Source organism: Acinetobacter sp. UBA801, from assembly GCA_002296655.1.
In the GTDB taxonomy this organism is placed as follows: domain Bacteria; phylum Pseudomonadota; class Gammaproteobacteria; order Pseudomonadales; family Moraxellaceae; genus Acinetobacter.
The window spans coordinates 106,328-148,369 of the sequence record DBIN01000019.1 but is presented as its reverse complement, the minus strand read 5'-3'; the positions used below and the strand labels follow the sequence as shown (position 1 = coordinate 148,369).

Annotated in this window: 32 protein-coding genes, 1 tRNA gene and 2 pseudogenes; 22 read left to right on the top strand and 13 right to left on the bottom strand. The window is 42.7% G+C overall.

Annotation, left to right across the window (positions count from 1 at the left end; genetic code table 11):
- Window positions 1-335 (bottom strand): transposase family protein (locus B2W49_RS03610; RefSeq protein WP_291334385.1); only part of this gene is annotated, 335 nt, incomplete at its 3' end.
- A 292-nt stretch (window positions 336-627) separates the two neighbouring features.
- Between B2W49_RS03610 and B2W49_RS03605 the strand changes: the two genes are divergently transcribed.
- The 4 genes from B2W49_RS03605 to holA all read left to right on the top strand — a co-directional run bounded on the left by B2W49_RS03605 (window position 628) and on the right by holA (window position 5,528).
- Window positions 628-999, top strand: a complete 372-nt coding sequence (locus tag B2W49_RS03605; protein ID WP_414630577.1) for a DUF4124 domain-containing protein — start codon at window positions 628-630, stop codon at window positions 997-999.
- Between the two features lie 130 nt (window positions 1,000-1,129).
- Entirely contained in the window at window positions 1,130-3,751 is a 2,622-nt protein-coding gene (gene leuS / locus B2W49_RS03600) for a leucine--tRNA ligase (RefSeq protein WP_291334383.1), read from the top strand.
- A gap of 202 nt (window positions 3,752-3,953) precedes the next feature.
- Window positions 3,954-4,484, top strand: a complete 531-nt coding sequence (gene lptE, locus B2W49_RS03595) for an LPS assembly lipoprotein LptE (protein ID WP_291334382.1) — start codon at window positions 3,954-3,956, stop codon at window positions 4,482-4,484.
- Window positions 4,485-4,502: 18 nt separating this feature from the next.
- Window positions 4,503-5,528, top strand: coding sequence for a DNA polymerase III subunit delta (holA, locus tag B2W49_RS03590; RefSeq protein WP_291334381.1), 1,026 nt, complete (start codon window positions 4,503-4,505; stop codon window positions 5,526-5,528).
- A 21-nt stretch (window positions 5,529-5,549) separates the two neighbouring features.
- Here the strand turns inward: holA and B2W49_RS03585 are convergent, their stop codons facing one another.
- A complete protein-coding gene (locus tag B2W49_RS03585) occupies window positions 5,550-5,999 on the bottom strand; it encodes a bacteriohemerythrin (RefSeq protein WP_291334380.1) in 450 nt (149 codons plus the stop codon).
- Window positions 6,000-6,413: 414 nt separating this feature from the next.
- Here B2W49_RS03585 and B2W49_RS03580 point away from each other — a divergent pair, with 414 nt between their 5' ends.
- Genes B2W49_RS03580 through B2W49_RS03570 form a run of 3 tightly spaced genes read left to right on the top strand, consistent with a single transcriptional unit; the run spans window position 6,414 to window position 11,182 of the window.
- A complete protein-coding gene (locus B2W49_RS03580) occupies window positions 6,414-7,748 on the top strand; it encodes an efflux RND transporter periplasmic adaptor subunit (RefSeq protein WP_291334379.1) in 1,335 nt (444 codons plus the stop codon).
- 1 nt (window position 7,749) lies between these two features.
- Window positions 7,750-9,723: a MacB family efflux pump subunit gene (locus tag B2W49_RS03575; protein ID WP_291334378.1), complete on the top strand. Its 1,974-nt coding sequence runs from the start codon at window positions 7,750-7,752 to the stop codon at window positions 9,721-9,723.
- 22 nt (window positions 9,724-9,745) lie between these two features.
- Window positions 9,746-11,182, top strand: coding sequence for an efflux transporter outer membrane subunit (locus B2W49_RS03570; protein ID WP_291334377.1), 1,437 nt, complete (start codon window positions 9,746-9,748; stop codon window positions 11,180-11,182).
- A 108-nt stretch (window positions 11,183-11,290) separates the two neighbouring features.
- Here the strand turns inward: B2W49_RS03570 and B2W49_RS03565 are convergent, their stop codons facing one another.
- A complete protein-coding gene (locus B2W49_RS03565) occupies window positions 11,291-12,559 on the bottom strand; it encodes a sensor histidine kinase (protein WP_291334376.1) in 1,269 nt (422 codons plus the stop codon).
- 816 nt (window positions 12,560-13,375) lie between these two features.
- Between B2W49_RS03565 and B2W49_RS03560 the strand changes: the two genes are divergently transcribed.
- Complete coding sequence (locus tag B2W49_RS03560) at window positions 13,376-15,607, top strand: NADP-dependent isocitrate dehydrogenase (protein ID WP_291334375.1); 2,232 nt, start codon at window positions 13,376-13,378, stop codon at window positions 15,605-15,607.
- 293 nt (window positions 15,608-15,900) lie between these two features.
- On the opposite strand, the gene B2W49_RS03555 is transcribed toward B2W49_RS03560, so the two are convergent.
- Window positions 15,901-15,987 (bottom strand) — tRNA-Leu (locus tag B2W49_RS03555).
- A 177-nt stretch (window positions 15,988-16,164) separates the two neighbouring features.
- On the opposite strand from B2W49_RS03555, the gene queA reads away from it, so the two are divergent.
- Genes queA through B2W49_RS03540 form a run of 3 tightly spaced genes read left to right on the top strand, consistent with a single transcriptional unit; the run spans window position 16,165 to window position 18,845 of the window.
- On the top strand, window positions 16,165-17,202 hold the full coding sequence (gene queA, locus B2W49_RS03550) for a tRNA preQ1(34) S-adenosylmethionine ribosyltransferase-isomerase QueA (RefSeq protein ID WP_291334374.1): 1,038 nt from the start codon (window positions 16,165-16,167) through the stop codon (window positions 17,200-17,202).
- 25 nt (window positions 17,203-17,227) lie between these two features.
- A complete protein-coding gene (locus tag B2W49_RS03545) occupies window positions 17,228-18,256 on the top strand; it encodes a hypothetical protein (RefSeq protein WP_291334373.1) in 1,029 nt (342 codons plus the stop codon).
- Between the two features lie 22 nt (window positions 18,257-18,278).
- Complete coding sequence (locus B2W49_RS03540) at window positions 18,279-18,845, top strand: LemA family protein (protein ID WP_163170398.1); 567 nt, start codon at window positions 18,279-18,281, stop codon at window positions 18,843-18,845.
- A gap of 61 nt (window positions 18,846-18,906) precedes the next feature.
- Here B2W49_RS03540 and B2W49_RS03535 read toward each other — a convergent pair whose 3' ends face one another.
- Window positions 18,907-19,857, bottom strand: a complete 951-nt coding sequence (locus B2W49_RS03535; protein ID WP_291334372.1) for a sensor domain-containing diguanylate cyclase — start codon at window positions 19,855-19,857, stop codon at window positions 18,907-18,909.
- Between the two features lie 367 nt (window positions 19,858-20,224).
- Between B2W49_RS03535 and tgt the strand changes: the two genes are divergently transcribed.
- The 4 genes from tgt (at window position 20,225) to secF (ending at window position 24,720) form a co-directional block, all read left to right on the top strand.
- Window positions 20,225-21,355, top strand: coding sequence for a tRNA guanosine(34) transglycosylase Tgt (tgt, locus tag B2W49_RS03530; RefSeq protein WP_291334371.1), 1,131 nt, complete (start codon window positions 20,225-20,227; stop codon window positions 21,353-21,355).
- A gap of 102 nt (window positions 21,356-21,457) precedes the next feature.
- On the top strand, window positions 21,458-21,787 hold the full coding sequence (gene yajC / locus B2W49_RS03525) for a preprotein translocase subunit YajC (RefSeq protein WP_004974939.1): 330 nt from the start codon (window positions 21,458-21,460) through the stop codon (window positions 21,785-21,787).
- 51 nt (window positions 21,788-21,838) lie between these two features.
- Complete coding sequence (secD, locus tag B2W49_RS03520) at window positions 21,839-23,734, top strand: protein translocase subunit SecD (RefSeq protein ID WP_291334370.1); 1,896 nt, start codon at window positions 21,839-21,841, stop codon at window positions 23,732-23,734.
- A gap of 8 nt (window positions 23,735-23,742) precedes the next feature.
- Entirely contained in the window at window positions 23,743-24,720 is a 978-nt protein-coding gene (gene secF / locus B2W49_RS03515; protein WP_291334369.1) for a protein translocase subunit SecF, read from the top strand.
- 90 nt (window positions 24,721-24,810) lie between these two features.
- On the opposite strand, the gene B2W49_RS03510 is transcribed toward secF, so the two are convergent.
- The 5 genes from B2W49_RS03510 to cysM all read right to left on the bottom strand — a co-directional run bounded on the left by B2W49_RS03510 (window position 24,811) and on the right by cysM (window position 31,153).
- Window positions 24,811-25,464, bottom strand: coding sequence for a 4'-phosphopantetheinyl transferase family protein (locus tag B2W49_RS03510; protein ID WP_291334368.1), 654 nt, complete (start codon window positions 25,462-25,464; stop codon window positions 24,811-24,813).
- Window positions 25,465-25,575: 111 nt separating this feature from the next.
- Window positions 25,576-27,882: a RelA/SpoT family protein gene (locus B2W49_RS03505; RefSeq protein WP_291334367.1), complete on the bottom strand. Its 2,307-nt coding sequence runs from the start codon at window positions 27,880-27,882 to the stop codon at window positions 25,576-25,578.
- Window positions 27,883-27,911: 29 nt separating this feature from the next.
- Window positions 27,912-29,303 (bottom strand): 23S rRNA (uracil(1939)-C(5))-methyltransferase RlmD, encoded by a 1,392-nt coding sequence (gene rlmD, locus B2W49_RS03500; protein WP_291334366.1) that lies wholly within the window; start codon window positions 29,301-29,303, stop codon window positions 27,912-27,914.
- A gap of 6 nt (window positions 29,304-29,309) precedes the next feature.
- Window positions 29,310-30,185: a 3'-5' exonuclease gene (locus B2W49_RS03495; protein ID WP_291334365.1), complete on the bottom strand. Its 876-nt coding sequence runs from the start codon at window positions 30,183-30,185 to the stop codon at window positions 29,310-29,312.
- 35 nt (window positions 30,186-30,220) lie between these two features.
- Window positions 30,221-31,153 (bottom strand): cysteine synthase CysM, encoded by a 933-nt coding sequence (gene cysM, locus B2W49_RS03490; protein ID WP_291334364.1) that lies wholly within the window; start codon window positions 31,151-31,153, stop codon window positions 30,221-30,223.
- A 302-nt stretch (window positions 31,154-31,455) separates the two neighbouring features.
- On the opposite strand from cysM, the gene B2W49_RS03485 reads away from it, so the two are divergent.
- The 5 genes from B2W49_RS03485 to rsfS all read left to right on the top strand — a co-directional run bounded on the left by B2W49_RS03485 (window position 31,456) and on the right by rsfS (window position 37,527).
- Complete coding sequence (locus tag B2W49_RS03485; RefSeq protein WP_291334363.1) at window positions 31,456-34,275, top strand: GacS-like sensor histidine kinase; 2,820 nt, start codon at window positions 31,456-31,458, stop codon at window positions 34,273-34,275.
- A gap of 192 nt (window positions 34,276-34,467) precedes the next feature.
- Window positions 34,468-35,253 carry a crotonase/enoyl-CoA hydratase family protein gene (locus B2W49_RS03480; RefSeq protein ID WP_291334362.1) on the top strand — a complete coding sequence of 262 codons (786 nt, stop codon included), beginning with the start codon at window positions 34,468-34,470 and terminating at the stop codon, window positions 35,251-35,253.
- A gap of 90 nt (window positions 35,254-35,343) precedes the next feature.
- The gene (locus B2W49_RS03475) at window positions 35,344-36,210 is read left to right on the top strand and encodes an NAD(P)-dependent oxidoreductase (protein ID WP_291334361.1); all 867 of its coding nucleotides are present in this window, start codon (window positions 35,344-35,346) and stop codon (window positions 36,208-36,210) included.
- 45 nt (window positions 36,211-36,255) lie between these two features.
- On the top strand, window positions 36,256-37,041 hold the full coding sequence (locus B2W49_RS03470; protein ID WP_291334360.1) for a hydroxypyruvate isomerase family protein: 786 nt from the start codon (window positions 36,256-36,258) through the stop codon (window positions 37,039-37,041).
- A gap of 84 nt (window positions 37,042-37,125) precedes the next feature.
- Window positions 37,126-37,527: a ribosome silencing factor gene (gene rsfS, locus B2W49_RS03465; protein ID WP_291334359.1), complete on the top strand. Its 402-nt coding sequence runs from the start codon at window positions 37,126-37,128 to the stop codon at window positions 37,525-37,527.
- A 210-nt stretch (window positions 37,528-37,737) separates the two neighbouring features.
- Here the strand turns inward: rsfS and B2W49_RS03460 are convergent, their stop codons facing one another.
- Genes B2W49_RS03460 through B2W49_RS03450 form a run of 3 tightly spaced genes read right to left on the bottom strand, consistent with a single transcriptional unit; the run spans window position 37,738 to window position 40,649 of the window.
- Window positions 37,738-39,183: an NAD(P)(+) transhydrogenase (Re/Si-specific) subunit beta gene (locus B2W49_RS03460; RefSeq protein ID WP_291334358.1), complete on the bottom strand. Its 1,446-nt coding sequence runs from the start codon at window positions 39,181-39,183 to the stop codon at window positions 37,738-37,740.
- Window positions 39,184-39,186: 3 nt separating this feature from the next.
- Window positions 39,187-39,510: a proton-translocating transhydrogenase family protein gene (locus tag B2W49_RS03455; RefSeq protein ID WP_004974924.1), complete on the bottom strand. Its 324-nt coding sequence runs from the start codon at window positions 39,508-39,510 to the stop codon at window positions 39,187-39,189.
- Window positions 39,511-39,521: 11 nt separating this feature from the next.
- Window positions 39,522-40,649, bottom strand: coding sequence for a Re/Si-specific NAD(P)(+) transhydrogenase subunit alpha (locus tag B2W49_RS03450; RefSeq protein WP_004974923.1), 1,128 nt, complete (start codon window positions 40,647-40,649; stop codon window positions 39,522-39,524).
- 879 nt (window positions 40,650-41,528) lie between these two features.
- Here B2W49_RS03450 and B2W49_RS03445 point away from each other — a divergent pair.
- Together B2W49_RS03445 and B2W49_RS03440 are read left to right on the top strand one after the other, a co-directional pair.
- Window positions 41,529-41,876, top strand: a pseudogene (locus tag B2W49_RS03445) (EamA family transporter); the annotation flags it as partial.
- A pseudogene (locus B2W49_RS03440) lies at window positions 41,876-41,956 on the top strand (IS1 family transposase); the annotation flags it as partial. The pseudogenes B2W49_RS03445 and B2W49_RS03440, both read left to right, overlap by 1 nt.
- Between the last annotated feature and the right edge of the window lie 86 nt (window positions 41,957-42,042).

Genomic DNA, 42,042 nt, shown 5'->3' with positions numbered 1-42,042 from the left:
AATTGTTCGTCTGCTGTGGTAATACTTCGTTTTGGCAGGGTAAAACGTCTTGATTTCATTAATGCATCTTCAACCTTTTTAATAGTTCGATTCACATTGCTTTCAGCGATATGGTAATTTGCAGCCAATTCCAATTGAGTGCTGTAATTCCGTAAGTAATTGAGTGTTAATAACAATTGATCCTCTATAGCTAAAGTATGAGGACGCCCAGATTTCTTTTTAAGTGATTCTGCTTCTTTTAAAACTTCGACCATTTCACTAAAAACTGGTCGAGGTACGCCAACCAAGCGCTGGAATTCAGAATCTGAAAAACGGTTTAATTTCTGATATTTCATGAAATCTATATTGAGGTAGTTTTTACTTTCGCAAGAGGTCTAATGAATCAAAAAATATATAAAGCGCTTGGTTATGATTAACCAACGTATTTCAGCTCATTTTAGCCAGCAAATAGGTAAACCAATGCCCCAGTTTTAAATGGGCGCTATTCCAGATAAAAATCATCAAAAAAATATCAACAAACCCTAGCTTCATAGGGAATTATTGCTAAAATTTAGCCAACATGATTTTTGTAATTGGTTTTCTGCCATTTACCCTTTTTGCTCAGGACTTCCAAACATGAAAACGCCAATGATCCGCTTGAGTTGTCTTTCTGCATGCTTGATTTTAATTTTTGCAACCAGTTCTGTTTCTGCAAAACAATATTACAAGTGGGTCGATGCAAATGGTTCAACCCATTACACCACGACACCGCCACCAAAAACAGCCAAGAAAAAAGGTAAAGTCGACACTTATGGCTGGAGAAATTCAGCACCAACCGTTGCCACTCCGGCAAATTCTACTGCGAACCCTACATCTACTGCTGCAAATGCAACAAACCAACAAGCGACACCAACCACCAATCATCCTGCAGGAAATCCAGCCATGGATCAGCAGCAACGCGAAGCCAATGATGCTTTGAATAAAGCACAACCAGAGCGTGACAATCCAGCCGTTTTCTAATTTTTAGCCTGCAAAATATTGGCTGCTTAAATTTTCCTGCACAATCCAGCGCGCAAAATTCACTTTTTACTGCATTTTGCGCTATGCTGTGTGACACACTTTTTTAACCGTTTATTCCTGATTTAACCTTATGACTACTCACATTGACCCTGAATATCAAGCCAGTGCGATTGAACCTCAAGTCCAAAGCGACTGGGAATCTCGCAAAGCCTTTAAAGTTGCCGACACTGTCGAAGGTCCACATCGTTATATCCTCTCGATGTTCCCTTACCCAAGCGGCAAACTGCACATGGGTCACGTGCGTAACTACACCATTGGGGATGTAATTAGTCGTTTTCACCGTTTGAAGGGTGAAACCGTTTTACAACCTATGGGTTGGGATGCTTTTGGTTTACCTGCAGAAAATGCAGCGATTGCGCATCAGGTTGCCCCTGCTAAATGGACTTTTGAAAATATCGCCTACATGCGCGATCAATTGAAAAAATTGGGCTTGGCGGTAGATTGGGATCGTGAATTTGCCACCTGCACCCCAGAGTATTATCACTGGGAACAATGGTTATTCGTGCAATTGTATAAAAAAGGGTTAATTTATCGCAAACTCTCGACAGTCAACTGGGATCCTGTCGATCAAACAGTTTTGGCCAATGAACAGGTCGAAAATGGCCGTGGTTGGCGCTCAGGTGCATTGGTAGAAAAACGTGATATTCCAATGTACTACTTCCGCATTACCGATTATGCCCAAGAATTATTAGATGATTTAGAAACCTTAAAAGATGGCTGGCCGCAGCAAGTTTTGACCATGCAGCGTAACTGGATTGGTCGTTCGCAAGGGATGGAAATTACATTCCCATCGGCAAATCCTGAAGTTTATGCAGAGGGTCTGACTGTATTTACCACGCGTGCCGATACCTTAATGGGTGCAACTTATGTGGCTGTGGCTGCAGAACATCCAATGGCGTTAAAAGCAGCAGAAAACAATGCGCAATTAAAAGCCTTTATTGAAGAATGCCGTATGGGTTCTGTAGCAGAAGCTGACCTTGCCACTGCCGAGAAAAAAGGTATGGCGACTGGCTTATTTGTGAAGCATCCAGTAACAGGTAAAGAATTACCTGTGTGGATTGCCAACTATGTGTTGATGTCTTACGGTTCTGGCGCGGTGATGGCTGTACCTTCACACGATGAGCGTGATTTTGAGTTTGCCAATAAATTCCAATTGCCAATTCTTCAGGTAATTGATGCCAAAGGTGCAGACGATGCGGACTTTGACACAACCCAATGGCAAGAATGGTACGGTTCTAAAGAAGGTAAACTGGTCAATTCTGGCGAATTTGATGGTTTAGATTTCCAAGCGGCTTTTGATGCAATTTTAGCGAAATTAGAGCCACAAGGCTTAGCCAATGTAAAAGTACAATTCCGCTTACGTGACTGGGGTGTTTCACGCCAACGCTACTGGGGTTGTCCAATTCCAATGATCAACTGTGAAAAATGTGGACAAGTTCCAGTTCCAGAAGATCAGCTTCCTGTCATTTTACCTACCGATGTTGTGCCAGATGGCTCAGGCAACCCGTTAAATAAAATGCCTGAATTCTATCAAACCACTTGCCCATGCTGTGGTGGCGAAGCACGTCGCGAAACCGACACTTTGGATACCTTTGTAGAATCGTCTTGGTACTATGCCCGCTATGCATCTCCAGATTTTACGGGCGGTATGGTCAAGCCTGAAGCTGCACAAACTTGGTTGCCGGTTAATCAATATATTGGTGGTGTAGAACACGCCATCTTGCACTTGTTATACGCGCGTTTCTTCCACAAACTCATGCGTGATGAAGGTGTGGTACAAGGCAATGAACCATTTACCAACTTACTGACTCAAGGCATGGTCTTGGCAGATACTTTCTATCGTGAAGCAGAAAACGGTAAAAAAACTTGGTTTAACCCTGCCGATATTGAACTTGAAAAAGACGAAAAAGGTCGTGTGCTTTCTGCAAAATACACGGGTGATGGTCAAGCAGTGATTGTTGGCGGTCAGGAAAAAATGTCGAAATCGAAAAATAATGGTATCGACCCGCAAGCCATTATTGATCAATACGGTGCAGATACTGCACGTGTGTTTATGATGTTCGCCGCACCACCCGATCAGTCTTTAGAGTGGTCAGATGCAGGCGTTGAAGGCGCTAACCGCTTCTTAAAACGCGTTTGGCGTTTGGCGGCAGGTTTCCTTGAAAAAGGCAGTAATGTAACTGCAATTGACAGCAGCAAACTTGCTACAGCAGCACAAGACTTACGCCGCAAAACCCATGAAACCATTCAAAAAGTAGGCGATGATATTGAGCGTCGTCATGCATTCAACACTGCAATTGCCGCATTGATGGAGCTCTTGAATGCTTGCAACAAGTTTGAAGCACAGAGCGAACAAGACCTTGCGGTTGAACGCGAAGCAATTGTGACGTTATTGACCTTGCTGGCACCATTTGCACCACACTTAAGCCAGACCTTACTGGCAGAGTTCGGAATTGAATTAACCGCTACCCTATTCCCTATGGTCGACGAGTCTGCATTAACCCGCAGTACTCAAACGATTGTGGTACAAGTCAATGGTAAATTACGTGGCAAGCTCGATGTCGCGATAGATGCTTCTAAAGAGGATATTCTTGCACTTGCCAAAGCCTTACCAGAAGTACAACCATTCTTGACTGGCCCAACCAAGAAAGAAATTGTGGTACCGAATAAGTTAGTGAATTTGGTTGTTTAAATCCTTAAGTACCCTCTCCTTTTAGGAGAGGGCTAGGGAGAGGTAAATATGTACCCCCTCATCCTAGAGGGAGAAGGAACTTTCTGAAGGATTTCACAATTTCCAAACAAAGCCCGTTGTCAGTCAACGGGCTTTGCACCTACAATCAAGATATTCTCAACTTCCACTTTAGAACTTTCGAAAATATTACAGAGGACAGCACATGCACTTTAGCCAACGTTTAGCAGTCATTGTTTTAACTTGTGGACTCAGTGCTGGCTTAGTCGGCTGTGGTTTTCATCTTAAAGGCAGCAACCCAAGTATTGCACCTGTGGCTTATTCAAAAATGAGCCTAGCTTTACCGAGCAATGCTGAAGAATTAGAAGAAAAACTTTCTATTCATCTGGGTACGGCAGGCGTACAACTCAGCAATGATCCGAATGCCTACGTACTGCGTGTACTTGACTATACGCCACGTCGCTTGGAATTGAATGGTAAACTGGTAGAAACCTTATTGCGTTTGAGTGTGACGTTCCGTATTGAAGATGCGCAAGGCAACCCGATTACCGAACCTCGTACCGTCATGGCATCGCGCAGCTATCAATACGATGTCGCAACGGTGAATACCGATGATCAGGAACAAAAATTCTTAAAAGAAGTGATTATTGATGATGTGGCACAACAAATTGTGCGTCAAATTTCTTCGAACCGTTTACCTCTGGTCAATCCACCTGTGTATTCAAACCCAAAATAAGCTTCTGAGTGCTTTTTTATGAAACTTGACTATCTACAAGCTCTCAAACGTGTCGATGAAGCACGTGGTGCATGGATTTTGCATGGTCAAGAACCTCTACTCGAACAGAACTTGCTCGATACTTTTCGTGCCAGTTGGCAAAAACAAGAGATTGAACGCCAGCGTTATGACTTAAATAGCGTGAGCGACTGGAAAAATGTATTCAATGCTTTGAACAGTTTGTCACTGTTTTCAAGCCAATTGGCGGTTGAAGTACACGGCAATATCAAACCCGATGCCAGCACACTCAAACAACTGAAAAGTTATATTCAGCACAATGAACAAAACTTGCTGTTGGTGGTGATGCCAAAACAAGATAGCAATAGCCTAAAATCTAGTTTTTTTCAGTTGATTGATGCCAATGGGGTCAATGTTGCACTCACGGCAAACTACCCTAAAGATCGTCAACAGATTTTAGCTTTAGAAGCAGAAAAGCTAGGCATTCAATTGGGTCATGATGCGTGGCAATGGCTGGAACAACATCATGAGCACAACCTTTTGGCTGCCAAAAACAGTTTGATGCGGGTTAGTGACACCTTTCCTGAAGTTCAACAGATTCAGATTGAACATCTATATGCCTGCTTACAAGATCAATCGCGTTATAGCACTTACGATTTAAATGATGCTTTACTGGCGGGAAATCTGGCGCAAGCCATGAAAGTTTTTCAATACCTCATAGCTTCGGGTGAAGCTATGAGTTTAATTTTGTGGAGCATCAGCAAAGAAATGCGCCTGCTGATGCAGTTATTTGAACAACCACAAAATGCTTTGCAACTGGGTATTTGGAAAAACAAAGTCAGTGTTTACCAGCAAGCTTTGCGACGTTTAAATCCAAATAGTTTCTTGCAATGGCCTACTCTGTTATTGCGTATCGATGCCTCTATTAAAGGGATGTCCAAGGAAAACCCTGAACATCTGGTGCTACAAGCCATTACAGAACTCTGTGGTAAAACGCTGTTTGTTACCCAACCACCCCACTCAGTAGACTTAATCAGAAATCTTTGAAAAAGATCCTCTCTCAAATATTTAACGAAACCATCGCGCAAACCAACTTTTGCCTTTTTTCTGTTCCTGCGAACGTAAATAATGCAGCATATTGTCGCGTACTGCATCGACATAATCCTGATCATCATGCTGAATATGGTTAATCAACCATTTAGACAACAAACGATACAAATCATGCTCTACCGATTCGCCATTGGCAAAACGCTGACGGCAATCATTCAAACGCTTCACAAAGAGTTCGTGAATACCACGATGCGATGGTAAGTATTGATAATTGACCTGTGCCAGCAAATTTTCTTCAAAGCTAAAATGCGATTGAGTATAGTCAATCAAATCATCCAAAACTTCTTTGATTTGCTCCCGCGCACCTGTCGCACGAATTTTATCCAGCGCATTAATATAGTCCAGAATTTGTCGATGTTGATTATCAATCATATCAATTCCGATATTAAATTTCTCACTCCACTCCATGATGTACCCCTCAGTTTTTTTGATAAAATTGTGTTTTATTACATCGTCCCGATGCCGTATTATCCTAATGATTAAATCCATAATTATTTTATGGAATTAAATACTAGCTGCTTTTGATATTTAAATCCATATAGAAAATAAGGTTTTTTAATCAACTTAGACTATAGTCGTATTTTTCAGCATTTATTATAAAAATTCATAAAATTATCATAGAGATGAAATAAAACACCTTACCGCATGACTAGATGCTATTTTCACTTTTTTGATGTATACAATACCCCTTTCAGATTGGATTAAATCAAGATCAAACCAATAATGAATAATTCTCATTTGCAATTTCTTTAAAAAATTCACGATTTATCCTTCTTTCACTTCTATAATCCTTTTTAATTTATTTTTTCTGTTTTTTGACTCATGCCAAAAATAAAATCGACCAAACTTATTGTGGGAATTCTCATTGCGCTGATGCTGGCATTTGCCGCTTGGTATTTTTTGAAACCAAAACAAGAACAACCACAATACATTACTGCCGAAGTAAGCCGTGGAGATATTGAAAGTGCGGTTTTGGCAACAGGCGTGCTTGAAGCCACCAAAATGGTCAGTGTTGGCGCGCAGGTTTCGGGTCAAGTCAAAAAAATGTATGTTCAGTTAGGCGATCAGGTCAAACAGGGACAGTTGATTGCCCAAATTGACTCTGTACGACAGGAAAATGAGTTTAAAACAGCGCAGGCCAGTATTAAAAACCAACAGGCACAATTGGCGGTTCGACAAGCCAATCTCGCCAAAGTCGCAGCAGAATATCAGCGCCAACAAGCCATGTATGCGCAAGATGCGACCTCGCGTGCCGAACTTGAAACTGCCTTAGCCAACTATAAAACTTCACAAGCAGAAATTGCTGCCATTAACGCTCAAATTGAACAGTCACGCCTAACTTTAGACACATCTAAAGAAAATTTAGGTTATACCCGTATTCTTGCCCCAATGGATGGCACTGTCGTCGCAATTGTGACCGAAGAAGGTCAAACCGTGAACGCCAATCAAAGCGCACCCACGATTGTTAAATTAGCTAAACTTGACACCATGACCGTGAAAGCAGAAATTTCTGAAGCAGATGTGATGAAGGTCGAAGAAGGACAAACAGTTTATTTCACCACCTTAGGCAACAGCGAGAAAAAACATTACGCTACTTTACGTCAGGTAGAACCTGCACCCAAATCCATCAATACCGAAAGCAATAACAACACCTCATCATCTTCAAGTTCTGCCGTGTACTACAACGCTTTATTTGACGTACCAAATGAAGACGGCAAGCTACGCATCAATATGACCGCACAAGTGTCCATTGTTTTGGCAGAGGCACGCAATGTACTGACCATTCCTGCTGCTGCAGTGCAAGGTGCAAACCGTTCACGCAGTCGTAGCAACAGCAATAATTCAGACAGCAACGCACGTACTGAACGCGACAATACCGATGCCAGTTCGGCCAAACGCCCTGCCCGTTTGGAATTGACAGCCAATGAAAAAGCCTTGGTTGATCAGGGTAAAGCCTCTTTAGGCATGGTACGCGTGCTACAAGCCGATGGCTCAGCTCGACCACAATCGGTATTGCTTGGCTTAAACAACCGTGCAACGGTACAAGTCATTCGCGGCCTAAAACTGGGCGATCAAGTCATTATTGCCGATGGTTCTGATACCTCAAACGATGCGGCGAAGCGTGGTGGTCGTGTTGGCCCATCAGTGAGAATGTAAGATGAGTCAGTCTCAACCTCTGTTAGAGGTCACCAATCTGACCCGTGAATTCCCTGCGGGTGAATCTACAGTACAGATTCTCAAAGGCATTGACCTGAAGATTTACCCAGGTGAATTGGTTGCCATTGTGGGTCAGTCGGGTTCGGGAAAATCCACCCTCATGAATATTTTGGGCTGTCTGGATCAACCCACCACTGGCAGCTATAAAGTCAAAGGACGTGAAACCCGACAACTCGAAGCCGATGAACTGGCACAGCTGCGTCGTGAATATTTTGGTTTTATTTTCCAGCGCTATCACTTATTAGGCGATTTAAGCGCTGCGGGCAATGTCGAAGTGCCTGCAATTTATGCAGGTGCCGATGTTGAAGAACGACAAGCTCGCGCAACTGCGTTGCTCAGTGACTTAGGTCTAGGCGATAAAACTCAAAACCGCCCAAGTCAGCTTTCAGGTGGACAACAACAACGTGTATCGATTGCACGTGCCTTGATGAATGGTGGTGATGTGATTCTTGCCGATGAACCCACAGGCGCACTCGACAAGAATAGCGGTATTGAAGTGATGCGGATTTTACGTGAGCTGAATGCTAAAGGTCACACCATCATCTTGGTCACACATGACCATAATGTCGCTAAAAATGCCACACGGATTATTGAAATCAGTGATGGTCTTATTATTTCTGATCAGCCCAACACACCTGCCGATCAAGATGCTATTGCACAACAAACCTTGCAACATCCGCCACAAAAAAGAACTTCAGCTTGGCGTTCTGTATTTGATCGTTTAGGTGAAGCGTTCCGCATGGCGCTACTGGCAATGAATGCGCATCGCATGCGTACCTTTTTAACCATGCTCGGGATTATTATCGGGATCGCTTCAGTTGTATCTGTTGTGGCACTCGGCAATGGTTCACAGAAACAAATTTTAGAGAACATCAGCAGTTTAGGTACCAATACCATCACCGTATTTCAGGGGCGTGGTTTTGGCGATACCTCGCGCTCATCGCAGCTTAAAACCCTGATTCCTGCCGATGCCGATGCTTTGGCAGAACAGCCTTATGTGGATGGCGTCAGCCCATCGGTCAATAGCAACGTCACAATACGTTTTAAAGACACCGAAGCGTCTGCTACAGTCAATGGTGTGAGTGAAGACTTTTTCTATGTACGCGGCATGAACTTTCAGTCGGGTCAGCCTTTTGACAAACACAGTGTATTGGAACAAGCGCAAGATGTGGTGATTGATCACAACACCAAAAATACATTCTTTAGTGATGGCAGCAACCCAGTTGGGCAAGTGATTTTATTAGGCAGTGTGCCCAGCCGTATTATTGGCGTGGTCGAAGAACAAAAAAGCATGATGGGCAATGCCGACAGCTTAAATGTGTATTTGCCTTACTCTACAGTAATGAGCCGCATGCTCGGTCAAAGCCATGTGCGCAGCATTATTGTACGAGTCAAAGATGAATACCCAAGTGCTGCAGCAGAAAATGCCATTCTGAGCTTGTTGGTACAGCGTCATGGTGCGCAGGATGTATTTACTCAAAACGCCGACAGTATCCGCGAAACCATCCAACAAACTACCGCCACGATGACTTTACTGGTTTCAGCTATTGCAGTGATTTCACTGGTGGTCGGTGGAATTGGGGTCATGAACATCATGTTGGTCTCTGTCACAGAACGCACCCAAGAAATTGGGGTACGCATGGCAGTCGGCGCACGACAAAGCGATATTTTGCAGCAATTTTTAATTGAAGCCATTTTGGTGTGTATTTTAGGCGGTGTACTTGGCGTCTTGCTCGCACTCGGAATTGGTCAGTTGATTAACCATGTGGCAGGCGGAACCTTTGAAATGGCGTACTCCACCACCTCGATTGTAGCCGCTTTTGTCTGTTCAAGCCTGATTGGGATTGTGTTCGGTTTTATCCCTGCACGTAATGCTGCCCAACTGAACCCTGTCGATGCGCTATCTAGAGAATAAGCAATTAGAGTAAGGAATGATGATGCGATTTAACCAGAAGTCACGACAATTCAGCCAACTTGTCATTGCACTTTTTCTTGGCAGCAGCTTGGTGGGTTGTGCAGCCGTAGTCAAAACGCCTTATCAGGCACCTGCTGTAGATATTCCACAACAGTTTGACCATCAGCAAAAAAGCCAGCAAGTGCTTGCGCAACTAAATACAGACCGTTGGTGGACACTCTTTCACGATGCTGCTTTAAATCAATTGATTGAACAAGTCTTGGCGCGTAACAGCGACCTCGCGGTTGCAGGACTAAATTTGCAACAAGCTAGATTACAAGCCAAACAAAGCCAAAGTCAGCAAGGTGTCCGGATTGGCAATGCAGGTATTTCTACAGGGCATCAATTTAGTTTAGAGGGCAACGGTGATGCAGCACGCGGGATTTCGCTGAATTATCCTGGACTAAGCTATGAATTGGACTTATTCGGTAAACTTGCCAATCAGACTGAAGCTGCACGTTGGGAAGCCTTAGCCACCGAACAAGACTTACAAGCTACCGCACAAAGCCTGATTGCGACCACTGCCAATTTATATTGGCAATTAGGATATTTAAATGAACGCTATGTTGTTGCACAACAAAACCTTGCCAGTACGCAAAAAACTTATCAATTGGTCAATGCACAATATCGCACAGGTGCAGTTTCAGGGCTGGATTTAAACCAAGCCGAGCAAGCTCTACAAAGTCAAAAATCGACTTTAAGCCAAATTGCACAGCAAAAAGTTGAAACGCGTACCGCCTTGGCAGTTTTACTGCATCAACCTATGCAAATGTTGAATATCAATGAACCACAGAGTTTAGCCGCTGTTCGTCTACCCAACATTACTGCAGGCTTACCTGCAGAATTACTATCACGTCGTCCCGATTTGCGCGCAGCTGAGTTACGTTTACGCAAAGCCTTAGCCAATAAAGATGCCAATCGAGCCAGTTATTATCCATCTATCAGTCTTACAGGCACACTCAGTACAGGTGTCGGTACAGGTGCTCACACCTCTTTAAGTGATGCCCTAAAAAATCCGATTGCCACTTTAGGTGCTGGTTTAACCCTGCCATTTTTGCAATGGAATGACATGCAGCGTGATTTAAAAGTAAATGCTTTGGAATATGAAAAAGCCATTGTGCAATATCGACAGACTTTATATAAGGCCTTTGCTGATGTCGAAAATGCACTGTCGGCACGAACCGCGCTGAATCAACAAGTCGCACTGCAAAGCCGCAATTTAGCACTGGCAGAAAAAACTGAACGCTTAACCGAGGTGCGTTATCGGCATGGTGCGATTGCCTTAAAAAACCTGCTAGATGCACAGGAAACTACGCGTAATGCGCGTTTAAGTTTATTGCAGACCAAGCAAAATCAATACAATGCCTATGTGACTTTATTGCAAGCGTTGGGTGGCAGTCCAATTCAAAACATTCAATAATACAAGAGTTGATCCAAATTGATCGTGATACAAAAGTCTGTGGATGATTTTAAATCTCGATTTAAACATCGACAGGCTTTTGCTTACTGTGCATATAAACGTTAAAAATTAAGTTTTCTCAGACAATAACGCTTCTTTACTTAACACTTGATGGCTACTGGTCGCAATCGGCAAACTAACTTTAAAAGTCGTTCCCACACCTTCTTTCGATTCCACGACAATTTGCCCGTGGTTCAAATCGACAAAACGCTTGCACAACACCAAACCTAAACCGATGCCCTTTTCACCTGCAGTGCCTTTAAAACTAACAGTAAGTTTAGGCTCGAACAGCGTTTCAAGTTGTTCTGCAGTCATGCCTAAACCTGTGTCTTGGATATAAATATCTACACTGGTTTCTGTTTGCTCTGCACGTAAAATGACTTTGCCTGTACCATCGGTAAAGGTAAATTTCAGCGCATTCGAGACCAAGTTTTGAATCACCGAGGTAATCATATTGATGTCGGCATAGACTTTAATACCTTCTTCAACTTGATCAATGAGTTCAATATTTTTCTTAATTGCCAAACTTTTCAAAACATTACAAACAATTTTAGTCGATTGCTTTAACTCAAAATTAATAGGGTGATAAACAAAGCGTCCACCCTCTGCCATTGCCCAATTCAATAAACTTTCTAACAAGTTATAAGTCGATTGTGCTGTATCGAATAAATAGTCGGCTATATTTTGAATACTAGAATCATCCAAAGTTTCGCGCTCTTGCGCCAAAACCTCGGAAAAACCCAATAAGCCATGAAATGGCGCACGCAAATCATGCGCAATAATCTGGAAAAACTTGGTTTTACTAAAATTCAATGCAGACTGCTGTTCATACAGTTCTTTTAAGTCAGTATAATCAACTTTTAATTCAATATAACGTACCAAACCTGCAGCAAACTCCGCCACTGTCGGCACAGCACCTAAACTAAACGCTTCTTCACGATGATCAAATAGCAGCAACTGTCCAATCGACTCACCATCAGTCTTGAGTAAATCCAGCGCAATTACACGCGCGGCTTCTATCCCCAAACTTGCAATATGCTTCACAAACTTCGCATATTGCGAATGTTGATGTTCAATCAGTTGCTGACCTTGAAAGAAAGCGTCTAACTGTGCAGTTGGATTGGTATGAAAAGCTTTAAAAACTTGATTGGTGGAATACCAGAAATAGGGCTCATTTTTAAAAGTTAAAATGGCATGATCGACTTGCAGCATTTGACGGGCAAACTTCAAAAAACCATCAATTTGGTTACTTGGCGTATGTACACCCAATAATAACGAGAGTGTGCAAGCACTGAGTTGCTCCGTTTCAGGACCAATTTCCAGCAACTGTATTTTCATTTTTGCCTCGTTAATTTAAAGTGTGCTGCCTTATGAATTATTTTCTCTGCAAAACTCGTCCATTGAATTCAGAGTTAACCTACAAACTTTAACACAAAATACAAGCTTTCAAACCCATTAAAAAACTGTGCCACAAATCGGCACCTCTTCTTTCGAGCTTGTTTTTTCATCTATGCATGAATAAGAGTTGAGATCACGATGAACCATGCTTTCAGAGGGATCAAACTGTGCTTCAAACCACCAAATAAAATACGCCGATTTTTGTAAAATTTAGCCCTTAAAAATAGATCTAAACTGTTAAAATCTAAATCAGACTTTTTAAATGTAAATTTCCATTCCTTTTTTGAAGACAATCTCAACTTCTATACAAGAATTTACATTGCATCACACTGAAAAAAACCTAAGCAACATATTGATAAACATATAAAATAAATAGACTAAATATATCCACCCATCATTTTCATCGGTTATTTATCAAACATTCGACTTAAGTCGAACCCTCAACTGGTTAATTTATAATAAAATATACATATATTTTTGATGTCATATCTTCATCATACGATTTGATTAGTATTTCAATACTAAATACTCAAGGCGATTTTTAGGTTTAAACTGGCTCATTTTTACATTAAGCCGTGTCTTGACTCGCACAAACGCGATAGATCATTTCGTAGCGAAATGGCGTCATCACTGTAATTACGTTGACTGAAATGCACAGAGAGTCGATACTCTCAAGGTTAAATTAGGCAAATCGGTTCGCAGGGGCTGAGTTATCATCTCGCTCCTAAAAAACTCAATCAAAGCAAGGGGCTATATATGGCTGGTGGAAAGTCAAAAATCATTTACACACTGACCGATGAGGCGCCATTGTTGGCGACCTACTCTCTACTGCCGATCATTGAGACCTTTACTAAGCCTGCTGGCATCGAGATTGTCAAGAGTGATATCTCTGTAGCAGCACGCGTACTCTCTGAATTCTCGGAATACCTAAGCGAAGAACAGAAGGTAGCCGACAACCTCGCAGAGCTTGGACGTCTCACGCAAGATCCAGATACCAACATCATCAAACTTCCAAACATCAGTGCTTCAGTTGCCCAGTTAGTTGCATGTATCAAGGAATTACAAGCAAAAGGTTATGCAATTCCTGACTATCCTGAAAACCCAACCACTGAAGACGAAAAAGCGATTAAAGCACGCTATGGCAAATGTCTTGGTTCAGCTGTAAACCCTGTATTACGTGAAGGTAACTCTGACCGTCGTGCACCTGCTGCAGTGAAAAACTACGCGAAAAAACACCCGCACTCTATGGGTGAATGGAAGCAATGGTCACAAACTCACGTTTCACACATGAATGAAGGCGACTTCTACCATGGCGAAAAATCGATGACGCTTGACCGCGCACGTAACGTAAAAATGGAACTCATCACTCAATCTGGTGAAACCATTGTATTGAAAGAAAAAGTAGCGTTACTTGATGGCGAAATCATCGACTCTATGTTCATGAGCAAAAAAGCGCTTTGCGACTTTTATGAAAAACAACTGGATGATTGTAAAGAAGCAGGCATTTTGTTCTCTTTACACGTAAAAGCAACCATGATGAAAGTTTCACACCCGATTGTATTCGGTCACTGTGTGAAAATTTACTATAAAGAAGCGTTTGAAAAACACGGTAAATTATTTGAAGAACTTGGCATTAACGTCAACAACGGTATGGCGGGTCTTTATGAAAAGATCGAAACCTTACCAACTTCTTTACGTGAAGAAATCATCGAAGATTTACACGCATGCCAAGAACACCGCCCTGCGCTTGCAATGGTGGATTCTGCAAAAGGCATCACCAACTTCCATTCTCCAAACGACGTAATTGTAGATGCTTCTATGCCTGCAATGATTCGTGGTGGCGGTAAAATGTGGGGTGCTGACGGCAAGCCTTATGACTGTAAAGCTGTAATGCCAGAGTCGACTTTCGCACGTATTTACCAAGAAATGATCAATTTCTGTAAATGGAATGGCAACTTCGACCCACGTACGATGGGTACTGTGCCAAACGTAGGTTTGATGGCGCAAAAAGCTGAAGAATACGGTTCACACGACAAGACTTTTGAAGTTCCTGCTGCGGGTGTTGCAAACATCACCGACATTGACACTGGTGAAGTGTTGATGACTCAAAACGTGGAAGAAGGCGATATCTGGCGTATGTGTCAGGTGAAAGACGCACCAATTCGCGACTGGGTGAAACTTGCAGTTACTCGTGCACGCAACTCTGGCATGCCAGCAATCTTCTGGCTTGACCCGTACCGTCCACACGAAAATGAAGTGATCAAAAAAGTTCAAAAATACTTAAAAGATCACGACACGACTGGTTTAGACATTCAAATCATGTCTCAAGTGCGTGCGATGCGTTATACGCTTGAGCGTGTTGCGCGTGGTTTAGATACCATTTCTGTAACAGGTAACATCTTACGTGACTACCTCACTGACTTGTTCCCAATTATGGAACTTGGTACTTCCGCGAAAATGCTGTCTATCGTTCCGTTAATGGCGGGTGGCGGTATGTATGAAACTGGTGCGGGTGGTTCTGCGCCTAAACACGTACAACAACTTGTTGAAGAAAACCACTTACGTTGGGATTCTTTAGGTGAGTTCCTTGCACTTGCTGCTTCTTTAGAAGAAATGGGGATTAAAGAAGACAATGCGCGTGCGAAGTTACTTGCATCAACCCTTGATCAAGCGACCAGCAAATTACTGGACAACGACAAGTCTCCATCACGTCGTACTGGCGAATTGGACAACCGTGGCAGCCACTTCTACTTGGCAAAATACTGGGCAGAAGCACTTGCTGCTCAAGACGAAGATGCTGAGTTAAAAGCGAAGTTTGCACCACTTGCACAAACTTTAGCTGAAAACGAAGACAAAATTGTTGCTGAACTTGCGGAAGTACAAGGTAAATCGGTTGATATCGGTGGTTACTACGCAGTAGATCAAGCTAAAGTGAATGCAGTAATGCGTCCAAGCGCAACATTCAATGCTGCACTTGAAACTATTTAATGCTATGACATCGCACTGATACAATTCAGTGCCTGTTCTACAAAAAACCAGTGCTTTCACACTGGTTTTTTGTTGTCAGAAAATTGATAAAGACGGGATAAGTTAGCGATATCCTCAAATATATCCTTATTTCTTATTCTGTATGCCTATTTTTATTCATGAACCAAGAAAATCAAATTAAAGTAAGCAACAACCTTCTTATAAAAACTTTAAGATATTCAAATCATTGGATAAAGTTCAGACAATAAAAAAAGCCCCCAAGTCTTAATATGCTTGAGGGCTTTTCTTTTATATGGTCCCGAGGGTCGGACTCGAACCGACACGTCATCTCTGACAGCGGATTTTGAGTCCGCCGCGTCTACCAATTTCACCACCTCGGGTAGGTGTTGATGGGTATAATAAACTTTTTTGACAGCTTGTCAACGCAAGTTTTTTGCAATTGTTTAAAATTAAATCAGCTGTCATTTTTTTGATTTATAATCGACCAATTTCATCCATAAAACCTAAAAAAGCATATACTAGGCGCAGTTTTCCCAGTGTTCTAACTTTTTTTTATCATGCAGCTTTCTGACTTTAACTTTAATCTCCCCGATGAACTCATTGCACGCTACCCGCTAGCCAGTCGTAGCGCTTCTCGCCTGCTGCATCTTGATGCTCAAGGTCAATATCACGACCATCAATTTACCGACTTACTGAATTTACTCGAAGCGGGCGATTTACTGGTACTTAACGATACCAAAGTCATGAAAGCACGTCTTAAAGGTAAACGTGCCACAGGGGGTGCGGTAGAAGTCTTGGTTGAACGTCTACAAGATCAATTTATTGCCCATTGTCATATTAAAGCCAGCAACTCACCAAAAGCTGGTGCTGAACTGTTTATTGGGCCTGATGCTGTAAAAGTGACCGTACAAGGTCGTCATGAAAACTTATTTATTGTCGAATTTTCACAGCCTATTTTAGACGTATTGGATGTCTACGGTCAGTTGCCAATTCCACCCTACTTTAACCGTGAAGCAGAAGCGATTGATACCGAACGTTATCAAACAGTGTTTAATGACCCGACAAAACTCGCTAGTGTTGCCGCACCCACTGCCAGCTTGCACTTTGATGAAGCCTTGCTGCAACAGTTAGCAGATAAAGGCATTCAAAAAACCTTTGTGACCTTGCATGTGGGTGCAGGTACATTTTTACCTGTACGTACCGAAGATATTGCCAATCACATTATGCACAGTGAATGGTGTGAAGTTTCTGAGGCTGCCGTAGCGCTGATTCGTGAAACCAAAGCACGAGGCAACAAAGTTATTTCAGTGGGTACAACTGCCACACGTGCCGTGGAAAGTGCGGTACAAGCTCATGCAGGCGAACTTGCGGCGTGGTCGGGTGATACGCAAATCTTTATTTACCCAGGTTATCAGTTTAAAGTGGTGGATCGTTTGATCACCAATTTTCACTTGCCTGAATCGACCTTATTAATGTTGGTGTCTGCGCTTTCGAGCCGTGAAAATGTCATGCGGGCGTATCAACATGCTGTGGCTGAACGCTATCGTTTCTTTAGTTATGGCGATGCCATGCTGATTGATCAAGCTCAAACTTAATTTTCAACCTGTTAAAACAATCGCCATGCCGCTCGATACCGTGCAACACTCCATTCATATTCGACGCAAGAAGAATCAGCGGGTATTTCGTAATATCGCGCGGTTATGGGATATTGGAAAAAAAGCGCAAAGCCATCAAGAAATTTTAGATGGTTTACACCCTTGGCAAGATGACATCACCCTCAAGTTTGAAAATGTTTTACCTGTCTTGCTTGGTATTATGGGTGTGTTGTTCTGTTTAATGCTCTTGATTCAACCAAGCAATATTTGGCTGCAATTTTGTTTACTGATTGGCGTAGTCTGTATTTTTTGGGCATTTATTACCTATGAGCAAGACGACCCCATTGAAGAAGTTATCACTTTTTTAGAACAGGAAAGTATTGCGCAGCGCTATCAACTGGCGTGGCAGCAACCGCCACAGCATCTTGCCCGAACTTTACAACCCGTTTATTTGATTGCCCATTTAAAAAGTCTGTTCCCTTTATTTAATTTAGGGAATCTGTCTAATGAAATTCGCCGTTACGCCAGTACTGTTTGGCAGGATCAACAAGGCAAGGAGCATCAGGTTTTGGTCTTTGAATATCGTTATGTCAGCGAAACCCGCATTAAAGATCAAAATGGCAATGACTATAAAGTGCGTGAAGTCGTGCGCTATTTATCCGGCGTATTTGTCTTTGATGTGCAGCTACAAGGTTTAGCCGTTACCTCAAACAATAAAACCTTTGGTGCGCCTTATCATGTTCCGTGGCATACCAGTGATATTCGCCTAAATCAAAAACTCAATTTTTTTGGTAGTGATGCAATTCAACTGGCGCGTACGCTCAGCCCTGCAATGGTGTTAAAACTAGATGATTTTTTTCAGCATCAACAAGGTGATTTATTATTTCACCCTGAGCGGAACACGCTGTGCTTTTTAGGCAATCGCAACCTGTTTGAAATTTCCAGTAAAGCAAAAAATATTCAAGATATTTCCGCATTGCGTGGACACTTACGCACTTTTAAATTACCTTATTTAGAACAATTACAGACAGATCTGGTCGATTTTCTAGACTAAGAAAATCATCTTGGGGCAAAGCATGGGTATCGCAATTTTTCTTTTGGTTGTTATCGTATTAGTGATTCTAGGCATCATGATTCGTAACAATATCGTACGCCACCACAACGCTACTATCCGCGCTTGGGCAGATGTAACCAGTTTTGAACGACAGAAATTAAAAACACTCGAAGAACTTGCGCCAGTAGTCGAACAATATGCAGGCATGGAAAAAAGCACTTTAGAAAAAGTGACTGAACTGCGCCAAAATATTATGAACCTAAACATCAACAATGCCGATGTTAATCAATTACAACGTGTTGAAGCATTAAGCAAAGAATTGATGCGCAGCTTGAATGTGGTGGTCGAAAATTATCCTGAGCTTAAAGCCGATCAACTGTATTTAAAAATGATGCATGAAATTGATGAGCAGAATGAAAATGTCGGTGCTGCAATTACCATTTATAACCGCAATGTCGAGCTATTTAATAATTATATTCAGGTCTTTCCCAACAACATAATCAATACTGCAACCACAGCCAAAAAACCAGTGCGCGCTTTTCGTGACAACAGCGCAGCGCAAAGTTTTGATTATCGTCCAAATTTTTAAGTTATTTTTGATATGTCAATAAAACAACAGGCACGAAGCTTGCTGTTTTTTCAGATTTCAACTAAACAGGTGACTGTGTCAGATACTGCACTTGATTACGCCCTTTATTTTTTGCCAAATACAATAATTCATCGGCTGAATGCAGAAAATCGACCACATTGTGATACTGCTGATTTTGATCATAGCTATTTACACCAATACTCACCGTGACTTGGGTCGTTTCCCTAGTCTTGGTATGTGGAATTTCTAGCGCATATACTGCCTGCCTAAAGTTTTCAGCAAGTTGTACAGCATCTGCCAATGGTGTTTCGGGCAACAGCACCACAAATTCTTCGCCACCAAAGCGAGCCACAAAGTCAGATGCACGCGCAAAATGTTGTTTAAGCAACTGTGCCACACTAATCAAACAATGATCACCCTGTAAATGCCCATGATTGTCGTTATAAGGCTTGAAATGATCGATGTCGATAAACAAGAGAGACAATGCATGTTGATGACGCACAGCACGTTTAAATTCATTCTCTATACACTCGCTGAGCGCCTTTCGATTGGCAACCAAGGTCAGCGGGTCTTGCAAGCTCAAAGCCAGATTTTTACGACTCAATGCTTCGAGTTCCAACTCCATCTGTTTACGTGCAGAAATATCAAACATAAACCCGATAATCGCCACAGTTTCGTCATTTTCACGAATCACATGCACCACATCACGAATCCAGACATAATCTCCTGTAGCGGTTAAGGCACGATAATCAGCTTCGTGGTCTGTACCTTGATCAGACAAACTCACACACATATTTACGGTCTTGTCTCGATCTTCAGGATGCATCCGATCAATCCAATCTTGTGCAGTTTTCCAACTGTCTTGCGTCCAACCCAGTAAAGACTCAATTTGTGGACCGATGTAGCTAAAAGCTTTGGTTTTCCAGTTAATCTGCCACGGAATTGCATTCGTGGTTTCCAAAAGCGTTTTATAGAATTGGTCTTCTTTTAGTGCACTGTTTAATTCACTCATAGCCCACCTCTATGAATTGATTTTAATTACAATTTAACAACTTAAGTGAGCTTTGACTACAATTTGTTTTGTCTTATTGACATTTTCTTCAACTTTGACAAACTCATAGAGTTAAGCAAAATATAAACAACAATTACTCCAAACATAAATCTCAAAATAAAAAGTAAGCCGATAAAGAAGAAATTACCCAGCGTATTCAGCAATTTTCCACCACGTAAGCACAATGGATTTGAGCAAAATATTCACTCTCAATTTTTACCAAGGAAAACGTATCTCAACTGGCAATTCTGTGCATAATCTAGGAAAATAGTGCACTTTTAGCATGAACAATCAGCGAACTGTTTTTTCGCCTTGATTTGGAACATATATGAAGTTTGAGAAATTAGGTCAGTCGGGGCGTGCCCGTCGTGGTCGTTTAACGCTTGCTCATGGTGTGGTCGAAACCCCTGTGTTTATGCCTGTGGGGACGTATGGCACAGTCAAAGGCATGCTGCCACGTGATATTGAAGAAATTCAGGCACAAATTATTTTAGGCAATACCTTCCATTTATATTTGCGTCCAGGACTGGAAGTGATTCAGCAACACGGCGGTCTACATGAATTCATCAAATGGGATAAGCCTATTTTGACTGACTCTGGCGGCTTTCAGGTGTTTAGCTTAGGTGCAATGCGTAAAATTAAAGAAGAAGGTGTGACCTTCCGCTCGCCTATTGATGGCTCAAAGGTTTTTCTTTCGCCTGAAATCTCGATGGAAATTCAACAAACTTTGAACTCTGATATCGTAATGATTTTTGACGAATGTACGCCTTATCCTGCAACGCATGAAGAGGCACAAAAATCGTTGCAATTGTCTTTACGCTGGGCAAAACGCTGTAAAACCCATCACCATGATGAACTACAAAATAGCAACGCGCTGTTTGGAATTATTCAAGGTGGTATGTATGAAGATTTACGTGATGAATCTTTAAACGGCTTACTCGAAATTGGTTTTGATGGTTATGCGATTGGTGGTCTTTCGGTGGGTGAACCGAAAGAAGAAATGATCAAAGTACTGGATTATTTACCAGCTAAAATGCCAGAAGATAAACCCCGCTATTTAATGGGCGTGGGTAAGCCAGAAGACATTGTTGAAGCAATTCGTCGTGGTGTGGATATGTTCGACTGCGTGATGCCAACCCGCAATGCGCGCAATGGTCATTACTTTGTCACCGATGGCTTGGTGCGTATTCGTAACAGTAAGTATCGTCATGACCAAAGTCCGCTCGATCCGCATTGTGATTGCTATACTTGTAAGAACTTTACCCGCGCCTATTTGTTCCATTTAGAAAAATGTGGCGAAATGTTGGGGTCAATGCTAGGCACGATTCACAACTTACGTTATTACCAACGCTTTACCCAAGATATTCGCAATGCCTTGGATAACGGCACTTTCGATGAATTTGTACAGGACTTTTATGCCCGCCGTGGCTTAGAAGTACCGCCTTGTCCTGAAGATTAGTCTTTTCAGTATTTGCGCTGAGTAAAAAGACAAGGTAAATTGCAGAACAAACCCATTTATTATCAGATCACTGATCGCCAGTTTTTAGTTTAGGAAAATGAAATGAGCCTTTTTATTTCGACCGCTCACGCAGCAGGTGAAGCTGCACAACAACCAAGCCTTGTGGCTAACCTTTTAATGATTGCAGTCTTCATTGCAATTTTCTACTTCCTGATTTGGCGTCCACAATCAAAGCGTGCCAAAGAGCATCGCACACTGATTGAAAGCTTGGGCGTAGGCAGTGAAGTGGTATTCGCAGGTGGTCTTATGGGTAAAATCACTAAAATTGAAGGTGATTTTGCAGTGGTAGAGCTGAACCGTGGTGTAGAAGTAAAAGTACAACGCGCGAGTGTCATTTCAGTTCTTCCTGAAGGCACATTAAACAACCTCTAATCAAAAAGAGTCGTGCTCACGCACGACTTTTTCATTTTAAGAAGAAAATAAATGCGTTACCCAGCATGGAAATATCTGCTCATCCTTGTTGTTCTTGTGGTGAGTACATTATATGCCCTGCCTAGCTTGTATCCAGATGAACCTGCTGTTCAAATTTCAGGTGCCAAAGCTGGTACCCAAATTGATCAAAGCATCATACAAAAAGCAGAGCAAATTTTACAATCAGAAAATATTGCCAGTCATGACAACAGCTTTACCAACAATGCCGCATTGTTGCGTTTAGACACCTCAGAAGCCCAACTCAAAGCCAAAGAAGCTTTACGTCGCGGTTTGGGGGATGACTATGTCGTGGCGCTGAACCTTGCGCCAACCACACCAGAATGGCTACAAAAAATTGGTGCAAAACCAATGAAGCTAGGTCTGGACTTACGTGGTGGTGTGCACTTCTTATTAGAAGTGGATATGGACAAGGCCATCAGCCAACGTATGGAAACTTCAGCCGCCGATTTACGCCGTCAATTGCGTGACAACAAGCTGAAATTTAATAGCCTTTCGCTGAACAACAACACCATCACCCTACAGTTTGCCAACAATGCAGACCGTGATGCGGTAATGGATTTCTTGCGCCGTAACGGCAATGAATACACACAGCAAGCTGTAGCCACCACAGAAGGCTCTAGCTTACGTCTGAACTATACCGATGTTCGCAAGCAAGAAATTCAGTCTTATGCAGTCAATCAAAACTTGACCACACTGCGTAACCGTATTAACGAACTAGGTGTAGCCGAAGCTTTGGTGCAAACTCAAGGTAGCAACCGTATTGTGGTGGAATTGCCAGGCGTACAAGATACGGCTGAAGCGAAGCGTGTACTCGGTCGTACTGCGAACCTCGAATTCCGCTTGGTGTCTGACTTAAATGATCAATATATTGATCCGTACACAGGTCAGCTTACAGGTCCTGTACCACCTGGCACAGAAGCTTTTGCCTTTGAATCTTTGGACAGTGGCCGCCAAATATTATTGAACCGTAGTCGTATTTTAACGGGTGAGCGTGTTCAAAATGCATCAAGTGGCTTTAGCCAAGATACAGGCGGTGCAGAAGTTAACATTACCCTAGATGCTGCGGGCGGCAAGCTCATGGCAGATGCGACGCGCAACGCTGTGGGTAAACGTATGGCGGTATTGTTTATTGAAAATAAACAACGCATTAGCTATGTGACCGATGAAAATGGTACACAAACTGAAGTACGTACCCCGTACACCGAATCTGTCGTCATTAATGCTGCAACCATTCAGGCGGTATTGGGTTCACAGTTCCGTATTACAGGCCTAGATTCTCCACAAGAAGCCTCTGAATTGGCCTTAATGCTTCGTGCAGGTGCCTTAGCAGCGCCAATGTACTTTGTCGAAGAACGTGTGATTGGTCCAAGCTTGGGTCAAGAAAACATTGATAAAGGTGTATTGTCGACTCAGATTGGCTTCATTTTGGTGGCAATCTGGATGGTGGTGTTCTTCCGTCTGTTTGGTTTGATTGCCAACTTCGCTTTAGTGTTTAACTTAGCCATGATTTTAACCGTCATGTCTTGGATTGGTGCTTCACTCACTTTACCGGGTATTGCGGGTATCGTAATCACCATTGGTATGGCGGTGGATGCCAACGTATTGATTTGTGAGCGAATACGAGAAGAAATTAAGTGGGGGGCCTCACCAAAACAAGCCATTGTGGCAGGTTATGACCGAGCGTATAACACTATTTTCGATTCGAACTTAACCACATTCTTGGTGGCATTCATTCTGTTTGCGATTGGTACAGGTCCTATCAAGGGCTTTGCTGTGACGCTCATGATTGGTATTGTCTGCTCGATGTTTACTGCAATTACAGTGACCCGTGCAATTGTACAAATCATTTATGGCAAAAAACGTAACTTGAAAAAGTTGAGCATTTAAGGAGATCAATGATGACTGAGAATACTCAACTACCTTCAAAAAAATACGGTCGCCCTGATGATGAGCGCGTGATTCCGTTTATGAAGATAGCTTTGCCTGCGGCATTGCTTTCTATTCTACTTACGGTCGCCAGCATCTTCTTTATTGCCACTAAAGGTTTAAATTTAGGTTTGGACTTTACTGGCGGTATTGCGGCAGAACTTAACTATAGTAACCCTGTTAAAGCGACTGACGTATCTAATGCTTTAATTAAAGCAGGCTTCAATGACCCTGTGGTACAAACACTTGGCTCAGACCGCGACCTAATGGTGCGTATGCCTGTGCAAGAAGATGTAGAAGCCGAAGACCTAACCAAAGCGATTACCGCTGCGGTACAGTTACCAAATAATGCTGCTGCTGTGCCAAAGGTAGATGTGGTTGGCGGTCAAGTCGGTAATGAGCTGTACATACGTTCTGCTGGCGCTGTCGCTTTAGCCATGTTATTGATGTTGGTTTACGTCACCATTCGCTTTGAATTCAAACTGGCAATGGGTGCGGTACTGTCATTGTTCCACGATATTATTGTGACACTGGGTATTTTTGCCATGCTGCAATGGCCATTTGACCTGACTGTATTGGCAGCGCTATTGGCAATTATTGGCTTCTCACTCAACGATAACATTGTTGTATCTGACCGTATTCGTGAAAACTTCCGTAAAATCCGTGGTGCAACACCGCTTGAAGTGGTGAACATTGCACTGACAGAAACTTTGCGTCGTACCATTCACACCTCTATGACCCTGTTACTGGTTGTAGTCGCAATGATGCTCATGGGCGGTGATGGTCTGAAATGGTTCTCGATTGCGATGTTTGTCGGTGTATTTGTCGGAACATATTCATCTATTTACATTGGTACAGCCTTTGCCTTATGGCGCGGTTTGAACCGTCAGGACTTTATTGTTCAAGTCAAACCTGAATTTGAGGGTGAAGAGCAAGAAATTCCTTAATACATTTCTGTCGACAACAACACGCAAGCCTATCTTCGGATAGGCTTTTTTGTGCCTTGACGTTACGATATTTGATCTGATATTGCGATGTTAATGCTGAACAATATGAATTTGTGGAAACTGAAAGCCTGCGCAGGATGGCGCAGCTCGCCATGCCACAGTCAGCATATAGTCTGTTAAACGAAAGTTTTGATAAGCAAAACTCCCAATCTGTGGATGATGACAAATGCCGCCCTGTGCACTCGGATGCACACGGGTATCTAACTCATTTAGGCTTAAACGAATCCCTAAACCTGATGCTTTCAACACCGCCTCTTTGGTTGTCCAGACACGAAACCAATAATCGGCGTCATGTTCCAAATCTTGCCAGTATTTGAGTTCATTGGGATGAAACGCATGTTGTGCCAAGCCATCAAAACGCACATTACGGTCTAAGTCTTCAATATCTATCCCAATATCTAGCAACTCAAAACTGCTTGCCAATGCATAATGTTGACGGCTATGGCTATGGTTAAACTGCAATTGAGGGAATGCCATCAAAAATGGCTTGCCATGTGGGTTACGCTCAATATCGCTGTTTTGAATATCGTGTTTTAAGTACTCAGACAACAATTGATTCCGATACCGATAAATCGCCTGCTTTAGCTGTTGAATCTTTTCTGTTCGTGAATCTGTTGCAGCAGGAACAAAAATTTTATGAATAGGGCTCACATCTACATGAATTTTTTTATCTGTTTTACTCATCCCTGATCCTCCTATTCCTTTTGCTTCAACTCACAGCAAATTAAAATTGCCACTCTAAGGCATACAGAAAAAAAACCAGCACAATGCTGGTTTTTTTAGAAGCGATTTTGATTAACTACCCTGCACCAAACGGCGTGCACTGATAATACCTGGTTGCTGCTCCAAACGCGCCAACAAACGAGAAAGTTGCGCCAAGCCTTTGACCTCAATTAACAGTTTCATGTTGGCAATTCCATCATTCTCAGAAATGGTATTCACCTGACGAATGTTAATTTGGTCAGCAAAAATCACTTGGGTTAAGTCTTTGAGCAAACCGCGGCGGTCGTAGGCTTCCACCACAATCTGCACGCTTTGACCACGGGTGGGCTGCATTTCCCAGTCAGCTTCGACTGCACGTTCAGGCTCATTACCAATCATGCGCACATAGTCTGAACACGCTAATTTATGAATACTCACACCACGATTCAGAGTGATATACCCCGCAATCGCCTCACCATGCACTGGCTGACAGCATTGTGCGATATGCAGTTCAACGTTATCCAAACCATCAATCAAAATACCATGTGCCGATAAGGTATGGCTGGCACGTGGATTCAAAGTCGGCTTCAACACCAGCTCAGGTTCATCCTGATCTAAGTGCATGTGACGATTGACCTGATTAATTAAGGCATGCAAGCTAATATCACTATTGACCAGACCAATCAGAATGTCTTCACCTGTTTTGACGTTAAAGTGATTGCAATAATCATTTAAATCAATACTTTTTGGATGAATCGCCAAACGTGACAATTCTTTGTTGAGTACTTCACGCCCAACTTCGAGATTTTTACTGCGGTCTTGCTGTCTAAACCAATGACGCAGTTTATCACGCGCACGTGCCGTTTTAATATAACCTAAAGAGTTCACCAACCAATCACGGTTCGGTTCACGGTCTTTTTTGGTCAAAATCTCGACTTGCTCCCCTGTTTTTAAGCTGTAGGTGAGCGGTACATAGCGCTGATTGACCCGTGCAGCATAACATTTGTTACCCACTTCGGTATGCACATGATAGGCAAAGTCCAGCACTGTTGAGCCACGTGGTAACTCTTTAATATCACCATCACGGCTGAACACATAAATTTTTTCAAAATCTTCAAACTCTTGGATTTGTTCAAAGTTTTCAGAATCATCATCTTCTTTATGTGCGCTAGCATCGTTACGTTCCTGATAATGCTCCAAAACAGAACGTAACGAATGCAAACGATGATTGAAAGAATGGTCTGTGGCTTTAGAACCTTCTTTATAATTAAAATGTGAACATACCCCAAGCTCGGCTTCTTGGTGCATATCCAAAGTACGAATTTGCACTTCAAGCGACTTGTTTTCTGCAATCACTGCAGTATGCAATGAGCGATAACCATTGGCTTTTGGATTGGTAATGTAATCATCAAACTGGTGCGGAATATGCCGCCACAATTGGTGTACGATGCCCAAAGAGTGATAGCACTCTGGAATGGTTTTCACCAAAACACGTACAGCACGAATGTCATAGAGTTGGTCGAAGCTGAGATTTTTACTCTTCATTTTTCGATAAATCGAATAAATGTGTTTCACCCGTCCACTAATTTCGGCGTGAATACCGTTATTGCCTAGCTCTGTACGCAATTGCTCAATTACGTTTTGAATGTAGTTTTCACGTTCTAAACGCTTTTCATTCAGTAAAGTTGCAATTTCTTTATAACGGTCTGGTGCCAAATAACGGAATGCTAAATCTTCGAGTTCCCATTTCAGTTGGGCAATCCCTAAACGGTGTGCCAATGGCGAGTAAATCGTTAAAATTTCTCGGGCCACACGTTCCTGACGTTCTTTGGAAGCAGTTGCCAACTCACGTAATGAATAGGTACGTTCTGCCAGTTTAATCAGTACCACGCGCACATCTTCCGTCATGGAAATCAGCATTTTATAAATGCCTGTTAAATGTTCACGCTGGTTATTATTAAAGTGGTCTTCTAAACGCTTATTTTTCTCAATCAGTTCAGACAACTTACCCATCGACAAGGTGCCTTTGATCAAGCCATAAACTGCTTCACCAAATTTTTCACGTACTTCATCTAACTTTAGGACATTTTCACGCACGCTACGATAGAGCACCGCCGCAGACAAAGTGTCTTCGTCAACATGCAAGTGCGCTAAGATATTTGCCATCTCAATACCTGTATACAGGGTATGCGATGGATGACTAACATCTGTTTCCAGCTCTTTTTTCAGGGTATAACTGGCAACGCGTTCTAATTGTTCAAGTGCCGCCCCATCGTAAATCCCACGAACTCGGTCTAGCCATTCTGCTAAATCCTGTCGGGCTTGCTCGGCATGTTCTACAGTCGTTTCCTCAGACAGTTCATTTAAACGTCCAGGAAGTTGTTCACGTACTGTGACCATACCCTTCTCCTACCTCTATGTACTTCATATTATAAATCGTTTATTTGCTTTTCTTTCTCAAACAAGGCAATGGATTCGACATGTCCCGTATGTGGGAACATATCCATTACGCCTGCTTTTTTCAATTGATAACCCTGCCTGACCAATACACCAGCATCCCTTGCGAGTGTAGCTGGATTACAAGACACATAAACGATTCTATCTGCGCCAAATTTGGGCACATAATACATCACTTCCTCTGCGCCTGAACGCGGAGGATCAATTAATAATGCCTCAAATCCTTGATTTGCCCAAGAATGATGCGAAAAATCTTTTGTTAAATCTTGTGAATAAAACTTAACATTGTCCAAATCATTGGATTGCGCATTCTCTTGACCACGCTGCACCATTTGCTCTGAACCCTCTACAGCAACCACCTTTCCTGTTGCACCTACACAACGCGCAAGCGGCAAGGAAAAGTTGCCTAATCCACAAAACAGATCAAGCACCCGATCACCTGATTTCAAATTAAGCAAATCACATGCCAGCTTAACCATCTGTGGATTAATTGTAGAGTTGACTTGGGTAAAGTCTTGCGGATGAAAGCTAAAATTCACATCAAAATCATCTAAACGATAATGTAAACGCATTGCTGCATGTGGATCATCTACCCGATGCAAACTGTCTGGACCTTCAGGCTGCAAATACAATTGCCAGTGTTTCTGTAACGCAAACTGTTGTAACTGGTTGATATCGGCTACAGATAGTTGTTCTGTATGCCGCACCACCAAAGCAATCTCTTGATCTCCCATTGCCAATTCTATATGACCAATATGGGCTTTGCCTGTTAGACTTTGGAATAGCTGCTTGATTCGTGTTAACGAACCAAAAGCCTGATCCAACACCATACAACGGTCAATTGGGGTCAGTTTATTGCTATTGCGCTCGCGAAAACCGACCACCAATTTATCTTGACTGGCGATATAGCGCACCCCAACACGGGCTTTACGGCGATAATCTTTACGCTGTGAACGCAAAGGTGCTAACCATTCTTTAGGCTGAATTTGTGCAAAATGTTGCAGATGCGACTGCAATACCTGTTGTTTGAGATGAATCTGCTCATCCCACTGAATATGTTGCATACTGCAACCACCGCAACGCTGATAATGGGGACACGGCGGCGTGACCCGTAATAGCGAAGGCTCGCTCAGCACTTCCAGACACTCAGCTTCTTCTAAGCGTTTGTTACTATGCGTAATTTTGGCGCGTACCGTTTCACCAGGCAATGCGCCCTCAATAAAAACTGTTTTCCCTTCCTTCTCGTCTGGATGACCCGACTGAGCTGTATAGTGTGCAATCCCGCGCCCTTCATGTGACAACGATTCCACCTGAAAGCAATACTCAGCCTGCTGCGTGGTACGGTTTTTACTGCGATGCTTCATATCAGTCTAAATATCGGATGATGAGGGAGATTGAAAAGGCTTCACGGATTCATTTGAAGGCGTGGTGACACTTTTTTCAGGAAAATCTGTACAGGTAAATTCAGTTTGCTGCGAACTGTGCTGCCACACGCTTAAAAAATCTGTATGCTGCGGCTGGGTATGCAAATATTGAATGGTGTGCTGTACCCATAAAGTATGATCTTCAAGCAGTAATTGACCTTTGAGCAGCAGCCAACGCAGGTAAATGAGCCAAGTATTTAAGACATCGCCTTCACAATAACGCGTCAGTCTCGACCATTCACCGCTTTGCATAAATGCAGGAACATGATAGCCCGCATCTACACGCTTACCCGGAAAACCTAGCAAATACGCAATGTCATCCAACTTTTGGAAATGACGACCATTGAACATGGCCATCACATCCATTAAATCGACATGACGCTGATGGTAACGATTTTGATAATTGTTATAGCGTTTTTGCTGATCAATCTCGCCCTGATCAAATAAACTTGGCGCAGACAACCCGTGATACATGGCACGGAATAAAATCACTGGCAAATCAAACTGCGACCCGTTCCAACTGACCAAAGTCGGATGACGCTTATCAAAAATAGACAAAAACTTTTTCAGCATTGTTGCTTCGCTGTCGTGTTCACGGCTAAAGGAAAACAGCTTCATGCCGTGTTCATCAATCCACAAGCCTGAAATACACACAATTTCGTGCAAGGGCAAACGCTGAAAATCGGTTCCAGCTTCTTGGCGACGCAGTTTCATCAACGCCTGTTCAAGTTCAGCCTCAGGCAAATCCAGCTGATATAAATGCGCGCCTGACTTCAAATCGGTAACGGTTTCTATATCGAAAATCAGCACAGGTAAACGCATAAATTCTTACTCAATGGGTGATAGAAATATGGATATCACGATTCAGTATCTTGAACAGAGAATAAACCTGTCGATAAATAACGATCTCCACGGTCACAGACAATACAAACAATGACTGCGTCTGGATTTTCTTCGGCAATTTTTAAAGCAGCCCAAACCGCCCCACCCGATGATGTGCCTGCACTGATACCTTCTTTTTGCGCCAATTTACGCATGGTTTTTTCCGCTTCAATTTGCGGAATATCAATAATACGGTCAACACGGCTACGGTCAAAAATGGTGGGTAAATACGCTTCAGGCCAACGGCGAATCCCTGCAATACTTGAACCATCTGAAGGTTGTAAACCAATAATTTGAATCTCTGGGTTTTGTTCTTTTAAGTATTTAGACACGCCCATAATGGTGCCTGTTGTACCCATAGAGCTAACAAAGTGGGTAATTTTACCGCCCGTTTGCTGCCAAATTTCAGGTCCTGTGGTCAGGTAATGTGCTTCAACATTATCTGGATTCCCAAATTGGTTTAGCACCAAGCCTTTGCCTTCGCGCTGCATTTGCAAAGCTAAATCACGTGCGCCTTCCATACCTTGTGCTTTGGTTACTTCAATCAACTCTGCACCATAGGCACGCATGGCATCTTTACGCTCTTGGCTCATATTGTCAGGCATGATCAGCTGCATTTTATAGCCGCGCATGGCTGCTACCATCGCCAAAGCAATGCCCGTATTACCACTCGTTGCTTCAATTAAAGTATCGCCCGGTTGAATTTCACCGCGTTTTTCTGCCTGCATAATCATGTTATAGGCAGGACGATCTTTAACAGAACCCGCAGGGTTATTGCCTTCCAGTTTTGCTAAAACCGTTGCCTGCGTATGACTTGCCAAACGCTGCAAACGCACTAATGGGGTTTTGCCCACATAATGATCTAACAAAAATTCATCACTTTGGAAATCTGGTTGGGTATCACGCATGCTTTGCACCAATATCAAGGTGGGCTTATTGTATGAAAATTTGCACCTTCCTGCACGTTTTTCGCAGGCTTTTTATCAAAACAGCACTAGTCTGCCGACAATTTATGCATCACTCACCGCCTGCACAATTCTAAGCAAGATGAACACAGTTTCAGATTGTCTTTTGCGGGATGAATGCAAAAAAATACACACAGATTAATTGCAAGATAAAGCTGCACCGTACACGTCTAACAGATGAAAACACAGTCAGTAGAAATAAAGCGTGCTAAACTGCCAAACATAGGGATTAAACTGCGTTAACCATGTCAAATATCAATAAAAAGTTATTTAAGCGCTTACATTTAAATCATGCTTATGGACAGCTGATTGCACTTATTTTTGTGCCAATTATGGTTTTGGCATGCGTCGGCACGATGTTGGTTTTATCTGAAACCTCGAATGCCGCAAAAGCACAACAGCGGCAAATGGCGATTGCGATTTTAACTCGATTTGAATTACCGTCTGAAGCAGCCCTAGATCAATTGTCTAGCTTCCCATGGAAGTACGAAGAAGCACGTTCTTATATGCAAAATATGATGAACGAAAAGCACTTGATTCGTACTGCACTGATTGATGCTTCAGGTACACGCCGTTTAAGCATGGGTTTTCAAGACCAAGCTGAATGGCCCAAGTTCCCTAAAAATGCCGAATTTTTTGGCCCAATCCTGTATAAAAATAATCATGTGTATGGCATGCAAATTCAGCAAGACGTCAATCGACCTGCATGGTTGCTGATTGAACTAGACAATCAACCGCTACAAATTGCCCGTTATCGGGTCATGATTGTATTAATTGCCACAGGCTTGCTGACCCTATTGTTGTTATTGCTGTGTCTGAATTTCTATTCTCGACGCTGGATTGCACCTATGTATGAAATCCGCATGCAGCTACAACGCCTGAATGCCGATACGCTCGATCAACACATGGTCATTAACAGTACTGGCGAATTACGCTTATTGCAGCGTGATATTGCCAATGTGGTAAAACGCCTGCATTTCAGCTTTCTTGAACTCAAAGAACACACCGAACAAACTGAAGATGACTTGCGTCGCACCCTCGATACTTTGGAAGTGCAGAACATTACTTATCGTCAGGCACGTGACCAAGCGATTTCTGCCAATCAGTCTAAATCGGTATTTTTAGCCAACATCAGTCACGAACTCAGAACACCGCTGAACAGTATTGATGGCTTTATTCACCTGTTATTGCGTCAGGAAAACCTAAGCAATGAGCAGAATTTGTATTTACAAACTATTCGTAAATCATCGGCGCATCTTTTAGCACTCATTAATGACGTGTTGGATTTTTCCAAAATTGATGCAGGCAAACTGGAACTGGATACCGCACCCTTTGATTTAGAAGAAGCCATTTTTGATGTGATGGATATGCTCTCACCTTTGGCTGCGCAAAAACACATCAACATGGCCTTTTATTTTGCCGATAACGTGCCGCAATATGTGCTGGGCGATGCTTTACGTTTCAAGCAAATTTTAACCAATTTAATTTCCAATGCGATTAAATTCACCCCCGATGGTGAAATTATTGTACGGGCGCGGGTAGAACATGATGATATTGGACAATGCCTCATCCACTTTAGCGTCCAAGACAGCGGCATTGGTTTAAGCGGCACAGACCGTAAAAAACTGTTTGAGTCGTTCTCTCAAGGTGATACTTCGGTCACGCGTCAATTTGGTGGTACAGGCTTAGGCTTGGCTATTTCTAAACAGTTGGTGCATTTGATGCAAGGTCAAATTGGCTTTGAAGACAATCAGGAACGCGCCCCAACCGAAAAAGGCTCGACCTTCTGGTTTACTGCCATGTTTGCAGTAGATGAAGCGCATGCTCAGCAACATCCAAGCTTCAAAGAGATTCAAGTGGTATCCTATTTAGCACACCCTGCCACAGCAAATGTCTTGCGTCATTATCTTGAAAATTATGCTGTGCAACATATTGAAGCCGCTTCAATTTTAGACTTATTTAGCCGCTTAAAAGATGTATCTAGCCTACAAGACAACACTTGGTTGATTGTTGATCATAGTGGCGACACCGAAGCTTTATTAAAAGAAATCCGTACCCGTTATCAAGGCAATTTGGCGGTGTATGGCTATCAAATGGCGCTAGATCCAAGCCTGTTAAATGAATATCGTGCGCGCGCTTTATATCAACCGCTCAGTCGTTCAGCCTTAATTGAATTACTCAGGAATGAAAATAGTTTTGATGAACAGGATTCTGCATCATTTGATGGTAAAGGCCTGCACGTTTTAGCGGTGGATGACCATCTACCAAACCTGATTGTACTCGAAGCCTTGTTGGGTGAACTGAATGTGACCACCACCAAAGCGCAAAGCGGTCAGGAAGCTTTAGGGATTTTGCAGCAGCGTATTGAACAGGGACAGCAACCATTTGACCTGATCTTTATGGATATTCAAATGCCTGTGATGTCAGGGGTAGATACCACTCGTGCGATTCGTTCTTTAGAATCGACTTTGGAAAATCACAAACGCTTGCCTATTATTGCCCTCACCGCGCATGCACTTGCCGATGAGAAGCAAAAATTACTCAAAGTCGGTATGGATGACTACGTCACCAAACCGATTCAGATTGAACAAATCATCCAGATTTTAACTCATTGGACGACACAAAGTTTTAATAAACTACCCGCAGTCGAAAAAGCCATTGTAATTGAAGCATTAGATCCACAGGTGTTGGATTGGCAACAAAGCCTGATGCTAGCTGCCAACAAAGAAGACCTTGCAGTGGATTTACTAAAAATGTTGGTAGATAGCTTTGCCACAGAATTACATGAAATAGAGCAGCTGATTGAACTGGAAGATTTCCCGCAACTCGAACATGTGTTGCATCGTCTGTATGGCGCAACCCGCTATGTTGGCACACCAAACCTGCAAGAAGCGACAGGCTCATTTGAACAGTTTGTATCGACCTTGCGCAAGGAACGTCGCAAAGCCGATGATCTGTTTGTACAAGAGGTCTTAAATCGTTATCAGGAATTACAAACCTGTATACAGCAAGTTGAACATGCAGCAGAACATATTTTTGCGCAACATACAGCAACCAGCTCATAGTGAATAAAGTAGGATGAATAGCATTTCCTCCAAGTAAAAATAGCGTTTTTAAATACAAGTTTCACAAAGTGCAACACATGATTTTTAGGAATCGTTTCAGGCAGAGCCCACCGTTTTGGCCGTGACTCTGCTGTCATTTATCTTGGGTCTGTGCATGCTATGCTTTGCTGAGTAAAAACAAGAGCTCACATCATGACTTTACTTCGAATCGAAAAAAATAATGGCATCGCCATAGTTTCCCTGAACCGCCCAGACAAACGCAATGCCATGAGTTTTGCCCTACTCAAAGAATTGGTGCGCACTGCAGAAAAGCTTAAAAAAGACCGCAGCTTACGTTGTGTGATTTTAACAGGCGAAGCAAACGTATTTAGTGCAGGCATTGATTTAGCCGACCTCAACAATCCTCAAAATCGTGCTTTTGCAGCGTGGGAACTGATTAAACCAGGACAAAGCCTATTCCAAAAAGCATTTTTGGTTTGGCAGGAGTTACCTGTACCTGTCATTGCAGCAATGCAAGGTTATTGTTTTGGCGCAGGCATGCAACTGGCGTTGGCTGCCGACATTCGTATTGCGCATCCTGACACACAAATGTCGATCATGGAAAGCCGCTGGGGCTTAGTGCCAGACATGGGACTCAGCCGCTCTTTAAAAGGTTTAATTGGTTTAGACCTTGCCAAAGAATTAACCCTCACCGCACGTATTTTTGATGCGAACTATGCTAAAGAAATTGGTTTAGTGACACATCTTGCCGAGAACCCATTACAAAAAGCACAAGTGCTTGCCGAAGAAATTGCACAGCGCTCCCCAGATGCATTGGCTGCAGCTAAACAAGTGCTGGATGCCATGGAACATTCTCCAAATAAATCTTTACGTTTAGAAAAAATTTGGCAATTAAAATTATTGCTAGGTAAAAATAGCCAACTGGCACGTAAAAAGGACAAGAATCCTGAAGTGACCTTTGCACCGCGTCAGTTTTAATGCAGTTCAGACACAACAGACTTTGACCAAAGGCTAAATTGACATTTCAAGCCAGACTTGTACTGTAGGCAAAAATGGAGAATCAGCGCTATGCATTTTGATCGTGACACAAAAATCGCTTTTTTAGGTATGGGACTTATGGGGACACGCATGGCAACCCGCTTAGTTCAGGCAGGTTTTGAGGTCGCGGTGTGGAATCGTAGCTCGGCGGCTTGCGAACCTGTGCTCAGTCTAGGGGCAAAGCCGCTGCAATTGAGCGAGATCGGGCAATATCCAGTAATATTGAGTTGCCTTGCCGATGATCATGCTGTCCAAGCCGTATTTGATCAAATCGAGCCATTTTTGACTGCTCAACAAGTCATTGTCGATTTTTCCAGTTTGTCTGTAAATCAAACCGAAAAGCTAGCGCAGCAAGCCAATCTCAAACAGGTCACATGGATTGACTCGCCTGTTTCAGGAGGTACAGCAGGAGCTGAACAAGGCAGTTTGGTGATTTTTGCAGGGGGAGATGCAAACACCATCGAAAAATTAAGCCCGATTTATGATGTGCTGTCACAACGTGTGACTCGTATGGGCGAAACAGGCACAGGACAAGCCACTAAAATCTGCAACCAACTGATTGTTGCTGCCAATAGCACCCTGATTGCCGAAGCCGTTGCCCTAGCTGGACAGGCAGGCGTAGATACTCGTTTACTTGCACCTGCTTTGGCGGGTGGTTTTGCCGACTCAAAACCGTTTCAGATTTTAACGCCACGCATGGCAACCCACAGTTTTGAGCCTGTGCAATGGAAAGTCCAAACCCTATCTAAAGATTTAAACAATGCCTTACAACTGGCAGCGCAATTTCAGTTACAGATTCCTGTGGCAGAAAAAGCCTTTTCGCAACTTCAAGCCCATCAAGCCAAGGGTTTTGCAGAAGCAGATTTAGCCACGATTATCCATCAAATCGAAGCTTAATCGGTTTGATTCCTGATCCACCCTTTGCTTGCAAGGAGCATCTGCATGTCTAAACTGGCGGTTAATCTGTCAATGATTTTTACCGAAGTGCCTTTAATCGAACGCTTTGCCCTTGCACGTGAACATGGTTTTCAGCATGTTGAAATTCAATTTCCCTATGAGCTGAGTATTGAGCAAATTCAAAGCCAACTCATACTCCATCAACTTAGCCTGTGCTTAATAAATGTCCCTGCAGGCGACCTCATGCAAGGCGGTAATGGTTTGGCGGGCGTACCCGGAAAAGAGATTGAATTTCATCACGCCCTAGAGTTAGCTATCCGTTATGCCACAGCGTTAAATATCCCTAGCGTCAATATTTTGGCAGGCAAACAACCTGTCGATGCCGATTTACTGCCTTGCTTAAACACGTTGGCAGAAAACCTAAAACTGGCCTGCTCGATGCTCACTCAACATCATATTCAGCCTGTATTTGAAATGATTAATGGCACCGACATGCCACGCTTTTTAGTACAAAATATTGCGCAAGCTCAAGAGATGCTAGAAGCAGTCAAACATCCTGCTCTTAAAATGCAATACGACTGTTATCACATGGCGATGGTGGGCGAAGATGTACTGAGTGCATTGCAAGAAAACATTCAGGATATTGGTCATATCCAATTTGCCGACAATCCAGGACGTCATGAACCCGAATCAGGCGAGTTAGACTATGCTGCTATTTTTAAATGGTTACAGCACAGTGCTTATTCAGGCTATATCGCTGCAGAATACCGCCCAAGTCTTGCGTCACATCAATCATTTGCATGGAAAGACAAATATTTTGCCTCGCCTTAAAATGGTTAAAATTAAACCGATTTGAAATTTCAAGCTAAAACAGCTATATTAGATGATGAATAATTTTAGGAAATTATACACCCCATGAATTTAGAACCATCGCCCGGCGCTTCTAATTCTCACGATCTTGCAATGAATACCCAAAAGCATGACGTACAAACTTGTCTTAAAGTTGTACATGAAGCTCTCCTTGATATAAAAGCCAAAGAAATTGTCGAACTTGATGTCAGCAGCATCAGCAATGTTTCAGATGCCATTGTGATTGCTAGCGGCACTTCAACTCGCCACGTAAAATCTATTGCCGATAATGTTGCCGAAGAAGCGCGCAAAGCAGGTTTCCGCCCAATTGGTATTGAAGGTGAACGTGATGCAGAATGGATCTTAGTCGATCTTGGTATGGTAGTGGTTCACATCATGCTACCAACAGCACGTAAATTCTACGATCTAGAAAGCTTATGGCGTACTACGCCTGAGTCTGTTGCTTAATACAACAGCTCCCTTGAGCAACCTTAGAGATACACAAAAAGCGACTTTCAAATAAGTCGCTTTTTTAATGCGGATATTTTGAAGTTTAGATCTCTAATCGTTTTTATATCGTATTAACCTACCCTAACCAAATTCCCTATCTCAATTGACCACTTTACAGCAGCCATAAAAAAACCGCCCGAAGGCGGTTTCATATCTAGAAACAGTGTCTTAGTGACCTGTACCGTTAATTGATTTAGTCATATCTTCCACAACTTTCTTAGCATCACCAAAGATCATCATGGTCTTGTCGTTATAGAACAAGTCGTTATCTAGACCCGCATAACCTGTCGCCATTGAACGCTTGATGACCATAATGGTACGTGCTTTATGCGCTTCAAGAATTGGCATGCCGTAAATTGGCGAGTTTGGATCATCTTTTGCCGCAGGGTTAACTACGTCATTTGCACCAATCACCAACACTACATCTGTTGCAGGGAAATCTGAGTTGATTTCGTCCATTTCCAAGATATCTTCATACGGTACATCAGCTTCTGCAAGCAATACGTTCATATGACCCGGCATACGACCTGCCACTGGGTGAATCGCAAAACGAACAGTTACACCTTGCTCTTTCAACAAGTTTGCCAATTCTTTGACCGCATTCTGTGCACGACCTTGCGCCATACCATAGCCTGGTACAATCACCACGCTGTCTGCATTTGACATCAAGAAGCCAGCATCGTCAGCAGAACCTGAACGGTAATTACGTTGCACTTGTGCACCCGCTGCTGCCGTTGGTGCAACTGCACCGCCCATCGCACCACCAAACAATACGTTGATGATAGAACGGTTCATGGCTTTACACATGATGTAAGACAGAATTGCACCTGAAGAACCCACCAATGAGCCCGCAACAATCAGCATGTTGTTTTCAAGCGTGAAACCAATACCTGCTGCCGCCCAACCTGAGAATGAGTTCAACAATGACACCACAACTGGCATGTCACCCCCACCCACTGGTGCAATCCATACCCAACCGAATGCCAATGCCAAACCTGTCATTGCCCAGAATGAAGTCATGTTGCCGCTCAGGAAGAAGTGAATCCCGAAACCTAGCATGGCAAGGAAAATTAACGCCTGAACAGGTTTTACCCATGCACCCGAAATGGTTTTGGCCCATTTCTTCGCTGCCAATTTACCGTATGCAAAAACCGATGCGGTAAAGGTAATCGCCCCCACGAAACAGCCTACAAACAATTCAAATAAATGAACCTTGCTCATTTCATGGAAAGTAATGCCATTTGCAGCCAACAAGTCTGGACCAAGTTCGATCAACTTGTTGTTATGAATAATCGCAGCAATCGCAATTAAAACAGCAGCCAAACCAACTAAAGAGTGCATTAACGCCACAGTTTCAGGCATCTGAGTCATTGGCACCGTACGTGCGCGGGCAATACCCACCACCGCACCTGCTGCCATAGCTGCCAAAATCATCCACACAACAGGATTGTCTGCCACAAAGAATGTCGTCAAAACTGCAATCGCCATTGCAATCATGCCGTAGCGGTTACCTGCAATCGCAGTTTTAGGACCTGACAAACCACGTAAAGTTAAGATAAAGAGTACAGCCCCGATTAAATAGAACCAGTCTGCATATTCACGAATAAATTCCATGCATTAGCCCTCTTTTTTCTTTGCTTTTGGTTTGAACATTTCCAGCATACGAGCAGTCACTGCAAAACCACCGAAAATATTGATGCTTGCCAAGAACACAGCAATCGCACCCAGTACACTCACCACATTAATGGTTTGGAAATCGACACTGCCTTCTACACCCATGATTGGTAGACCGACAGTTTGAATCATCGCACCTACAATAATGATTGAAGAAAGTGCATTGGTTACTGCCATTAATGGCGTATGTAACGCAGGTGTTACCCCCCACACCACGTAGTAACCTACGAAGATGGCAAGGACAAAAATCGTAATTGTTTCAACCATGAGAGTTCTCCTTAACCACGCTTTAACAGCACTTGACCGTTATGAGTGACTAGCAACGCTTTCTGAATTTCTTCTTCAGGATTCAATGCGAAGTTCTTGTCGTTATCAAATAATGTTTCAACAAAATTCAACACATTACGCGCATATAGTGCAGATGCTTCTGTCGATACAGTCGATGGAATATTTGGAATACCCAAAATTTTCACGCCATTGGCAGTCACTACAGTTTCACCGCATTGTGAACCTTCGACGTTACCGCCCGTTTCAACCGCCATATCTAAAATCACAGAACCTGGCTTCATTTTTGCCACGGTTTCCGCTTTGATTAAACGCGGTGCATCACGACCTGGCAATAACGCAGTAGTGATCACGATGTCCGCATTAGAAACTGCTTTATCGACAATCACCGCTTGGTCTTTAATGTATTGTTCACCAGGCATCCAGCCATAACCATTTTTGGCAGCATCGGCAGCTTTTTGTTGTTCTTCTTCAGACATTGGTACATCTAGCCACTTACCACCTAAAGATTCCACCTGATCTTTTGCCGTTGGACGCAAGTCAGTTGCTTCGACTACAGCACCTAAACGCTTCGCTGTTGCAATCGCTTGCAAACCAGCAACACCCACACCCATAATCACAACACGCGCAGGTTTTACAGTACCCGCTGCCGTCATTAACATCGGGAACATGCGTTGATATTCTGCTGCAGCCAATAACACAGATTTATAACCTGCCAAGTTGGCTTGTGATGACAACACATCCATATTTTGCGCACGCGACAAGGTACGTGGCAAAAGCTCTAAAGCAAATGCAGACACCTGAGCGGCAGCAAATTGGTCTAATTCAGTATTACGGTAAGGATCGAACATCGCCACCACAGTGCTGTTCGGTGCAAGTTTTTGAATTTCCTCACCCTTTGGGGCACGAACTTTCAAAATCATTTGGCTACCGCGATAAGCATCATCTGTCATGGTCGCGCCTACTTGTTCATAAGCGCTGTCGATATAAGCGGCCTTTACGCCTGCACCACGTTCAATGACTACGCTATGACCCGCGCTAATCAACTTCTTTACTGTTTCTGGCGTCGCAGCGACACGATTTTCACCGACAACAGTTTCGGTTGGAATTCCGATCTGCATGAGCGTTCCTCAAGCTAGTTTTTCTTAAGTCAACATCGTGGATAACGATGCTTTCCCCTCAGGATAAGTTTTGTTGAATTTTTGGATTCTAATGCAACAATTTTAAATTACCACCCAATATTTATTAAATAAATACCGATATTTTGAACTGATAATTCATAAAAATATTGTTGCGAGATATAATTGATAGGTTTTGCTTCTTGAATATAAGTCTAATTATTCAGCAAAACTCCGATTTGAAGTGTCTAAAAGAAAAAAAGCGATGCTTTGAGCTTGCAGTTGACCACATTTAAATGAATTAAGCATTGATCATTCTGACACGCATTTCACTTAAATGGGAAAATCCGACTTAACGCTAAAAGATTGCATATCTATACATTTAAGCGCTAAAAGCAAAAACTTAAACACCAAATTGACTTTTTTGACAATTTTTACACCGCACAACAAGGATCAATTTAGAAGTGTTTTGTGCATCTGAAAACCTTAGAAAAACCTACCTTTGCCTAATCATTAAAATCTAAAAGTGGCAGCAGCAAAACTTTTAAACCCTCTGTAAATTTATTCAGTGCATGTCTAAGTTGACCACTATTATTTTTTTAATTTTATTTAAACATCATTTTGTCTGATGATGGATTTTGTCTGTTTTGCAATATTTCCACCCAATTTGCACCATTATAGCGCACAATTGATTTATTCCACTTTTCACAAAATTTATGCCATCTCAAGCAGACCATTTGCATAAAATCAGCTATGCTTGCTCAAACACGGCACACAGTTTTATCCATGCAGTCGCATCTGTCTTATCTATCATACAACTTGCATTTGTGTGCGCGGCATGTATCACTTTTCTTGCATCCACCTTGCTCGACAGCATTTTTCATGATTAGACTTAACGCCACACAATCGGGCTCAATCTTTGCTTTATTTGCTGCCTTTTTGTTTAGCACCAAAGCCATTTTTATTAAACAGGCTTATGCGCTTTCCCCGCTGGTCGATGCAACTGTACTCATGGCTTTACGCATGGCAAGTGCCCTGCCTTTCTTCTTGCTGATTTGTTGGCTCAATCGCCATCACAGTCGCAACATATCTACACGCAATTGGGTGCTGCTGATTTTTGCAGGTTTGATGGGCTATTATTTTTCCAGCTGGTTGGATTTTTTAGGTCTGATGTTCATTAGTGCCTCATTAGAACGCATTATTCTGTTTTTATACCCAACCCTAGAGGTATGAAAATAACGCTACAAATCAAATGTCCTACCTGTCTAAGTAACAATATAAAGAGAAATGGCATTAAAGTAGATGGGAAAGGCTTTGTTGCATAAATATGTAAGCATCTGATTTAAATAGATTTAATTTTGGATCAAAAAATAATCAAAACTTTTAAAATCATATA

Excerpts from the sequence above, each read along its gene's own strand:
- B2W49_RS03605 (WP_414630577.1), top strand. The coding sequence starts at position 628 with ATGATCCGCTTGAGTTGTCTTTCTGCATGCTTGATTTTAATTTTTGCA.
- leuS (WP_291334383.1), top strand. The coding sequence starts at position 1,130 with ATGACTACTCACATTGACCCTGAATATCAAGCCAGTGCGATTGAACCT.
- lptE (WP_291334382.1), top strand. The coding sequence starts at position 3,954 with ATGCACTTTAGCCAACGTTTAGCAGTCATTGTTTTAACTTGTGGACTC.
- holA (WP_291334381.1), top strand. The coding sequence starts at position 4,503 with ATGAAACTTGACTATCTACAAGCTCTCAAACGTGTCGATGAAGCACGT.
- B2W49_RS03585 (WP_291334380.1), bottom strand. The coding sequence starts at position 5,999 with ATGGAGTGGAGTGAGAAATTTAATATCGGAATTGATATGATTGATAAT.
- B2W49_RS03580 (WP_291334379.1), top strand. The coding sequence starts at position 6,414 with ATGCCAAAAATAAAATCGACCAAACTTATTGTGGGAATTCTCATTGCG.
- B2W49_RS03575 (WP_291334378.1), top strand. The coding sequence starts at position 7,750 with ATGAGTCAGTCTCAACCTCTGTTAGAGGTCACCAATCTGACCCGTGAA.
- B2W49_RS03570 (WP_291334377.1), top strand. The coding sequence starts at position 9,746 with ATGCGATTTAACCAGAAGTCACGACAATTCAGCCAACTTGTCATTGCA.
- B2W49_RS03565 (WP_291334376.1), bottom strand. The coding sequence starts at position 12,559 with ATGAAAATACAGTTGCTGGAAATTGGTCCTGAAACGGAGCAACTCAGT.
- B2W49_RS03560 (WP_291334375.1), top strand. The coding sequence starts at position 13,376 with ATGGCTGGTGGAAAGTCAAAAATCATTTACACACTGACCGATGAGGCG.
- queA (WP_291334374.1), top strand. The coding sequence starts at position 16,165 with ATGCAGCTTTCTGACTTTAACTTTAATCTCCCCGATGAACTCATTGCA.
- B2W49_RS03545 (WP_291334373.1), top strand. The coding sequence starts at position 17,228 with ATGCCGCTCGATACCGTGCAACACTCCATTCATATTCGACGCAAGAAG.
- B2W49_RS03540 (WP_163170398.1), top strand. The coding sequence starts at position 18,279 with ATGGGTATCGCAATTTTTCTTTTGGTTGTTATCGTATTAGTGATTCTA.
- B2W49_RS03535 (WP_291334372.1), bottom strand. The coding sequence starts at position 19,857 with ATGAGTGAATTAAACAGTGCACTAAAAGAAGACCAATTCTATAAAACG.
- tgt (WP_291334371.1), top strand. The coding sequence starts at position 20,225 with ATGAAGTTTGAGAAATTAGGTCAGTCGGGGCGTGCCCGTCGTGGTCGT.
- yajC (WP_004974939.1), top strand. The coding sequence starts at position 21,458 with ATGAGCCTTTTTATTTCGACCGCTCACGCAGCAGGTGAAGCTGCACAA.
- secD (WP_291334370.1), top strand. The coding sequence starts at position 21,839 with ATGCGTTACCCAGCATGGAAATATCTGCTCATCCTTGTTGTTCTTGTG.
- secF (WP_291334369.1), top strand. The coding sequence starts at position 23,743 with ATGATGACTGAGAATACTCAACTACCTTCAAAAAAATACGGTCGCCCT.
- B2W49_RS03510 (WP_291334368.1), bottom strand. The coding sequence starts at position 25,464 with ATGAGTAAAACAGATAAAAAAATTCATGTAGATGTGAGCCCTATTCAT.
- B2W49_RS03505 (WP_291334367.1), bottom strand. The coding sequence starts at position 27,882 with ATGGTCACAGTACGTGAACAACTTCCTGGACGTTTAAATGAACTGTCT.
- rlmD (WP_291334366.1), bottom strand. The coding sequence starts at position 29,303 with ATGAAGCATCGCAGTAAAAACCGTACCACGCAGCAGGCTGAGTATTGC.
- B2W49_RS03495 (WP_291334365.1), bottom strand. The coding sequence starts at position 30,185 with ATGCGTTTACCTGTGCTGATTTTCGATATAGAAACCGTTACCGATTTG.
- cysM (WP_291334364.1), bottom strand. The coding sequence starts at position 31,153 with ATGCGTGATACCCAACCAGATTTCCAAAGTGATGAATTTTTGTTAGAT.
- B2W49_RS03485 (WP_291334363.1), top strand. The coding sequence starts at position 31,456 with ATGTCAAATATCAATAAAAAGTTATTTAAGCGCTTACATTTAAATCAT.
- B2W49_RS03480 (WP_291334362.1), top strand. The coding sequence starts at position 34,468 with ATGACTTTACTTCGAATCGAAAAAAATAATGGCATCGCCATAGTTTCC.
- B2W49_RS03475 (WP_291334361.1), top strand. The coding sequence starts at position 35,344 with ATGCATTTTGATCGTGACACAAAAATCGCTTTTTTAGGTATGGGACTT.
- B2W49_RS03470 (WP_291334360.1), top strand. The coding sequence starts at position 36,256 with ATGTCTAAACTGGCGGTTAATCTGTCAATGATTTTTACCGAAGTGCCT.
- rsfS (WP_291334359.1), top strand. The coding sequence starts at position 37,126 with ATGAATTTAGAACCATCGCCCGGCGCTTCTAATTCTCACGATCTTGCA.
- B2W49_RS03460 (WP_291334358.1), bottom strand. The coding sequence starts at position 39,183 with ATGGAATTTATTCGTGAATATGCAGACTGGTTCTATTTAATCGGGGCT.
- B2W49_RS03455 (WP_004974924.1), bottom strand. The coding sequence starts at position 39,510 with ATGGTTGAAACAATTACGATTTTTGTCCTTGCCATCTTCGTAGGTTAC.
- B2W49_RS03450 (WP_004974923.1), bottom strand. The coding sequence starts at position 40,649 with ATGCAGATCGGAATTCCAACCGAAACTGTTGTCGGTGAAAATCGTGTC.